This is a genomic window from Saccharopolyspora hattusasensis (genome assembly GCF_050972075.1).
Lineage (GTDB): Bacteria > Actinomycetota > Actinomycetes > Mycobacteriales > Pseudonocardiaceae > Saccharopolyspora > Saccharopolyspora hattusasensis.
Window position 1 is genome coordinate 7750856 of record NZ_JBPCDC010000001.1, and the last position, 57115, is coordinate 7807970.

At 66.1% G+C, this 57115-nt stretch carries 56 protein-coding genes and 3 pseudogenes (2 of these 59 cut by a window edge); 18 read left to right on the plus strand and 41 right to left on the minus strand.

From position 1 onward, the window contains the following. Nucleotides 1-4140, plus strand: partial view of a DUF8616 domain-containing protein gene (locus tag ACRXBZ_RS36650; RefSeq protein WP_433882985.1) — the 3' end only. 24042 nt of this gene lie to the left of the window's left edge; 4140 of the gene's 28182 nt are visible here — the last part of the coding sequence; its start codon lies beyond the left edge, outside the window; it ends in the stop codon at nt 4138-4140. A gap of 64 nt (nt 4141-4204) precedes the next feature. Next, nucleotides 4205-5236, plus strand: a complete 1032-nt coding sequence (locus ACRXBZ_RS36655) for a hypothetical protein (protein ID WP_433882986.1) — start codon at nt 4205-4207, stop codon at nt 5234-5236. Nucleotides 5237-6131: 895 nt separating this feature from the next. Here the strand turns inward: ACRXBZ_RS36655 and ACRXBZ_RS36660 are convergent. From ACRXBZ_RS36660 to ACRXBZ_RS36670, 3 genes and pseudogenes are all read right to left on the minus strand, one after another. After that, nucleotides 6132-6965 carry an SAM-dependent methyltransferase gene (locus ACRXBZ_RS36660; protein ID WP_433882987.1) on the minus strand — a complete coding sequence of 278 codons (834 nt, stop codon included), beginning with the start codon at nt 6963-6965 and terminating at the stop codon, nt 6132-6134. A gap of 67 nt (nt 6966-7032) precedes the next feature. Beyond that, nucleotides 7033-7238 (minus strand): annotated as a pseudogene (locus ACRXBZ_RS36665) (IS982 family transposase); the annotation flags it as partial. Between the two features lie 402 nt (nt 7239-7640). Then, nucleotides 7641-9581 (minus strand): GntR family transcriptional regulator, encoded by a 1941-nt coding sequence (locus ACRXBZ_RS36670; protein ID WP_433882988.1) that lies wholly within the window; start codon nt 9579-9581, stop codon nt 7641-7643. Between the two features lie 196 nt (nt 9582-9777). Between ACRXBZ_RS36670 and ACRXBZ_RS36675 the strand changes: the two genes are divergently transcribed. From ACRXBZ_RS36675 to ACRXBZ_RS36695, 5 genes are all read left to right on the plus strand, one after another. Next, entirely contained in the window at nt 9778-11136 is a 1359-nt protein-coding gene (locus ACRXBZ_RS36675) for an MFS transporter (protein WP_433882989.1), read from the plus strand. Nucleotides 11137-11146: 10 nt separating this feature from the next. Next, nucleotides 11147-13186 (plus strand): oxidoreductase, encoded by a 2040-nt coding sequence (locus ACRXBZ_RS36680; RefSeq protein ID WP_433882990.1) that lies wholly within the window; start codon nt 11147-11149, stop codon nt 13184-13186. 102 nt (nt 13187-13288) lie between these two features. Beyond that, nucleotides 13289-13861 (plus strand): IS607 family transposase, encoded by a 573-nt coding sequence (locus tag ACRXBZ_RS36685; RefSeq protein ID WP_433882991.1) that lies wholly within the window; start codon nt 13289-13291, stop codon nt 13859-13861. After that, nucleotides 13858-14412: a helix-turn-helix domain-containing protein gene (locus ACRXBZ_RS36690; RefSeq protein ID WP_433882992.1), complete on the plus strand. Its 555-nt coding sequence runs from the start codon at nt 13858-13860 to the stop codon at nt 14410-14412. Before ACRXBZ_RS36685 ends, ACRXBZ_RS36690 begins: the two co-directional genes overlap by 4 nt. Beyond that, nucleotides 14334-15203 (plus strand): RNA-guided endonuclease TnpB family protein, encoded by an 870-nt coding sequence (locus tag ACRXBZ_RS36695; protein WP_433882993.1) that lies wholly within the window; start codon nt 14334-14336, stop codon nt 15201-15203. The genes ACRXBZ_RS36690 and ACRXBZ_RS36695 overlap by 79 nt, the downstream gene beginning before the upstream one ends. 305 nt (nt 15204-15508) lie before the next feature. Here ACRXBZ_RS36695 and ACRXBZ_RS36700 read toward each other — a convergent pair whose 3' ends face one another. Together ACRXBZ_RS36700 and ACRXBZ_RS36705 are read right to left on the minus strand one after the other, a co-directional pair. Continuing rightward, nucleotides 15509-15682, minus strand: a complete 174-nt coding sequence (locus ACRXBZ_RS36700) for a DUF397 domain-containing protein (RefSeq protein WP_433884086.1) — start codon at nt 15680-15682, stop codon at nt 15509-15511. A gap of 78 nt (nt 15683-15760) precedes the next feature. Beyond that, entirely contained in the window at nt 15761-15934 is a 174-nt protein-coding gene (locus ACRXBZ_RS36705) for a DUF397 domain-containing protein (protein ID WP_433882994.1), read from the minus strand. A gap of 215 nt (nt 15935-16149) precedes the next feature. On the opposite strand from ACRXBZ_RS36705, the gene ACRXBZ_RS36710 reads away from it, so the two are divergent. Beyond that, a complete protein-coding gene (locus tag ACRXBZ_RS36710; RefSeq protein WP_433879170.1) occupies nt 16150-17694 on the plus strand; it encodes a transposase in 1545 nt (514 codons plus the stop codon). On the opposite strand, the gene ACRXBZ_RS36715 is transcribed toward ACRXBZ_RS36710, so the two are convergent. After that, nucleotides 17695-18561 (minus strand): helix-turn-helix domain-containing protein, encoded by an 867-nt coding sequence (locus tag ACRXBZ_RS36715; RefSeq protein ID WP_433882995.1) that lies wholly within the window; start codon nt 18559-18561, stop codon nt 17695-17697. It abuts the gene before it with no gap. A 1238-nt stretch (nt 18562-19799) separates the two neighbouring features. Between ACRXBZ_RS36715 and ACRXBZ_RS36720 the strand changes: the two genes are divergently transcribed. Further along, on the plus strand, nt 19800-20225 hold the full coding sequence (locus tag ACRXBZ_RS36720; protein WP_433882996.1) for a LuxR C-terminal-related transcriptional regulator: 426 nt from the start codon (nt 19800-19802) through the stop codon (nt 20223-20225). Nucleotides 20226-20757: 532 nt separating this feature from the next. On the opposite strand, the gene ACRXBZ_RS36725 is transcribed toward ACRXBZ_RS36720, so the two are convergent. Together ACRXBZ_RS36725 and ACRXBZ_RS36730 are read right to left on the minus strand one after the other, a co-directional pair. Continuing rightward, nucleotides 20758-20931 carry a DUF397 domain-containing protein gene (locus tag ACRXBZ_RS36725; protein ID WP_433882997.1) on the minus strand — a complete coding sequence of 58 codons (174 nt, stop codon included), beginning with the start codon at nt 20929-20931 and terminating at the stop codon, nt 20758-20760. Then, nucleotides 20909-21790: a helix-turn-helix domain-containing protein gene (locus ACRXBZ_RS36730; RefSeq protein WP_433882998.1), complete on the minus strand. Its 882-nt coding sequence runs from the start codon at nt 21788-21790 to the stop codon at nt 20909-20911. Before ACRXBZ_RS36730 ends, ACRXBZ_RS36725 begins: the two co-directional genes overlap by 23 nt. Nucleotides 21791-22846: 1056 nt before the next feature. Between ACRXBZ_RS36730 and ACRXBZ_RS36735 the strand changes: the two genes are divergently transcribed. Both ACRXBZ_RS36735 and ACRXBZ_RS36740 read left to right on the plus strand, forming a co-directional pair. Continuing rightward, a complete protein-coding gene (locus ACRXBZ_RS36735; protein ID WP_433882996.1) occupies nt 22847-23272 on the plus strand; it encodes a LuxR C-terminal-related transcriptional regulator in 426 nt (141 codons plus the stop codon). A gap of 155 nt (nt 23273-23427) precedes the next feature. Then, nucleotides 23428-23778 carry a hypothetical protein gene (locus tag ACRXBZ_RS36740; RefSeq protein ID WP_433882999.1) on the plus strand — a complete coding sequence of 117 codons (351 nt, stop codon included), beginning with the start codon at nt 23428-23430 and terminating at the stop codon, nt 23776-23778. A gap of 34 nt (nt 23779-23812) precedes the next feature. On the opposite strand, the gene ACRXBZ_RS36745 is transcribed toward ACRXBZ_RS36740, so the two are convergent. The 7 genes and pseudogenes from ACRXBZ_RS36745 to ACRXBZ_RS36775 form a co-directional block, all read right to left on the minus strand. Then, complete coding sequence (locus tag ACRXBZ_RS36745) at nt 23813-24691, minus strand: hypothetical protein (RefSeq protein ID WP_433883000.1); 879 nt, start codon at nt 24689-24691, stop codon at nt 23813-23815. Between the two features lie 233 nt (nt 24692-24924). Then, nucleotides 24925-26067, minus strand: coding sequence for a hypothetical protein (locus ACRXBZ_RS36750; protein ID WP_433883001.1), 1143 nt, complete (start codon nt 26065-26067; stop codon nt 24925-24927). A gap of 281 nt (nt 26068-26348) precedes the next feature. Continuing rightward, nucleotides 26349-27113 (minus strand): hypothetical protein, encoded by a 765-nt coding sequence (locus ACRXBZ_RS36755; protein ID WP_433883002.1) that lies wholly within the window; start codon nt 27111-27113, stop codon nt 26349-26351. A gap of 250 nt (nt 27114-27363) precedes the next feature. Then, a pseudogene (locus ACRXBZ_RS36760) lies at nt 27364-27611 on the minus strand (IS982 family transposase); the annotation flags it as partial. A 428-nt stretch (nt 27612-28039) separates the two neighbouring features. Further along, entirely contained in the window at nt 28040-28597 is a 558-nt protein-coding gene (locus ACRXBZ_RS36765) for a S1 family peptidase (RefSeq protein ID WP_433884087.1), read from the minus strand. Between the two features lie 141 nt (nt 28598-28738). After that, nucleotides 28739-29455 (minus strand): LuxR C-terminal-related transcriptional regulator, encoded by a 717-nt coding sequence (locus ACRXBZ_RS36770; protein ID WP_433883003.1) that lies wholly within the window; start codon nt 29453-29455, stop codon nt 28739-28741. A 303-nt stretch (nt 29456-29758) separates the two neighbouring features. Beyond that, complete coding sequence (locus ACRXBZ_RS36775; RefSeq protein ID WP_433883004.1) at nt 29759-30202, minus strand: hypothetical protein; 444 nt, start codon at nt 30200-30202, stop codon at nt 29759-29761. A gap of 149 nt (nt 30203-30351) precedes the next feature. Between ACRXBZ_RS36775 and ACRXBZ_RS36780 the strand changes: the two are divergent. The 4 genes and pseudogenes from ACRXBZ_RS36780 to ACRXBZ_RS36795 form a co-directional block, all read left to right on the plus strand. After that, a pseudogene (locus ACRXBZ_RS36780) lies at nt 30352-30465 on the plus strand (leishmanolysin-related zinc metalloendopeptidase); the annotation flags it as partial. Nucleotides 30466-30504: 39 nt separating this feature from the next. After that, the gene (locus ACRXBZ_RS36785; RefSeq protein WP_433884177.1) at nt 30505-30651 is read left to right on the plus strand and encodes a hypothetical protein; all 147 of its coding nucleotides are present in this window, start codon (nt 30505-30507) and stop codon (nt 30649-30651) included. Between the two features lie 54 nt (nt 30652-30705). Further along, nucleotides 30706-31122: a hypothetical protein gene (locus ACRXBZ_RS36790; RefSeq protein WP_433883005.1), complete on the plus strand. Its 417-nt coding sequence runs from the start codon at nt 30706-30708 to the stop codon at nt 31120-31122. 156 nt (nt 31123-31278) lie between these two features. Then, nucleotides 31279-31611 (plus strand): LysM peptidoglycan-binding domain-containing protein, encoded by a 333-nt coding sequence (locus ACRXBZ_RS36795; protein ID WP_246868443.1) that lies wholly within the window; start codon nt 31279-31281, stop codon nt 31609-31611. A gap of 17 nt (nt 31612-31628) precedes the next feature. Here ACRXBZ_RS36795 and ACRXBZ_RS36800 read toward each other — a convergent pair whose 3' ends face one another. Beyond that, nucleotides 31629-32960, minus strand: a complete 1332-nt coding sequence (locus ACRXBZ_RS36800; RefSeq protein WP_433883006.1) for a hypothetical protein — start codon at nt 32958-32960, stop codon at nt 31629-31631. A 350-nt stretch (nt 32961-33310) separates the two neighbouring features. Here ACRXBZ_RS36800 and ACRXBZ_RS36805 point away from each other — a divergent pair, with 350 nt between their 5' ends. After that, on the plus strand, nt 33311-33478 hold the full coding sequence (locus tag ACRXBZ_RS36805) for a hypothetical protein (RefSeq protein WP_433883007.1): 168 nt from the start codon (nt 33311-33313) through the stop codon (nt 33476-33478). 55 nt (nt 33479-33533) lie between these two features. Here the strand turns inward: ACRXBZ_RS36805 and ACRXBZ_RS36810 are convergent, their stop codons facing one another. From ACRXBZ_RS36810 to otsB, 5 genes are all read right to left on the minus strand, one after another. Next, complete coding sequence (locus tag ACRXBZ_RS36810) at nt 33534-34580, minus strand: YncE family protein (protein WP_433883008.1); 1047 nt, start codon at nt 34578-34580, stop codon at nt 33534-33536. A 520-nt stretch (nt 34581-35100) separates the two neighbouring features. Next, entirely contained in the window at nt 35101-35601 is a 501-nt protein-coding gene (locus ACRXBZ_RS36815; RefSeq protein WP_433883009.1) for a DUF1259 domain-containing protein, read from the minus strand. A gap of 116 nt (nt 35602-35717) precedes the next feature. Next, nucleotides 35718-36569, minus strand: coding sequence for a CDP-diacylglycerol diphosphatase (locus tag ACRXBZ_RS36820; RefSeq protein WP_433883010.1), 852 nt, complete (start codon nt 36567-36569; stop codon nt 35718-35720). A 172-nt stretch (nt 36570-36741) separates the two neighbouring features. Continuing rightward, nucleotides 36742-39168, minus strand: coding sequence for a glycoside hydrolase family 65 protein (locus tag ACRXBZ_RS36825; RefSeq protein WP_433883011.1), 2427 nt, complete (start codon nt 39166-39168; stop codon nt 36742-36744). Further along, nucleotides 39165-40466, minus strand: a complete 1302-nt coding sequence (gene otsB / locus ACRXBZ_RS36830; protein ID WP_433883012.1) for a trehalose-phosphatase — start codon at nt 40464-40466, stop codon at nt 39165-39167. The genes ACRXBZ_RS36825 and otsB overlap by 4 nt, the downstream gene beginning before the upstream one ends. Nucleotides 40467-40890: 424 nt before the next feature. On the opposite strand from otsB, the gene ACRXBZ_RS36835 reads away from it, so the two are divergent. Next, nucleotides 40891-41778, plus strand: coding sequence for a universal stress protein (locus tag ACRXBZ_RS36835; RefSeq protein ID WP_433883013.1), 888 nt, complete (start codon nt 40891-40893; stop codon nt 41776-41778). A gap of 175 nt (nt 41779-41953) precedes the next feature. After that, complete coding sequence (gene hypF / locus ACRXBZ_RS36840) at nt 41954-44221, plus strand: carbamoyltransferase HypF (protein WP_433883014.1); 2268 nt, start codon at nt 41954-41956, stop codon at nt 44219-44221. A 56-nt stretch (nt 44222-44277) separates the two neighbouring features. Here hypF and ACRXBZ_RS36845 read toward each other — a convergent pair whose 3' ends face one another. From ACRXBZ_RS36845 to ACRXBZ_RS36940, 20 genes are all read right to left on the minus strand, one after another. After that, nucleotides 44278-44685 (minus strand): transposase, encoded by a 408-nt coding sequence (locus ACRXBZ_RS36845; protein WP_433884088.1) that lies wholly within the window; start codon nt 44683-44685, stop codon nt 44278-44280. Between the two features lie 154 nt (nt 44686-44839). Continuing rightward, a complete protein-coding gene (locus ACRXBZ_RS36850) occupies nt 44840-45106 on the minus strand; it encodes a winged helix-turn-helix domain-containing protein (protein ID WP_433883015.1) in 267 nt (88 codons plus the stop codon). Between the two features lie 272 nt (nt 45107-45378). Beyond that, a complete protein-coding gene (locus ACRXBZ_RS36855) occupies nt 45379-45591 on the minus strand; it encodes a hypothetical protein (RefSeq protein WP_433883016.1) in 213 nt (70 codons plus the stop codon). Nucleotides 45592-45826: 235 nt separating this feature from the next. Further along, nucleotides 45827-46867, minus strand: a complete 1041-nt coding sequence (locus ACRXBZ_RS36860) for an IS630 family transposase (RefSeq protein WP_433881693.1) — start codon at nt 46865-46867, stop codon at nt 45827-45829. Between the two features lie 402 nt (nt 46868-47269). Continuing rightward, a complete protein-coding gene (gene hypB, locus ACRXBZ_RS36865) occupies nt 47270-47953 on the minus strand; it encodes a hydrogenase nickel incorporation protein HypB (RefSeq protein WP_433883017.1) in 684 nt (227 codons plus the stop codon). Beyond that, nucleotides 47954-48283, minus strand: a complete 330-nt coding sequence (locus tag ACRXBZ_RS36870; RefSeq protein ID WP_433883018.1) for a hydrogenase maturation nickel metallochaperone HypA/HybF — start codon at nt 48281-48283, stop codon at nt 47954-47956. A gap of 2 nt (nt 48284-48285) precedes the next feature. Next, a complete protein-coding gene (gene hypE, locus ACRXBZ_RS36875; RefSeq protein WP_433883019.1) occupies nt 48286-49395 on the minus strand; it encodes a hydrogenase expression/formation protein HypE in 1110 nt (369 codons plus the stop codon). After that, nucleotides 49392-50519 carry a hydrogenase formation protein HypD gene (gene hypD, locus ACRXBZ_RS36880; RefSeq protein WP_433883020.1) on the minus strand — a complete coding sequence of 376 codons (1128 nt, stop codon included), beginning with the start codon at nt 50517-50519 and terminating at the stop codon, nt 49392-49394. Before hypD ends, hypE begins: the two co-directional genes overlap by 4 nt. Before the next feature lie 61 nt (nt 50520-50580). After that, on the minus strand, nt 50581-50850 hold the full coding sequence (locus tag ACRXBZ_RS36885; protein ID WP_168588107.1) for a HypC/HybG/HupF family hydrogenase formation chaperone: 270 nt from the start codon (nt 50848-50850) through the stop codon (nt 50581-50583). Next, nucleotides 50828-51529, minus strand: a complete 702-nt coding sequence (locus tag ACRXBZ_RS36890) for a D-sedoheptulose-7-phosphate isomerase (RefSeq protein WP_168588108.1) — start codon at nt 51527-51529, stop codon at nt 50828-50830. Before ACRXBZ_RS36890 ends, ACRXBZ_RS36885 begins: the two co-directional genes overlap by 23 nt. Then, nucleotides 51526-51747 (minus strand): HypC/HybG/HupF family hydrogenase formation chaperone, encoded by a 222-nt coding sequence (locus ACRXBZ_RS36895; protein ID WP_168588109.1) that lies wholly within the window; start codon nt 51745-51747, stop codon nt 51526-51528. Before ACRXBZ_RS36895 ends, ACRXBZ_RS36890 begins: the two co-directional genes overlap by 4 nt. Beyond that, nucleotides 51744-52364 carry a D-sedoheptulose-7-phosphate isomerase gene (locus ACRXBZ_RS36900; protein ID WP_168588110.1) on the minus strand — a complete coding sequence of 207 codons (621 nt, stop codon included), beginning with the start codon at nt 52362-52364 and terminating at the stop codon, nt 51744-51746. Before ACRXBZ_RS36900 ends, ACRXBZ_RS36895 begins: the two co-directional genes overlap by 4 nt. Before the next feature lie 89 nt (nt 52365-52453). Beyond that, nucleotides 52454-52585, minus strand: coding sequence for a hypothetical protein (locus tag ACRXBZ_RS36905; RefSeq protein ID WP_256413574.1), 132 nt, complete (start codon nt 52583-52585; stop codon nt 52454-52456). Further along, nucleotides 52575-53261, minus strand: a complete 687-nt coding sequence (locus ACRXBZ_RS36910) for a hypothetical protein (protein ID WP_433883021.1) — start codon at nt 53259-53261, stop codon at nt 52575-52577. The genes ACRXBZ_RS36905 and ACRXBZ_RS36910 overlap by 11 nt, the downstream gene beginning before the upstream one ends. Further along, nucleotides 53258-53914, minus strand: a complete 657-nt coding sequence (locus ACRXBZ_RS36915) for a DUF6084 family protein (protein WP_246868447.1) — start codon at nt 53912-53914, stop codon at nt 53258-53260. Before ACRXBZ_RS36915 ends, ACRXBZ_RS36910 begins: the two co-directional genes overlap by 4 nt. After that, nucleotides 53911-54114: a hypothetical protein gene (locus tag ACRXBZ_RS36920; RefSeq protein ID WP_433883022.1), complete on the minus strand. Its 204-nt coding sequence runs from the start codon at nt 54112-54114 to the stop codon at nt 53911-53913. The genes ACRXBZ_RS36915 and ACRXBZ_RS36920 overlap by 4 nt, the downstream gene beginning before the upstream one ends. A 9-nt stretch (nt 54115-54123) precedes the next feature. Beyond that, nucleotides 54124-54732: a DUF5947 family protein gene (locus ACRXBZ_RS36925; RefSeq protein WP_433883023.1), complete on the minus strand. Its 609-nt coding sequence runs from the start codon at nt 54730-54732 to the stop codon at nt 54124-54126. Nucleotides 54733-54737: 5 nt separating this feature from the next. After that, nucleotides 54738-55280: a NifU-related iron-sulfur-binding protein gene (locus tag ACRXBZ_RS36930; protein WP_433883024.1), complete on the minus strand. Its 543-nt coding sequence runs from the start codon at nt 55278-55280 to the stop codon at nt 54738-54740. 2 nt (nt 55281-55282) lie between these two features. Beyond that, complete coding sequence (locus ACRXBZ_RS36935) at nt 55283-57052, minus strand: nickel-dependent hydrogenase large subunit (RefSeq protein WP_433883025.1); 1770 nt, start codon at nt 57050-57052, stop codon at nt 55283-55285. Between the two features lie 23 nt (nt 57053-57075). Continuing rightward, nucleotides 57076-57115, minus strand: the 3' portion of a protein-coding gene (locus ACRXBZ_RS36940; protein ID WP_168588116.1) for an NADH-quinone oxidoreductase subunit B family protein. The gene runs 995 nt beyond the window's last position; only the last 40 of its 1035 coding nucleotides appear in the window; the start codon falls outside the window, past its right edge — the gene reads right to left on this strand; it ends in the stop codon at nt 57076-57078.

A 57115-nucleotide genomic window follows, 5' to 3' on the forward strand; every position in this document is an offset into this window, starting at 1 on the left:
GCGAGTGTGCTCGTGGCTGGTAAGGGCCGCGGGAACCTGCGCCGGGCGGGCGCGCACCCGCAGGTGGGCTACGACAAGGAATGGTCACGGACTCAACGCGACTCCGAAAGCGGCACGTTCAAGTCGCGGGTGCTGGGGACCGAGGCGATCTCTTACTCCTATACCTGGCCGACGTGGTTCCAGGTGGAGATGTACCGGACGTGGACCCCGGACGCGATGCTGAACACCCTGCTGCTCTACAAGCCGAGGCAGGGTATCGAGATGTGGGCGGCGATGCGGGAGGACACCCGGACCCCGCTCCAGCGGGAGTTCACCAGCGAGGGCACGGCCCGGTACATCATCCCGGGGGGCCTGACCACGACCACGCCGCCGCTCCCACGCCCGGTGCGCATCGGCGGCCGGCTCGTGCCGGCCGGAGGTGCGCAGCGGCTGGGGCCGCTGCCGCAGGATCTGCGGGGGGTGGACGTGATCCCGCTGGCACTGCCCGGAAGCGAGCGGTTGTTCCCGTGGCTGGCCGCGGTGCTGGCGCATCCCGCACCCGAACCGGCCGATGATGGCGACCCGCAGGCCTCGGAGGTGTCGATGCGGGCGCCTGCCGGTAACGGCTGGGTCCGCCCGGCCACCCTGCCGGCGCGGATGCTGTGGCAGCTGGGCGGGGAAGAAGGCTTGACCGCGATGATGCCGGACCTGCTGGCCGACCCGGTGGTCTTCCCCGCCATGGTCGAGACCGGGATGGTCTGGGACGACGAGCACGGTCTCGCGGTGCGCCTGCGGTTCACCGGGATCGAGTACGTCGATTCTTTCACCGCGACCGGCGAGCTGACCCAGGAACAGAAAACCGAGCAGGAGCTCGTCCAGTCCGAAGGCGGCAAGACCAGCGCGACTGTGCTCGGGCAGGCCACGGTCGATAGCGGCGGACCCGGGGCCAGCGGTGAACACGGCAAGTTCACCGGGGACATGCTCTTTCCCGGCGAGACCAGCACGCTCGATCCCTCGGGCGGGGTGTCGGCCACCTGGTCGGGCCCGCGTGGCCTGAACTTCACCGGCGGCACTAGCCGGGAGGCCACCACCGAGAGGAAAGGCCTCTACCACGTCTACCGGGCCGAGGCGGTCTACAAGATCACCGACCTGACCAAGCATCGCGTCGGTTCTGCTGCCCTGCCGGGAAAACCGGCCGAGGTCGAGGTGACCATCACCAACGGCGGGTACTTCGCGGTGGAATCCACACAGGCCGCGGCGAAAAACCTGCCCGGACCCCCACCCAAGCCGACCACACCCGCTACCGCACCGGCCCCGGCCGCGGCCCTGGGCTCGGCCGCGCTGCCTGCGGTCTGGACACCCCACACCGGCGATGAGCACGCAGCCGGGCTGCTGCCCAAGATCCGTGGCCACCTGGTGGTCGGGCTGACCGCCTCCGGCGGCACCCTCACCGTGCCCGAACTGGCCGCGCGGATCGAGCAGCTACCGGGCTGGGCCAGACGGCCGATCGTGCTGGTGGGAACCGAGGGAACGCTGGACCTCTCCGATGCGGCCGGGCTGCGCGACACCCTCGGGGTCGACGTGATCGCGGCTGATCACGAGGTCTGGCATGCCGCCGACGGCCGAGTGGTCACCGGCAATTTGTCTTTCGTTCGCGGTGGGGCGCCGACCTGGAGCGAACGGGCCGAAGCGATACTCGGCGGTGAGGTCCGCTCCGCCACCGCCGGGCACTGGCACCTGCTGGCGGCCGCGGGCGGCACCCGCCGGCTTCCCGGCGCGGATCTCGTCGCAGCACTGGCCAGTACCGGCACCCCGGCACAAGCGGGAACCGCGCCACGATCCGACTTCCGCTGGGGCGCACGCAGCGCGCCGGTAAGTCTGGCGATCCACGGGGCCACCGACACCGCCGACTACACCACCTGGACCCGCTCGCCGTATCACGCCGCCACCCGCCCAGAGGGCAGCAAACCACTGCTGGTCCTCGGGCACGACGACACCATCATCCCCAACACCGAGGTCACCACCCGGCGCGACCGTAGCGGCGCGGACGTGCTGGCACGGGTCAACCGGGGCCGGGGCCCGAAATGGATGCTGCACCGCGCCGACGGCAGCCGGCCCCGACCGGTCGACCCCCCCACCGAGGTGACCCCCACCCCACGACCGCAACCCCTGCTGTTCGCCGGCCCCGAGGATTCCCCCGCGACGATCGCACAGGCCGAGCGGACGGCACCCCACCTGCCCGCGGACACCCAGCCCGTCGGCGTGCACGTGACACCCGACGGACTGGCGGTGCTGCCCGATGGCCGGGAGGTGACACCCGAAGACTTCGCCGACGAGGTACGACAACACCCGCGCTTCCTCCCGGGACTGACCATCGCACTGCTGGGCTGCGCCGCCAACCGAGAACCAGAACCAGGCCAACCCACGTTCGCGCAACGGCTCGCCCGAGCACTGCGCACACGGGTGTGGACAACAACCGACGATGTGGTTCAAACCACGGACAAGCGTGTGCACGCCACCCAGGTCACGGTCGCCGAGGACGGCACGTTGCTGCCGCAGTTCAAAAACGGGCAGGGCACCGGACACTGGGACCTGCTAGACCCCGAAGGCCAACCACTGTCGACGGCCGGACCGGACCTGGCTGCCGCGGTCACACCGGACGGCACCGCACCGCCGCCCGACCCCGACGAAGCACACCCAACCCCGGTGATCAGATGGACAGGGAGAAACGGCAAGCGCAAGCGCTCGTACGTGAAGACTGCGGAACAGAAGGCAAAATACTCGGCGACAGCGAGACAACGTTATGCCGCGGATCCCAGCCTTGGGGAGAAGAAGGTTCAGAAACGGCGGGACAGAAAAGCGCTCCTGAGGGAGAGGGATGAGCTGGTTGTGGAGGCGGAGGTGTTGCTGGGAGCCGCTCAGGCTCGGCTGGCGGCGTTGCCGGTGGGGGATGCGGCCCGGCGGCAGGCGGTGCTTGGGCGTATTGGAGATCTGCAGGGGGTGTTGGACGACCTGCGGAAGGAGACGAGTGCGCAAATACTCGGAGATGAAGAGGCGGCTCGGGCGTCAGCGGGTGGGCCTGATGCCAGCTCCCTGTACGCGGCACAGACCGACGAGGAACGCCAACAGAGAAGGAAGGAAGCCAAAACGGAAAACCAGAGACTTCGCCGGGGGAGGTTAAGCGCTGCCCAGCGAGAGAAAGAGCGAAAGAGCGCGAAGGAATACAACAAACGTTACTTGGCGGGGCTCAGCGATGCCCAGCGAGAGGATCAACAGCTGAAAAAACGGGAAATGACTAGGCTCAAGAGGGAGCGGGACAAGCTGATTGACGAGGCGGAGAAGTTGCTGGGGGAAGCTAAGGCTCGGCTGGCGGAAGTTGAGGCTCGGCTGACGGCGTTGTCATGGTCCGATAAGACTCGACAGGAGGAGTTCGAGCGGGCTCGACAGGAGGAGCTTCGGTGTATCGAAGATCTGCAGGGAGTGTTAGACGACCTGTGGAAGGAGGAGATTCCGGACATCCGCAGAAAGGAAGCGGAGCTTTGGGTGATCGAGGAGGACTCGGGATCGTCTGATGAGGCGTCCGTCGGTGGGCGTGTTGCTGCGAGGGTGCCGGATGCAGCACAGACGACCGAGGGCAGGGCCCGCGAGAAGGAGGAGTCGGATGAGCAGGCGCGGGCGTCGCTGGCGGAGTGGGCTGCGCAGGTGCGGGCGTCGCTGAAGGGGATTAAGTCTCGCCAGGATTGGTTTGCGTTGCAGGATCGGGATTTTGTTCTGCAGTGGGGGCAGGAGTTGCCGACGTTGGATGAGGCTACGCGGGACGAGCGGGCGGAACTGCAACGGCAGTTAGACGAGATTACGGAGGACGTGGTTGTCAAGTTGAAGAGGTTGGTCGGGCTTCTGGACGGGCATTTGGCGGCGTTGCCCGCGGAGCCCCATCCGAAGGTGCGCGAACAGTTCGCACTTGCGAAGGCGGCGGCGGAACAGGGAAGTTGGCCACTGGAGCAGGTGTACAAGATCGCGTCGAAGCTGGAGGGCATGCTGGAGTTCGAGCAGTCTTTGCGGAACTACCGGCTGGGCTTGGCGCGGGACGGCGACTCCAGGCGAGCTCCGGATGACCAGTCAAGCACGGCGGCAGCGCGGCCTCAGCGCCCAGCCGGATGACACGCCCCCGACGCCGGGCCGTCCGCCCACGTTTTCGTACCAACAACGTTTCGAGGAGAAGGAAATGACCACACCTGACCAGAAAGCGGACGTAAAGGCCGCCTTGCACGAAGTACTTTTACGACAGGCCGGATTCGCACCGGATGAGTTGGTCACGCAGGCTCGTGCCTGGCTCGCGGACGACCGGTTCGACGAGGTTGCCCGCGCGGTAGTCTCCACCGTCGCGCGCTACGTCCTACCGCTCACCGTGGAGGATCTGGATGTGCTCGTGACCGTCTCCGAGGCGGAGGGTGTATCGCTGGACGTCCTGGAAAGCATCGAGCCCACGATCGACGATCCGCCGCTGGTGTGGCAGTTCAGCGCCCAACCGCCGGATTCCGTTGACTCCACGGACGATTCCGCCGTGGCGGCACTGATCGAGGCCCTCGGTGACGAGCCGGCCGCGCACGGAATGTGGCGTGCATGGCGAATGGTCCCGGATGGCGCGCCGTATCCGCCGCCGCGAGCTGTCTACGTCATCGAAGCCGACGATGACGACCTACCCGCGCTCACCGCTCGGCTGCAGGAAGCGCTCGTCGCCGCCGGTGAAGCGGCTCCGCAGGTCGAGGTCACCCCGGCCGTCGGCCCGGTGCCCACGTACCAGCAGGCGGCCCGAGCCTACGGTGCGCTCCTGTGGGCTGCTACCGAGGCGCCGGAAATCACGGTGGCGCGGGTTTTCGACGCGGTGGACCCGATTTCCGGCCCGAGCTTCGCCCCGGACCACCCCCGGATGGACAATGAAGCCGAACGTGGCCAGATCCTCGACTACCTACGCGCCGGCACTGCCCTAATGATCACGACGGCCACCCTGGAGGACGTCGTCGATCCTACCCGCGGAGCGGTCGTCCCAATGAGCTTCCGCACCGACGGCACCTGGATCTGGCCGGACACCATCGCGTACTACCTGGAACACCACCACCTGGCGCCAGATCCGGACCTACTGGCCCACATCCGCGACGCCGGCCTACTTCCCCCGGAACTGGACACGGTGGCCATACAACGAGCAATGGACGTACTACGCCGACCCCCGGAAACCGAACCGGTCTGGACCCGCTGAGCCGGATCAGACGAGGTGAGGGACTCCGGCAGAGTCTGTTGACACCTTGGGCAAAGGCGGGCACGGCTCTTGTTGATCACGTGAACTGCTCAGTTCACGTGATCATGTGAGCGAGCCGTGCCCGTTGGTGCCCCTGCCTGAACCGTTCACGAAACGTGTCAAAACGTTCCGTGAGCAGATGACTTGCGCCACCTGCGTTGACCATCAGGAAGACTGGTGGCCTTCACGCTTCCTCGACCACTGCCAGCACGAACGCTGGTCTGACACGGTCTCCACGTGCGTTTGGCCTTGTGGCCGGTTCCCACGCAACTCGCGGTACCTGACGTGTTTCACCTGCCGCCGCAGGAAAACCGCTGACCGGGCTTGGCTTTCGCTCGGTCAGCAAGCAACACACTACACCACGCTCTGTCACACATTGACACAGGATCCGGAACTGTCAGTAACCCTGTCGCCTTCGGTCTGCTGACCCGCTGTCTCGCAGCGGCACTGTGCATGCGCTGGCACGGGGAAGACGGCTGATCCCGCTACCTGAGCCCAGCCGCGAGGTGCCGATGGGACTGGGATCTACATGGTGGCGCCGTGATCGTCATGGTGGCTGCCGCTGGGGCTCTGTTCTTGGCGCGAGAGCAGTTACTGCCGTGCGGACAGTCTGGGTGGAGCTGCGCTGCCATCGGGCTGGTGGTTCGGGAACTGGCGCACCTGGGTACAGGTACGTGTGTCGCTTCGCAGGTGTGCTTTCCCTCCCTGCGGAGCGACACCGAACGGCGAACGTGCACGGAAACCCGAGTGGAGGACGAGGCATGGCGAACACCGCGCACCTCGTGGTCGCCGCGGACGGCGAGGCGTCCCAGCTGATCATTCGCGACGGCGAAATGCTGCAGCAGGAACGGGCTGGCTACTGTGGACGATTCGTCCGGGGCTTGCGGCCGACTCCGCCGTAGCCGGCGTTCGGCGCCGCGCTGTCCTCGGGGGTCTCGCCGTTGGCGGGGCGCCAAACCGGCAGCCAGACCACGCCGGGGCTGACCAGGTCGAAACCGGCGAACATCGCCTCGACCTCGGGCTGCGAGCGCAGGCTCACCTGGGCCACGGAGCGCTCGTACTTGCTGCGCGCGGCGTACAGGTGTTCGGAAGGCATCCGTTCGGTGCTCCGGCTGCCGTGCGCGATGGCGAAGAAGCTGCCGCCGGCCAGCGCGTCCCGGTAGCGGGCGATCAAGCTGAGCGGATCCTCCTCGTCGTGCACGAAGTGCAGAACCGCGATCATCAGCAGGGCCATCGGCCGGTCGAGGTCGAGCAGGTCTCGCAGCTCCGGTGCGGCCAGGATCTCCTCCGGCTCGCGGAGATCGGCTTGAAGGACCGCGCAGCGCGGGTTGTCGGCGAGCAAGCGCCGGGTGTGCGCGACGGCCACCGGGTCGATGTCCACGTACACCACCCGGCATTCGGGGTCGGCTTGCTGCGCGGTCTCGTGGACGTTGCCGACGGTCGGGATCCCGGAGCCGATGTCGAGGAACTGGGTCACGCCCTCAGCGACGCACAACTGCACGACCCGGCGCAGGAACATCCGGTTGATGTGGGCCATCTCCGGCCCCTCCGGCATGAGCTGGAGCATTTCCTCGGCGACCTGGCGATCCACCGCGAAGTTGTGCGCACCGCCCAGGAACCAATCCCAGATCCGGGCGATGCTCGGCTGGTTCATGTCGACGTCCAGCGGTGCCCAACTCGGTCGCTTCATCCCGCCTCCTGCCCCCTCTCGCCATTACCAGCCTATTGCATAGATGATTGATTCCGTGAAGTTGGTGTTAGTGATCGAACGCGATAAGTGATCGTTTGCTGGTCACGCTGGTGGTCCAGTTGTGCCAGATGCCGGCGGCCATGGCCAGTGAACGCTGGGCGACGCGGGGAACACGCCGGCCGGGGCGCGTCCGCCGTGCTGCTCGAGACCGAGTTGTCCCTTGAGTGTCTGGTTGACGATCCACTGGCGTATTCCGCCAAGGTTGCCGTTGCGGCCGCACGGAACGGGCGTGGCGTCGGTTCCCGCCCGTGAGCGTTTTTCGGTGCTATGGCGCCCAAAATCACTCACGGCCAGGTGGAGGCCTTCGCCGCGGCGGCGCCGCAACGGGTCGCGGGTCTGCTTCTCGTGGACACCAGGGCTGTCGCCGACAACGACGAGCAGCGTGCCAACCGCCTCAAGGTCGCGAAGCGAGCGGAACGCGAGGGCACCGCGCGCTGGCTCGCGGAGAGCACCCTGCCGAACCTGCTGGGAAGCATGACGCACGAACGACGGCCAGAGGTCGTCGCCAGCGTCCGAGTCCCCCTGAAGCCGTGGGTTCGAACGAGCAACGGTGCTGATCAAGCGGAGCGGTGCGAGCCCACCGGCGATCGTCGGGCTGGGCCGGTCGGCGGGGCGTCAGCGTGGCAGGTTTCGCGGGTCGCTTGGGCGCGGGTTCGGCTTGCCCGCGATGGTGATCCAGAGGTCCGGGTCGAAGTGGTCCCGCGGTAGCTGCGCGACCATGTAGCGGACGCTGCGTTCGACTTTCACGCGCCAGAGGCGCGCGGCTTCGTTGCCGTCGCCGTTGCGGAGCGCGTCGAAGATCGCGGCGTTCTCGCGGGCGATCAAGTCCCCGGCTTCGGCATAGCCCAGTCGCAGCACAGAGATGAACATCCGCAGGCGCATGGTGAGGCGTTCGAAGAACGAGGAGGCCTGCGGCAAGTTCGCGGTCCGCGCGATCGCGTCCTGGAAGCACAGGTCGGCTTCGCCGATGCGCACGTCGTCGCTGTTCCGCGCCGCGACGCGGACCTCGGCGAGGGCCGTGTTGACCGGTTGGAGATGGGCCTGGCCGAGCACCGCGACCCGGCGCATCACCAGCGCTCCCAGCGAGGCGCGCACCGCGTAGAGGTCGAGGATGTTCGTCGCGCTGACGTCGGGGACTGCGGCTCCGCGGTTTGGGAGCCGCTCGAGCATTCCTTCCTCGGCCAGGACGCGCAGGGCTTCGCGGATCGGGCCCCGCGAAACTCCCAGCCGGGCGGCCAGCGGCGCTTCCTTGACGCGCTCTCCGGCGTGGTATTGGCCCGCGGCGAGTGCTTCACGCACCAGATGCACGACCCGGTCGGTGGTTCCGGACGCCGTGGCCGGATCGTCCGGTATTGCGCTGGTGGGCTCCAGGTCGCGTCCGGGTTGCTCCGGCGTAGTCTCGCTCACGGATTTCGAGTCGTTATTAAGGCCGCGGTTGGCGGCGTCGCCGCTCCACAGGGCGCGAGGGCTCTTCGCCCACGAGTACGGGCTCGTGCGCGGGGTCCAGGTGCTGCACCAGGCCCGGACGTCATTGCGGACCTTGGTCAGCGACGCGGCGAAACCGAACAGGTTCTCGTGGCCGGGCAGCGGGTTGTTAGCCAGCAGAAAATCGATCTCGTCGATCCACGACGATTGGTCGGGTGTGCTGTGGCAGCGGAAGCGCGGGTGCCCGTGCAGCCACTCGTCGACCGTTCGCAGAGCCGGCTCGTCCAGGCCGCCGGCGAGCAGGTGGACGTTCATGCTCGCGGCCACGGTGCGGTCGAGGTGCCCGAGGAATGTGCGCAGAGGAACGCCCTCCCCGGACGTTCCGGCGGTCATACCCCGGAGCGAGGCGAAGGCGTTCGCCACGGCGAACAGGTTGCGCGTTTCGGCGCGCCGCCGGTCCGCGCCGCGTCCGGCCGGCCGTCGATCGCGAAGGGGTGTGCGATGCGGGGTGGCCGAGACGGCGAGCACCCGCACCGGGGGGTCGAGGAACAGGCCGACCACGTCGTGGATCTCCGCCGGCAGCAGCGAAGCCTGGCCGGCGCGCCGCGGGGAGGAACCGGCCGCCGGGTGGATGCGGTGGGTGCGCCAGATGCGGTTCACGGTGGTCTGGCTCAGGCCGGTCTCGGCCGCCATCGAACGCGTCGACCAGGCGTGTCTGGCACCCGGGGCTGGGGCGAGCGTGCGGACGAGGACGGTCGCGACCGCGTCGTCGTCGACTGCGCGGGGCCGTCCTGGACGGGGTTGCTCGTGCAGGCCGTCCAGCCGTTGGTCGAGGAAGCGGGACCGCCATTTGCCGACCACGCCGCGGGAAATGCCGAGGCTTTGGGCCACCGCGGTGTTGGTGCGCTCGTGCTCGCAGCACAGCACGATCTGGGCCCGCAGCGCGAGGGCCCGCGAGCAGGTCCGGCTGCGGGTCCACTTCAGCAGTGCGGCCCGTTCGGTATCGGTGAGGACCACGGCGTTGCGGGGCCTGCCGACCATGGCAGAAGAGTAGGCGGACTTCTGGTTCAGGTAAACGGCCGTGCTCAGCAGATGTCCACGGGCATTGTTGACAACTCGGACCGTTCGCATACTTCGTCGCTATCCGGTGGCCACGCCGCCGGCGCCCACAAGGCACCGCGAGTTCGCTTCGGTAACAACGACACCGCCCGCTCCGGCGGTGCGAAGGCACGGGACGCAGTCTGCGGGGCCCGGAGGTCCCGGACCCCGCAGTCGGTGCCCTGCGCGTCCGCCACGCCCGGGCAGGCCTGCGATGTAGGAGCTCTTCGTGAGCAGTTCCATCATTGATGACCAGCCCTACGGGCGCTTCCACCGCAAGCTCTTCTTCCTCTCCGCTGGCGGGCCGTTCCTAGACGGCTACATCCTCAGCGTCATCGGCGTGGCCATCACCGGGGCGACGCGCGAGCTGGGGCTGACGTCCTTCGCCGAGGGCTTGGTCGGTGCCGCGGCGTTGGTCGGCGTGCTGCTCGGCGGGTTCGTGTTCGGTTGGGTGACCGACCGGGTCGGCCGGCAGGTCATGTACACCATCGACTTGATCGCCCTCGTCGCCGCTTCGGCGCTGTCGTTGTTCGTGACTGAGGCGTGGCAACTCGTCCTGCTGCGCTTCGTCGCCGGGGTGGCGGTGGGGGCCGACTACCCGATCGCCACGTCGTTGCTCGCCGAATGGCTGCCCGCGCACCGACGGGGCCGCACGATGGGAGCCCTGGTCGCCGCGTGGTTCGTGGGCGCATCCGCGTCCTACGCGGTGGGCTACCTCGTGGCTGCCGCCGGCGGGGAGGACCTGTGGCGCTGGGTGCTGGCAAGTGCGGCGGTACCGGGCTTGCTCATCCTGCTGGCCCGGATCGGAACACCGGAATCCCCTCGCTGGCTGCTGCGCCACGACCGCCCGCAGGACGCGGCGGAAGCGATTCGCACGGCGCTCGGCCGCTACCCGACGGAGCAGGAACTCGCGCGCTTGGCGGAGACCGAACCGGCGAAGAGCTCCCGACTGTCCGATGTGTTCACCGGAGGTTACCTGCGGCGCACGTTGTTCGTCGGCGGGTTCTGGCTCTGCCAGGTCGCGCCCGCGTTCGCCATCTGGACCTTCTACCCGATGATCCTCGGCGCCTACGGGTTCGAAGCAGGCGACACCGCGCTGCTGTGGTCCATGGTGGTCAGCCTGGTCACCCTGGCCGGCTGCGTGCCGTGCATCAGGTGGGTGGAGACCTACGGGCGCAGACCCGTCATCATCTGGACCTTCGTGGGTGTGACCGTGTCGATGGCAGCGCTGGGTTCGTTCCCCGGTATGGCCGCCGCGCTGGCCATCCTGATGTTCGTCGTCAACGCGCTCGCCCAGGGCGGCGGCAACATCCTGCAGTGGATCTATCCGACAGAGCTGTTCCCCACCGACATCCGGGCGTCCGCGGTCGGCGTGGCCAGCGCGATCAGCCGCATCGGTGCGGCCGCGGGCACTTACCTGCTCCCGGTCGGGCTGGAAGCGATCGGGCTCGGTCCGACCATGCTCGTCGGGGCTGGGCTCTCGGTCATCGGAACCGCGATGTGCGTGGCCTGGGCCCCGGAGACCAAGGGGCAGGCGCTGCACGAATCCGCTGCCGTCCCGCAGCAGTCCGAAGCACGAGCCGGCTAAGGAGAAATCGATGTCAGTCACCCGCGACCCGCTGCTGACCCCGTTCCGGATCAAGAACCTCGTCCTGCGCAACAGGATAGTGAGCACCTCGCACGAGCCCGGCTACGGCGAGGATGGGATGCCGACCGAGCGGTATCGGGCATACCACGTGGAGAAGGCGCGCGGTGGGGTTGGCCTGACCATGATCGGCGGCAGCTCGGTGGTGAGCGTTGACAGTCCGCCGTCGTTCGGCAACCTGCACCTGTACTCCGACGAGATCGTGCCGTGGCTGCGGCAGTTGTCCGACGAGGTGCATGCCGAGGGCGCGGCGGTCATGTGCCAGATCACGCACCTCGGCCACCGCACCAGCAACTACACCGAGTCGTGGCTTCCCACGGTGTCGGTCGGCAACCTCCGGGAACCGGCGCACCGCGCGTTCACCAAGCAGGCCGAGATCGCCGACCTGGAACGCATTGCAGCCGACTACGCGGCCGCCGCCGCGCGTTGCGAGGCGGGCGGTCTAGACGGCATCGAGATCCAGGCCTACGGGCACTTGCTCGACAGCTTCTGGTCTCCCGCGCTGAACAACCGAACCGACGACTTCGGCGGTTCCTTCGACAACCGGATGCGCTTCCCCCTCCAGGTCATCGCCGCGATACGCGCCGCGGTCAGCGACGAGTTCGTGGTCGGCATCCGCATGGCCGTCGACGAACAGCTCCCCGGTGGTGTCGACGAAGACGAGGGCCTGGCCATCGCCCAGGTGGTGGTGGACGCGGGGATCGACTTCATCAGCGTCATCCGCGGCCACATCGCCACCGAAAGCGGTCTGTCCGACGTGATTCCGCCGATGGGCGAGGCCTCGGCACCGCACTTGGACCTCGCCGCCCGGGTGAAGCGCAAGATCGACGTGCCGATCATGCACGCGGCCAAGATCGCGGACGTGGCCACCGCGCGGCACGCCATCGACGAGGGGCTGCTCGACCTCGTCGGCATGACGCGCGCCCTGATGGCCGACCCGCACCTGGTCGCCAAGATCGAGGCCGGGCAAGAAGAACGGATCCGTCCCTGCGTAGGGGCCAGCCTGTGCATCGACGCCGCTTACATCGGAGAACCCGCCTACTGCATCCACAACCCGTCAACCGGCCGGGAGCTCCGCCTACCGCACCGGATCAGCGCAGCGCCGCAAGCCAAGAACGCGGTGGTGGTCGGTGCCGGTCCTGCCGGCCTGGAGGCCGCGAGGGTGCTGGCCGAACGCGGCCACCACGTCACGGTGTTCGAGGCTGCTCCCGAGCCCGGTGGCCAACTGCGCTTGGCGTCCCGGGTGCAGCGGCGGCGGGATCTGATCGGCATCGTGGACTGGCGGGTGGCCGAATGCACCCGCGTGGGGGTGCGGTTCAAGTTCAACCATCTTGTCGAAGCCGATGAGCTTCGCGGGCTGGCTCCCGAGGTGGTGATCATCGCGACCGGGGGAGTGCCGAACACCGATTTCCTGGACTTCGGGGCGGATCTGGTGCACGACACGTGGGACGTCATCTCCGGTGCCGTGCTCCCGACCGGTTCGGTGCTGGTCTACGACGACCACGGGGGGCATCCCGGCTTGGACGTCGTGGAGTTGCTGGCCGGCAGCGTGGCGCAGGTGGAGTGGGCCAGCCCGGAACGGACGGTCGCTGTCGACGTCGGCAGCGTCAACGCACCGCCGTACCTCCGCACGATGCTCAACCACGACGTCCGCGTCAGCCTGATGCACCGGCTGGTCGGCGTACAGCGCGACGGAGACGCGCTGCTGGCCACCTTCACCAGCGATCCGATCCGCCGCTCGTTCACCCGGCGCTTCGACCACGTCGTCGTCGAGCACGGAACGCTGCCCAACGCCGAGCTCTACGAGCAGCTCAAACTGCACTCGACCAACGAAGGCGAGATCGACTACGCGAAGCTCCTCGACCGATCACCGCAGGACCGGGTGCGCAACGAGGACGGCAGGTTCCAGCTGTTCCGCATCGGCGACGCGGTCAGCAGCCGCAGCGTGCACGCCGCTGTGCTGGACGCATTCCGGCTCTGCTCAGCCGTATGAGAACAGGCCTCGGCGGTGCGGGGAAGCGTGCCTTCCCACAGGGGCTGGAGACTGTTCCTGGTTCTGAGTGAGTCTGTGTCAATGCGTGCTAAACTGTGTTGCGTGAAGTTGAAGGAGTGGGCACGTGAGCAGGGTGTCTCGTATCGAACCGCGCTGAACTGGTTCCATGCGGGCGCCCTGCCCGTTGCTGCTCGTCAGCTTCCTACCGGAACAATCCTGGTCGAACCGCCCAAGGAGTCGACCGGCCGCACCGTCGCCTACTGCCGCGTTTCCTCTGCTGACCTGAAAGACGATCTGCACCGGCAGGCCGGACGTGTCGCTGAAGAATGCGGCAAGCGCGGCATCTCTCTGGACGCGACCGTGACCGAAGTCGGGTCAGGACTGAACGGGCGACGCGCCAAGCTTGCCAAGCTACTGGCTGATCCTGACGTTGCGTGCATCGTGGTCGAGCACCGAGATCGGCTCGCCCGGTTCGGTGTCGAACACCTCGAAGCCGCGCTGGCCGCGACCGGCCGCACCATCGTCGTGCTCAACGCTGACGAAGTTGCTGACGACCTGGTCCGCGACATCACCGAAGTCCTGACCAGCATGTGCGCCCGTCTCTACGGCCGCCGGTCCGCGAAGAAACGAGCAGAGAACGGCATCGCCGCCTGCGCTGCGGAGCCGCAGCCATGACCGAGGTCATCCAGGCATACAAGTTCGCGCTCGACCCGAGCCCGTCGCAGGAAAACGAGCTGCGGTCGCACTGCGGCGCGCAGCGTTTCGCCTACAACTGGGGTCTGCACAGCGTCAAAGCGGTCATGGACCAACGCAAAGCCGAAGCGTCGTACGACCTCGCCGACGACGAACTGACACCCTCGATCTCGTGGTCCGCGTACTCGCTGCGTAAGGATTGGAACCAGGCCAAGGACGAGGTCGCCCCGTGGTGGGGCGAGAACTCGAAAGAGTCCTACTCGTCCGGCCTGGCGAACCTCGCTACCGCGCTGAAGAACTGGGACGACTCCAAGAAAGGCAAGCGGAAAGGCGCGAAGGTCAAGTTCCCCCGGTTCACGAGCAAGTACCGCACGATGTCGTGCCGCTTCACCACCGGCAGCTTCGGTCTCGCTGACCGCGCCGGCGGCACGTCAAACTGCCGCGTATCGGAACAGTGCGGACCCACGAATCCACCCGCAAACTCGCCCGCAGGATCGAACTCGGCACCGCCACGATCCGTTCAGCGACCGTGAGTTTTCGGTCCGGCCGGTGGTTCGTGTCGTTCTCGGTGAAGATCGACCGCGACGACCCACCGCCGCAGCAGCCGGACAGTGCGGTCGGCGTTGACCTAGGCATCAAGTCCCTCGCTGTGCTCTCCACCGGGGAAGTGGTTCCCAATCCGCGCCGGCTGGAACTCGCGCAGCGCGAACTCTGCCGGTTACAGCGGCAGGCATCCCGCCGCCCCGACAAGCGCACGAAGCAGAAGCCCTCGAAGCGCTGGCGCAGGACCCAAGCTCGCATCGCGAAGCTGCACGCGGAGATCGCCAACGCCCGCCGCGACGGGCTGCACAAGCTCTCCACCCGGCTCGTCGCCGAACACGGCGCGGTCGTACTGGAAGACCTCAACGTCAGAGCAATGATGTCCAACCGCCGCCTGGCCAGGCATGTTGCCGGTGTCGGAATGGGCGAGCTCCGGCGACAGGTCGAATACACAGCAGCCTGGCGCGGTGTGCACACGCACGTCGCCAGCAGGTGGTACCCGAGCTCGAAGACGTGTTCCGGATGTGGCGCGGTGAAAACCAAACTGCGCTTGAGTGAACGCGTCTACCAGTGTGAACACTGCGGCATGGTCCTCGACCGGGACCTGAATGCCGCACGTAACCTCACTGCTCTTGTTGAGCGCGACACCTCTTCGGCGAGTTGCGTCGTGAGGCTAAACGAGCCCGCTGGAAACCCACGTAAGCCCACTCCAGGTGGCAACGGGTATCGCCATGGGAAGGCCCACGCGGGTCAACGTCAGCGCAGCAATGCGCCGACTCGGTGAACGTTATTACACGTTTTCCGAACGGTTGAGGCAAGGGACCGGCGGCGGCGGCGCGGCGGCGGCGCGGCAGCAACAGTCCGACTTCAGTTCCGCCATACCCGTTCAACCACGGACGGCCCTACCAAGACACAGCAACCGGACACACCCTGAGGCGCTCGAACCAACGATGGGTGTGCAACAAATGCAGTTTCGACGTTGTTGAGCGCGACTACTCGACATGGCGAGGCATGATCGAAGATCATCGAAGATGCAACGGGGGAAACTAACAATGACGCCCCGGTGCCACGCACCGGGGCGTCATGCATTCAGCGGTCGAAACGACCCTGCTGTACCGCACGAACGAACGTCGACACGTCGACAGCCAACGTCGGTCCGTGAGGGTCCTTAGAATCGCGGATTGCGTCCAGTGTCGTAGTTAATTCGACACAGTTTCCATTCGCGCTGGTGTAGCTCGATTTGATCCATTGTTGCGTTAGCATTTTAACTCCATTCATCGAAGATGCAACGGGGGAAACCAACAATGACGCCCCGGTGCCACGCACCGGGGCGTCATGCATTCAGCGGTCGAAACGACGCTGCTGCACCGCACGAACGAAGGTCGACACGTCGACGCTCAAGGTCGGTCCGTGAGGGTCCTTAGAATCGCGGATTTCGTCCAGTGTCGTAGTTAATTCGACACAATCTCCATTCGCGCTGGAGTAGCTCGATTTAATCCATTGCTGCATTAGCATTTTAACTCCATTCATCGACGACTATTCGAGCGATAAGAGGCTCTTCGCAGTGGAGCGGATCCTGTATCCGAGTGATCACTTGTGGTGATAGCTGATTGTTGCGTTCTGTAGCCGCGCCCGCGGCTTGTGTAGGGCGGGGACGAGGTGCGCCCACCGAACCTGTGATGATCTTTGTCGACCAAGAGCAAGGATCATCGGTAGAGGCGGGTGGGCGCGTGTCACAGACTACGGTGCCGGCGCAGTTGCTGGGACTGGACGGGGTCGAGATCGATGTGATCGAGCGGGAGGCGGATGGTTCCTGGACGGTGCATGTGACGACCGCGGCCCCGCGGGCGGCGTGCTGTCCGGGCTGTGGGCACGCCGCGGAGCGGGTCAGAGAGTCCACGGTGCATACCGTCAAGCACGTGACGATGGTCGCGATGCGGGTGAGCTGGCACAAGTCTCGATTCTGGTGTGGGAACGCCGAGTGCGGTAACGCGAGCTTCGTCGAGACGGGGCCGCTGGCCGATCGGCGAGCCGGGATCTCGTCGCACGCCAGGACGGTGACGGGGCATCTGGTCGGGGACTGGCTGGTGCCGGTGTCCCGGGTGGCCGCCGGGGTCGGGATGGCCTGGCACACCGTGCATGACGCGTTCGTCGGGGTGGCCGCCCAGGCGGGGATCGTGGTCACCGACACCACCACGACCACCGACCGTGGGGCCGGTGTGGCCTGCGACGCCGGGCCCGATCGTCAGGACGGGGAGACCGCCGGCGGCGGTGACCCGAGGGTGGCCGACGCGGATCCCGGTGCTGTCGGCACCGATCTGGCCGCCCGCCCCCAGAGGTCGGTGGGCGGCGGGGTGTTGCCGCCGGTGGCGGTGCTGGGCATCGACGATCATCGCCGTGGCAAGCCCCTGTATCACCGTGACCGGTCCACCGGGGAGTGGGTGGCCGATGCCGACCGCTGGCAGACGGTGTTCGTGGACTCCGCCGGGGGACACGGGCTGCTGGGGCAGGTCGAAGGTCGGGCCGGGGTGGACGCCGCGGCGTGGCTGGCCGCCCAGGATCCGGCCTGGCGGGCGGGTATCACCCACGTCACCATCGATATGTCCACTGTGTACAAGTCGGTGGTCACCACCAGCGGGCTGCTACCACACGCGGCCTTGATCGTGGATGCCTTCCACGCGGTGCAGCTGGCCAACACGATGGTCGGTGACGTGCGGCGCCGGGTCACCTTCGAGCACTACGGGCGTCGTGGCCGCGCCACCGATCCCGAATACACGATCAAGAACCAGTTGGTGCGCGGCAAGGAGAAGCTCTCCGAGCGGGCACGGAACAAGCTGTTGTGTGTCCTGGCCGATCTGGGCGGGTACGGCCGGCAGATCGGTGCGGCGTGGCGGGCCAAGGAACTGCTCCGCGCGGTGATCGGCCTCTCGCCCAACCAGACCGGCGTGGCAACCACCGGCCACCGGCTACGCCGGGCATTCCACGCGTTTTTCACCTTCTGCGGCACGATCGGCGCCAGCGTCCCGGAGATCGTGACCCTAGCCCAGACCATCTCCACCTGGCGTACCGAGATCGCCCGGGGCGTGCTCACCGGCCACAGCAACGCCGCCGCCGAGGGCGTCAACCGTCTGGTCAAGCTCGTCTACCGGGGTGCGTTCGGGTTCACCAACGTCACCCATCAACAACGCCGCTCCCGCTACACCGCGTCCCGGTCCACCCGCCCCGAATGGCTACACACCGTCAACACCTCTGCTGCACCATGCGTAGTCACATGATTACAAGATCCCGCCAGATGCGAAGAGCCCGATAAGATCGATTGCTTCGGCTTGGCCCAATGCGATTCTACTCATCTCGTCTATGGCCTTGCGATAAGCTCTAATGTCGTCTTCATCTTGATTGAAGGCTCCAGAACTGTGGTGCTCAAAGTGAACTACGGGAGGAGTATCTTTAAATTCATAAAATACAAACGGTCCCGGCGACCCGGGATGCCAGCCTGCCCGCTGCGGAACAACCTGAATGGACACATTCGGCTGTTCAGCAACTTTGATCAGGTGTCGTAGCTGTTCGGCCATAGCATCGGCCGGTCCAATTGGTTCGCGTAGTGCAGCCTCCGCAATTAGCGCATTAAATCGGACAGGGTTTCGGCTGGCTAGAACATCCCGTCTTGCGACCTTAATCATTACGCGAGATTCGATCTCGTGCTGAGGCAGACTATCCAGGCGCGCACTTGCAACTACGATAGCGCGTGCGTACTCAGTAGTTTGCAGCAATCCGGGTATCAGGCATGGGTGCCAACCGGTAATGCTCGATGCTGCTCGCTCGCACTCCCACGCTCCCGCAAGTTGCTGCGGGATTCCTGGTATACCCACGGTCAGCCAATTAGGTTCGCTTGCGTTCCGAGCTAGAGCGAGAATTCTTTCGCGTTCCTCTGGCGACGTACGTAGTATCGCGAGGATCATCGCCGTTGTTTCAACACTTGGAACCCTTTTTCCGGTCTCAATCCTCGATAGGTGCGATTGATCTATCGACAATCTGTCGGCTAGTTCCCGTGTGCTGATTCCGTGTTCTCTGCGAGCCTCGCGCAGAGCATGCGAAAGCGCCCTGGCGCGTGGTGATCCGTTGGCTGTAGCCATGCGATACATCCTTACGTGTCATACGGGCACGATCACCCGTTTAGAGGAATTGCGATGCCATGTGCGCATCACCCAATCTCTTGCCTGCGCTGATCACCCCTTGCCGCATCAGCGTACTTGCTAGGTCAACACTCGTGGGAGGCATCATGGCGGGTCACAGCGCCGTTCCTGGTCCACCTGGTCCACCTGGTCCAGCTGGTCCGCCCGACCAGACGCCCGAGGGTAGCAACGTGCGGTGGTTCCGCTACAAACATGGCGTCGTCCGTGAGTCGAAACGTGTCGTGCACTGTGCGGAAGAATCTCGGGATGGCACGGTGACTTCCGTGTCTGGGGAGAAGTTCCCACGGGTGCAGGTGGAGGTGTGCGAGGAGGGTGAGGGGGCAGCGTGCGTTCCCTGCCTGCTGGTCGTCCTTGGCCGAGCTGATCGACTGGCCGATATGCCACCCGTGGTGAGTCAGGTTCCGGCCGGTACGCTTGCTGTGATGCTTGCTGAAGTCCAATGGGCAATCAGCGATGCGCAGTTCAATGTCGTGCGGGGGGACTACCCCCTAGAGAATCAGGTAGCGCTAGGTGGCTGGTGTCGAACGGCCTCATTTTCATCGAAAGACCGACCCGGACAAATCGTGCGGGGCTGAGATCGCCGTAGACGGTCGGAAAGACGGTCGCCGATCGAATCAGTCCACCCTAAGCCTCGAAGTTCGAGGCACCTGCCGGGTACTTCCCGAAAAACACCAGCCTCCTAGCGGACAAATTGCGGCGACTCTCCCATGTACTTCACGTTCGGGCGCATGCCATGCGATCAGGCGGGGGCACAGAGTGAGCGGATCGGTCGTATTCGGACCAGTGTCCGCGATGGAAGGGTACGCGTGTGTGCCTGGGGTCCGGGTGGTTTGGACTGACCATCTCGGGTATGTACACGAACGCAAGCCCGGCACCGTCGCGACGTCGCGATGCGGACTCAACATGGGCAGGTCCAATACGCCACCACTCGTGAGACCGTGTCGCGACTGCGTTGAAGAGGCAATGCGGGAAGAGTCACCCGCCGAAGTGGCTATCGGACGTCATAGACGTACCGCATGACCCCAGACACGGCCCGGTGCCGGTCGACACTGGGTATCCAAGTGTCGTGCCCCCGGCCCGGCATCGGTCCGTCGCGGCCGGTTGGTGGCTGGAGATCCTCCGGCCGCCAGCCGGCCGCACCCACGTGATTCCGTCATTTTCAAACTAGTACGAACGGTTTTAATGTAGTGAGAACGTCACCGCAAAAATTCAGCATCGACGAGTTGATAAATCTCACCAAGGAAGAGAGGGACGTCATATATTGTGTTGCCTGCGAACTTACGGACAGTGAAATTGCGATGCGTTTGTATATCTCGAAAGATACCGTAAAGTCCCGATTGTGTAATATCTACCGCAAGTTTAATCTACGCAACCGTGTCGGTGCTGTGATTCTGGGATACGAGCTGGGAATCCTCAAGTCGTCAAATGTTGAGCAATTCAGAAATGCCGAAAATTCGCCAATCGACGATACATCCCGCATATGTCTGCCGGTCCGCCAACGAGACATGAAAGAAATCGAGGCTTTGGTGGATCTTCTTGCCAGGCGCATGAAAAAATATCTCCTCACTGAGGCCATGAGTCGACAATGGGAACAAACGAGAGGTCAATCCTAGTGGCTAGCCCGCCACCTATACGGTGCCGCGCACCACAGGTGCGGGGCACCGTCATACCTCAGCAGCACCGAGACCCCACGCCGACACACCCCCGCACCTCCGCCGCAACGGCACGCTTGTGCTCACTGCGTCATGAGCCGATTGTTTACTTCTGTTTGTCCACACCGGACAGTCGAGGGAGGCCGCAGGACACCCCTCCCGGATTAGTAGCCCGTTTCGGGCGAAATCGGCACCTCTCCAAGGCGGCCCGGATGGTGGGTGGGCTGCGAGCGCATGATGATCAACAGGCCGATCAAGGTTCGTAGACACGGCAGTAGCAGGCTGCCCGTTCAACCACGGACGGCCCTACCAAGACACAGCAACCGGACACACCCCGACGCGCTCGAACCAACGATGGGTGTGCAACAAATGCAGTTTCGACGTTGTTGAGCGCGACTACTCGACATGGCGAGGCATGATCGAAGATCATCGAAGATGCAACGGCAGAAACCAACAATGACGCCCCGGTGCCACGCACCGGGGCGTCATGCATTCAGCGGTCGAAACGACGCTGCTGCACCGCACGAACGAAGGTCGACACGTCGACGCTCAAGGTCGGTCCGTGAGGGTCCTTAGAGTCTCGAATTTCGTCTAACGTGGTGGTCAGTTCGACGCAGTTGCCGTTCACGTTGCTGTACGAGCTCTTACGCCAATATTTCGGGTTCATCTTCCTGGTGCTCCTCAACTATTGTTTGTGCTATCAGATCAATCGATTTGCTCGGACTCAGTGCGTATTCACCAATCATGTCAAGCGCCTTGCGGTACGCATCGACATCATCGGAATCGGTAACGAACGCACTCGAACTATAGTGTTCGAAGTGCACATAAGGCGGAGCGTCTGGGAATTCGTAGAGCACGAATGGTCCAGCGGTTCCCGGATGCCAGCCGGTACGTATTGGGACTACGCGAAGCGTAACGTTCGAATTTTCTGCGCAGAATTTGATCAAGTATCGCAATTGGTCGATCATTGCGACGTTTGACCCGATTTGCTGACGCAAGGCAACGTCACCAACAAGCACCTCGTAGTGAACCGGATTCCGCTTTGTAAGGATCTCCCGACGCGACACTCGAACCATTACACGTGACTCAACATCATGTTTCGGGTGTCCGTCAGCTTGTGCAACTCCCCGAACGTAATCATTAGTTTGCAGTAGTCCGGGAATGATCATCGGTGACCATTCCATTATTACTGATGCGTCCCGTTCGCTCGCAACAGCCCCCGCTAGCTGTTGCGGAATACCGGGAACTCCAGTGGTCAGCCAATTAGGCTCGTTCGCATGACGCGCTATGTCAAGGATTCGTTCGCACTCCGCAGACGCCGTGCCCAATGCGCCTAGAATCCTTGCTGTTGTTTCGACGTCAGCAATTCTCTTGCCGGTCTCAATTCTGGACAAGAGTGCTTGATCTATCGATAGTTTATTAGCTAGTTGTCTAGCGCTGATACCACGGTCATTGCGAGCTTGACGCAACGCAGCCGCTAGCGCTCTAGCTCGCGGTGATCCGTTGGCTGTAGCCATGCGATACATCCTTACGTGTCATACGGGCACGATCACCCGTTTAGAGCAGTTGCGATGTCATTTCAACATCATCCAATCTTTTGTTGGCGCTGATCACCCCTTGCCGCATCAGCGTACTTGCTAGGTCAACACTCGTGGGAGGCATCATGGCGGGTCACAGCGCAGTTCCTGGTCCACCTGGCCCAGGTGTTCCGGCCGACCAGACGCCCGAGGGTAGCAACGTGCGGTGGTTCCGCTACAAACATGGCGTCGTCCGTGAGTCGAAACGTGTCGTGCACTGTGCGGAAGAATCTCGGGATGGCACGGTGACTTCCGTGTCTGGGGAGAAGTTCCCACGCGTGCAGGTGGAGGTGTGCGAGGAGGGTGAGGGGGCAGCGTGCGTTCCCTGCCTGCTGGTCGTCCTTGGCCGAGCTGATCGACTGGCCGATATGCCACCCGTGGTGAGTCAGGTTCCGGCCGGTACGCTTGCTGTGATGCTTGCTGAAGTCCAATGGGCAATCAGCGATGCGCAGTTCAATGTCGTGCGGGGGGACTACCCCCTAGAGAATCAGGTAGCGCTAGCGGACAAATTGCGGCGACTCTCCCATGTACTTCACGTTCGGGCGCATGCCATGCGATCAGGCGGGGGCACAGAGTGAGCGGATCGGTCGTATTCGGACCAGTGTCCGCGATGGAAGGGTACGCGTGTGTGCCTGGGGTCCGGGTGGTTTGGACTGACCATCTCGGGTATGTACACGAACGCAAGCCCGGCACCGTCGCGACGTCGCGATGCGGACTCAACATGGGCAGGTCCAATACGCCGCCACTCGTGAGACCGTGTCGCGACTGCGTTGAAGAGGCAATGCGGGAAGAGTCACCCGCCGAAGTGGCTATCGGACGTCATAGACGTACCGCATGACCCCAGACACGGCCCGGTGCCGGTCGACACTGGATATTCAGGTGTCGTGCCCCCGGCCCGGCATCGGTCCGTCGCGGCCGGTTGGTGGCTGGAGATCCTCCGGCCGCCAGCCGGCCGCACCCACGTGATTCCGTCATTTTCAAACTAGTACGAACGGTTTTAATGTAGTGAGAACGTCACCGCAAAAATTCAGCATCGACGAGTTGATAAATCTCACCAAGGAAGAGAGGGACGTCATATATTGTGTTGCCTGCGAACTTACGGACAGTGAAATTGCGATGCGTTTGTATATCTCGAAAGATACCGTAAAGTCCCGATTGTGTAATATCTACCGCAAGTTTAATCTACGCAACCGTGTCGGTGCTGTGATTCTGGGATACGAGCTGGGAATCCTCAAGTCGTCAAATGTTGAGCAATTCAGAAATGCCGAAAATTCGCCAATCGACGATACATCCCGCATATGTCTGCCGGTCCGCCAACGAGACATGAAAGAAATCGAGGCTTTGGTGGATCTTCTTGCCAGGCGCATGAAAAAATATCTCCTCACTGAGGCCATGAGTCGACAATGGGAACAAACGAGAGGTCAATCCTAGTGGCTAGCCCGCCACCTGTACGGTGCCGCGCACCACAGGTGCGGGGCACCGTCATACCTCAGCAGCACCGACGCCCCACGCCGACACACCCCCGCACCTCCGCCGCAACGGCACGCTTGTGCTCACTGCGTCATGAGCCGATTGTTTACTTCTGTTTGTCCACACCGGACAGTCGAGGGAGGCCGCAGGACACGCCCGACCGCGCGCTGGCCGCGGTACCCGTGCCCGTCGGGGACGAGGCGTACCGGGTGAACGCGATGCCGTTGCGGTTGCCGAATTCGACCATGGAGCAGCAGGCCCTGCCGCAGTTCGCGGACGTGTCGGTGCGCCGCGTGACCGGACCCGCGGACCTGATCGACACCGACCAGTGGCGGACCGGTGAGGTCAACGCCGCTACCGGTTGGCGGGTGGAGGTGACGAGCTACGTCGTGGCGAACGGCACCCGCACCGAGGTGGACCGTTCGGTGCTGATCCTGGGTGCGGTCAGCTGTTCGCTCTCCCGGTGAGGAAGGGCAGAACGCGTCGACGCAGGCGTTGGCGTCAGGCTCGGCCGTGGCGAGATTCTCGTAGCGCCGGTGCCCCTTGGGGCGCCGGCGCAACTTGCGGACTTGGCGCCGCCTCCATGACTTCTTGGCCTCGGGCGTCGACGGCCTTTGTGAACAGGTGTTGTGCAGCTCCGAAGATGACGGCCCAGCCGATGATCTGCGCCGATGAATCGAGGGACGTCAAACCGGGTACGAATTCGCCGCGCATGAGAAGCAGCCCGAGCACGGCTGTCAAGGCACCGGCCGGGAGCTTGAGGCACGCGAGCGCGAGCGGCACGTTGGCCGCGGTCGGTTTGCCCCTGAGCTGGTGCAGCGCGGCGGCAGCGGTCACCGCCGCCGCGACGAACCCGACGGTTTCGACGACTGCGCAGTCGCCACTCGACGCGGCCAACTCCGAACTCAAGTCCATATCTCCGGTGAACGGGTGTTGGCCGAGCGGACACACGACTATCAGTCCGCGAGGTGGCTCGAGAACCTGTGCTGACGGCACGTTGGGGGTGGGCCCGAAGCAGATCGGCAGCAGCGTCGGAATGAGGGCGCTGAGGGTCGCGATCGTGACAGCTATGCCCAGCAGGCCGATGGTCCAACACCACACCAGTTGCGAGAAACTGCGCTCGCGGACGACCTCGCGCTCCTGAGCCCGGTACGCCTCGCGCACTGCGTCGATCACGGTCTGTCGCTGCGACTGGGTGATTCTGCCGCCCTCGGAGCTCTTGAAGATCCGCTCGACGGCCAATCGGCGCCTGTCCTCGAGCGGCAGGCTCGCCTCGATCAGCATGAGGAGGTCGGCCAGCATGCTGTGGAGATCTTCGAGCGAAACCATCTGGAGCGCGAGGAGGTGGGCCGCGTGGATGTGGGCGAGCGTGCTGTCCACCCCGTGCGCCCGCCGCGGCCACCGAGTGCCGAGGACATCGCTGTGAGCGCACTCGAGGTGGTCGCGGGCGTGGGCCGCCAACTTCTCGGTGCACAGCTCGCTCGGCGCGGAGCAGTTCTCCGCCCAGTCTACGAATGCCCTCAGCTCGTCTATGCGGGCGAGCGCCCTGAACCCCCAGGGCCATCGCCAACCGGAGTCTCGTCGCGAAACGTTTCGCGGGGCGTTCACGGCTCTCACCTGCGCAGCGATCGAGCGGCCGAGACCGCCACCCACGCCACCTCCGGATGCCGGATGTCGGAGTGGGCCTGGGCGAACCAGGACAAGTTCCGGTTGATGACGTCGTTGGCGTCGAGACGGTAGAACACGCCCGGCTGGAACCCGTAGTCCGTGCCCTGCTGGGCCATCTTGACGGTCTGAACCCCGCTCTGCTGGTAACCGTCGTAGCCCATCGCTCCCCAGCGGTAGTTGATCCGGTCCACCAACTCGGCGTCCTGCCATGCCAGCCTGCTGGCGTTGGGATACCACCAGGCGACTGCGCGGTCGGCCTCGCTGAACGTGCACACGAGCGGGCCGTCGACCCGGTCGACGCAATCGGCCAGCACACCGGCGCCGTCCCGCACCGGAGCTCGCGGTGCGAACGCGAAGTGGCTGAACGCGCCCTGCAGCAGGTACAGGGATTTGACCGGGCTGTGCGCGCCACGCAGCTCAGGCGGGAGCCCGCTGAGGGCGAACGAAACGAGCCGGGCGCCGAAGCTGTGGCCGAGGAGATGCACGCGCACGCCGGGGATAGTGTGCGCCACCTGTCCGAGCAGGGGACCGAGGCCGTCGCGGCCGACCACCCCGGCGCGTTCCTTCATCTCGTAGTAGCTGAGTACCCGCAACGACTCTCGCGCTCCCCGCCACATCCGCCCGAACGGGTTGAGTGCCCGCTCATTTCCAACGTCGACGGGTGCGAGGGCCGCCATCGCGTCGAACACCCGTCCCGGTGGTGCGCTGAGCACCGCTGCTTCGCCCGCGTCCTCCGGGGCGCTGCTGGAAGTGGTCACGAGTCCTCTCGCCAGGCGGAGGAACTCCAAGAGCCGGTCCCGGTCCTGCGGCTGCCGGTCGAGCAGCTGGCCGATCTCCTCCAGCCGCTCCTCCTGGTTCGGGAAGGCAGGCGAGAGCGCCTTCGCGAGGTCGGCACCGGTGGATGTCTCCCCGGTGGATTGTGGGGACGCCAGAGCTCCTAGGTCCCGCGTCGCCGATGACCGCGGGACCGGCGGGCCGGTGTCTGCCGGGGCGTCCTCGGGGAACAGGAGTGCGGGCCACAGCACGCCGACGAACGCCGTATTCGCCCGCTGCTCGGCCGAGAGCGTCCCCGCGATGAGTCCGAACATCGCCGCGTAGAGGTCACGTGCCCCGTCGAAGGAGCTGTTCCAGCATGGCTGAAGACGAAGAGCTCGCGCAGCCCCGCGGTGGTCCCGGGCAGGCTTCCACCCTGGCGGAGCACGCCCGCTGCATCGAACTCGACCTCCCAGTACGGCACATCGCCGAGATGTGACTCCATCTCTCCTCCCCAGGTCGCAGCGCTCCCACCACGCAGAGACGGTTCCGCAGGGGCCAAAGAGGATCCAGCAGGTTCAAGACGCGGCTCATCGCTGGCAAGGGATGGGCCCGGCTAGCGGTCGGTCGGTACGGCGATTTCTCCGTCTTCCCGCATCAGCCGATCCAGGACTTCGTCCGGCATCCACACCCGGTGCGGGTAGTCGGTGCCCCAGGAGTTCAGGATCGGCACGGCGCCCAGCTCGTCCGCGCGAGCGTTGCCGAGCACGGCATGCACGTCATCAACCGATGCTGCCCAGCGGAACACCTTGATGCCGTCGGCCACGTCGGCGACGTAGCGGGCGCGCTCGGGGTAGTCGTTGTTGGCGTAGGAGTTCTCCCAGTCGACGTGCCCTGCCGAGGCCAAGACCTCGGCCGCGGCGCGACAGGACGTACCGTTGGAATCGCCCGGGTTGGTCTCGGGCCACTGATCGCGTTCCTTGCCCCGATCCCACAACCACCAGGCCGTGTACAACTCGTCGTTGAGGATCGTCATGCACCGGGTCCAGGCGAATCCGACGCAGGCTCCCTCGCTGCCCTGGTTGTAGAACTTCCACCACTCCTCGCGGTCGGGTTCTCCTCCGGGTTCCAGGCACACGGCGTGCCCGCCCCGAATCCTGGTCAGCGACTTCGCCCCCTCCCGGGCCACGAACGGAACACCGTCCTGGCCCGCTTGGGGGCGGTCGAATTCGGTGTACCAGTTGATGCCGATCACCACCGGTACCTCTGCGGGTCGGCTCGCGGCGGTCAACGGGTATTGCTCGACGTGGCGCCAATCGTCGGGGAGGAAACGTCCCAGGCGCTGGTCATCTGGATCTCGATCGATCGGGCGGTACCGCATGAGTTCCTCCACTCTCGCTACACAGCTGCCCGTTTACCGGAATTCGGGCGGGCACGACCAGTAAGCCGGTGGCGCGCATGCGGCAACAATGAGCACACCGATCCAAACAGGATCCAGGCGGTCCACCCACCGGCGAACCAGTCGGCGCCCGCCGCCCGAGCCGCCAGAGAGGCTGTTTCGGAAATGATCGTCCGAAGTGCGGTAGGGCGGAGTTTGGAAGCAGCTTCAAGACGAGTAAGTCTGAATACGATCAATGATCGTAGGCGGTGAGCGAGCGAGTGACTGGCTGGCCGGTGCGGAAGTTGTGCAGATCGCGGCGGCCAGGGTTAGCACACGCTGGGCGACGCGCACGCTGACACCCTCGGCCGTGTGGGCGCCGTGTTGTTCCAGGTCCAGCTGTCCCTTCAGGGGGTCGTTGACCGACTCGATGAGTTGGCGGACGTTCTTGAGCATCGGCTCGCCTGCTCGCAGAACCTCCTTCTTACGCGACGGCCGCAGCGGTGTTGCCCGGGTGCCCGTCAGCGCGGGTGCGGTCTAGCCGGTAGCTCTCCCGCCACGATCCTCTGGTCGTGTCCGGGTCACACCTGGCCGACGCCGCAACCGATGCTGGTGAGCACGTCTGCCGATGGCCACCTTCGAAGAGAACAGCCGTGAGCGTTTTTGGGTGCCATAGCACCCAAAAGCACTCACGGGTGTTCTCTGCTCGAAACGCTCGTCCCGATCCGCATAACCGCGAACACGCCCCCGCCGCTTCCCGCCATGGCGCGGCCAGGCGTTGTTCGATAGCGCGGATTGCCCTCGTGAGACTGGTTTTCTGGAGCGCCCAGGCACCGCAGGGATATGAAGTTCTCAAGACCCTGCCAGAGCTCTTTCCCCTGGTTGAACTTCTCGTGCTCGGAGTCGGCAGCGGTCGATTCCCCCCACTTCTACCGTGATGTAGAGCGGAACGGACAGCTTGTGTTGCATGATCGGGCCTTTCGTGTCGTGGCGACTCGTCGGGTGCTCCTCAGGAAAATTCCACCCCTGCCCGCTGGAGGAGCGGGTCTCCCGTAAGCCGCCACAGCGGCACCGCCTCGTTGCCCCGAAGGTATCGACCTCCGAAGTGCAGGCCGATGACCATCGAGGTTTCTAATTAGGTCGAACAGGCACGATCCCGAATTGCCGCCGAGGGTCGAGCAGTCGTGGATGACGCTGCCCGATGCGGAACGAACCTCGCCCGGCTGCAGTCGCTTGACGTTGTAGCCGCCGGCGAAGATCCGCTGCATCTCCTCCGGATCGTTGCGCCTGGAGTCGGCGGCCGGATAACCGACGACGTACACCTTGGTCCCGCTGCGAACACCGGGGGCGCGGGCGATGGGCAGGGGATCCATGCGAGGCGCTCCGCCAGGGCCGTCCGGCGCGCACCACAGCAAGGCGAGGTCGACTGCGTCGTGCATGCCGATGATCTCGGTCAGCTGCAGCTCTCGGGGCTGCGAAGCCGACAGTCTTGCTCGATCCGTGGCAGATCGCGTTCGTGGCGCAGTGCTTCTGCTACGACGTCATGCCCGGACATCATTCCCCCTGGTATCAGCCAACATCCGTGATCCGACGGTAACCAGCCGTGCCATGGAATTACCTCCCCCGGGCTAATCCGGGCGGCAGTTGGAGTGCGGTCTGTTATTGGGCGGGAGGGCCTGGTGCAGCGTGGAACGGACAAGGACGGAGTGGTCCAAGCGTTGCTGCCGGGCCCAGGCAGCGGCCGCGGCACGACCCTGCAATCCCAGCTTGTCTAGGATGTTGTGCACGTGGTTCTTCACCGTCGCCAAGGCGATGCACAACTGCCGGGAGATCTCCTGATTGGACAATCCCTGCTCCAGCAGCACGGCGACTTGCACTTCCCTGCGACTCAGGACCCCCGCGTCCGGACTGGGCTGCACCTCCGCGGACAGCTCGGCCACCCTGCGGCACAGGGCAGCGGCAACGCGCGGCGAGCAGCGCAACTCCCCATTGGCAACGCTGCTTATCGTCCGAATTAGTTCGGAGATCGAATGTTCCCGTGTCAGGTAACCGGCCGCGCCCAACTCAGCATAAGCAAGAATGTCATATTCCTGGTCGGACACGCCCAAGGTGATGATTCGCAGCCCGGGATTCCCTGCCAGCAAGGAGATCACGGCACTCGGACCGTCCGGCAAGTCGGCGATGTCAAGCAGTACCACCGGGTGCTTGCGTGCGGTCAGATCGGGTTCCAGTTCCTCCGGTCGCGCAAGGGTGGAGAGGACCGCGAATCCGTCGACGTTTTGCAGGGCAAGGGCCAACCCCTCACGGTAGAACCTCGTCGCGGCAACGATGATGAGCTCGATCATTGTGAACACCCCGGCGCCGCCACCGGCACTCGGCCAAGAAGCAGTTCCGCTTCCAGCTGTCACCGGACATCGCACGCTCAGCTCAACTTCACGTTACCGTGCCGAGGACTGTCGCGGGTATGGCATTTGGTCCTCGTTCGTCGACCGCTAGATCTGCGGTAGATGGAAACCGGATAAGTATTGTCCTGCAAGGGTTCCGGGACGAGAGTCCAGGACCTTCGGCTGTTGCGCGAGCATGCGCAGCGGTGCATGTTCGAAACGCGTCTGGATTGGAAGGGAATATTCCAGATCATGTCGGCTTTCCTATTCGCGGAGGATGTGTTTGCCATGACGAAAAGCGCGACACGTACTCGCACGGTTTACACCGCCCGTGCCGATGCGGGGCAAGCGAAGGCGATTGCCGCAACCGAGTCCCCGTTCACCATCGAGGTCCGGTTCCTCGGCGGGCTGACCGAGGTGCAACAGGCCGCTTTCACCCAGGCCGCGGACCGGTGGGTCCGCGTCATCGTGGGTGATCTGCCGGAGGTCGAAATCGATGGTGACGTCATCGACGACGTCCTCATCCTCGCTCAAGGCGTGAACATCGACGGCCCCGGCAGGATCCTCGGTCAGGCCGGCCCGACGCACCTCCGGACGGCCGGCGCAGGCGCCTCGGCGTTCCTGCCCGCGAAGGGGGCGATGTCGTTCGACACGGCTGACCTTGCGAAGATGGAAGAAGCGGGAACGCTCGACGACGTGATCACCCACGAGATGGGCCACGTGGTCGGCGTCGGCGGCCTGCTGTGGTCACGCAAAGAACTGCTTGCCGACGAGGACAGCGACAACCCCACATTCACCGGCCGGGCCGCAATGCGGGAATACGGCCGGTTCGCGACGGCCAACCGCGGGCTGTCCCGGTGGAGAACACAGGCGGAGCCGGCACTCGCGGCAGTCACTGGCGCGAAACCGTCTTCCGCAACGAACTCATGTCGGGATTCATCGCGGCGAAGAACAATCCGCTCAGCAAAGTCACGGTAGCCAGCCTGCAAGACCTCGGCTACGAGGTGGACATGGACGCCGCAGAGACCTACACCCTCCCGAACCTGCTGGAGCTCGCCGAGGAGGGGACGCTGGTCTCGCACGCTGCCCCAATCGACTCGGGCATCATGCTTCCCACGATCCCGATGGAACTACCGGCCGAAACCCTCCGGCGGTAACGACCTCCGCCAGAGCCAACCGGTCGGTGCTCACCCTCGAAGGGGTGGATCACGTTGACTGCGGCGATCTTTGGGCTCGTGGGGGTCATCGTCGGCGGGTTCTTGACCGGCCTCGTCGATTTCGTGCTCGACCTGCGCAGGGAGTGCAACGCTGCCCGAGCTGCGAGCAAGCTCGTGCGGTCCCAGCTCAAAGACGCGCGCACTGCGGTGGTCGTAGCACTAGAAACCCGGGAATGGCCGTTGGGCTGGAATGACAAGGCTTGGGCTCAGTCGTGGTTGGTCTACTGGTCGGCCTTGGCGGGCCGCATGGCGGATGACGCGTTCCTTCAGCTCGCCGAGGCCTACAACTACATGGAGTTGCTGCAGCGAGGCCTCGCCGATGGCAGCAGGCCGTTGGCCGACAACGACGAGAAATTCCTGAAAGACGTGCGGAAAAGCATCGATGCGGCCGAGCTGTTGCTAACACGCTGAGCAATGCCCGGCTCGCTTGGCGCACCGGTCATGTTCGTGGGCGGATGGATCCTCAATGGATCCCGCTGCTCATTGCCACAGCACGCGGGCGGCGCCTTACATGGACACGGGATGTCTGTGCGCCGAGCGCGCAGCTGACCACGAGGAGGCTGAGCAATGACGAACTGCAACACCTACACGGTGCAGAAGGGCGACACGCTCTCCGAGATCGGCGAATGGTTCCACGTCCCTTGGCAGGAACTCCAGCGCATCAACAACATAGAGAACGCGAACCTCATCTTCCCCGGCCAAGTTCTGCGCCTTTCGAAGAACGGAAACGTGTGCAAGACCTACACCGTGCAGGATGGGGACACGCTCTCCGAGATCGGCGAGCAGAACCACGTGAGGTGGCAGCTCCTGGCGTACTACAACCACATCGCCAACCCGAACGTCATCCAGATTGGACAGGCGATCTGCATTCCGCACCCGCAAGGCCCATCGGCGGTGTAGCGGTGCGGATGTCGAGATCACGGGCGCGGTTGGGGGCTTCCCAGGCCCTCTCCGCGGCCGTGCCACTTCTGCATGTGCGTGGCGTGTGTGCGCAGGTACGCCCCGGATTTGAAGAAGTGGTCATAGAAGTCGAGGTCGAGGTGGTGCGCCTGGACGTAGTTCAGGATGAACACCGTCGGCACAGTTGCGGGGAACTTCCCGAAGACGTCGAGGACGTACTGGGCCTGGAGCGAGACGCACGCCTTGAACTCGTCGTCGTGGACCAGGGCGCTTCCGCGGAATCCGGGTGTGTCGGTCCAGGCGCCCGGGGTGTCGCGGTGGAACGGGCCGCCGGGCCCGAACTTGCGTTGGGCGAATGCCTCCACCGCGGCCGCCATGTCGGGGTAGTGCGGTGGGCAGTACGCCTCGAAGACCCCTTCCCGGCCGGTGGGGTTGGGCGTCGACCAGCGTTCGTCCTCGTCGTAGCGGAAGCCGAGGCCGGGTACGTCGGGATTGCCGGAGGCGCCGAGCATCGAGAAGCGGTCGATACCGTCGAACATCCAACCGCCGAGCCCCATGGCCTGGAGCATGAGCACGCCTGCGTAGCACGCGGTGGCGAGCTCCGCGGTGGCCTCGGTGAGTGCGTACTGCTCGCTGAAGGTGAGCGGGAACGGCTCCTCGACGTCGACCAGGCCGCTGAACTTCTCCAGTCCGGGGAGCTTGCGGTCGTTGACGTCGTCGTAGATCGCGTAGCCGTTCTGGGCGAAGAAACACAGGACTGCGATCAGGTGCTGGGCGATGTCGGCCACCGGAACAACCAGCAGCGAGCCGGGAACGTTGACGCACCAGGTGTTGTGCCCCTCGAGGTAGGGCTCCTCCGCGGGGAGGTAGAGCCGCCCGGGGGAGAGCCGGTGCAGGCGCTCGCGGTGGCGCTCGACCATCAGCCCGGGCGTGAGCCCTTCGGCTGCCGGGTCGACGAGCGCGCCCGCGTCGCGGGTCGGGAAGAAGTAGAGCCCGGAGTCGTCGGTGAAGAACAGTTCGGAGGTGTGGAACCCGGCCGCGGAGGGGAAGGTGCGTCCGGCGGCCGCACCGGCGTAGTTCGAGACGTGCGGCGCGTAGCGGGCGTGACGGGTGATCGAGTAATGCCAACCCGTCGTCCCGCCCATCGCGCTCAGCACGAGCATCTGTTCGAGCTCTGTGAGGGGAAGCGGCTCGTGCTTGGACCGGTAGGCAAGCGGGCCATCGGGGATCTCGTCGCCTAGGGCGAAGCGCCGCGAGCGGCGGCCGAAGAGCGCTTCCACCAGCGGGAAGGCTGCGAGTTCCTGGAGCGCCTCGGCCCTGGTGCTGATCGTCTGCTCGAAGTTCACCATGCGCTCACCATGCCCTCCTCGGCAGCTGGCGAGGACGACTCCATCGTCGCCTAGCCGCCGGCAGTTGCAACCCGAGGAAGCCCCGGAAGCCCCTCCGCGTGCTCGCCTCGTGGTGCGAGCGGGTGGAACCGGAACCGTCAAGTTCCACCAGACCGTGGAGGGCTGCGATGCTGTTGTTCATATTGGACAGTTCCCGCCGCCATGTGCGCCCTCGGCCCGCCCGACCAGCGCGGTCGCGGGCGCATGGCTGCACGCGATCTCCGGTGTTTGCCGTACCGGCCACGGGGGAATGAAGAGGGGACGGATGTTCCGTCATCCGATCGTCGCATCATGTTCCGGAGGCGGATGTCATGACGCAGGAAAAGCAGACACCACGGGAACATTCCTCCGAGCCGGCCGAGGGACCGCAGCAGCAAGCAGATATTAGGAAACCGACTCCTGGTGAGCAGGGGGCGAAGGCTTCCACCGTGGAGGCCGAACTGCGGCGCCACGCCGATACCGCAACAGAAGGCGAATGACCTTTGCACGGGAAGCTGCGTAGCACCGCCGCAGCGGCGCACCGCGATGTCCTGGTCAGCCGACGGGTTCTCGTTCCAGCAGGGCCGGGTGGCCGCTCGTTCCGCTGGGCACGGGATAGTAACTGCGGTGTGTGGTGGGGTCCACGGTGACCACGTGTGCGTTGTCGGCGAGATGGCCGGAGCCCCTCACCGCCAGCTCGTGGTCGTGCTGGTCCAGCACCGTCAGCCAGCCGCTTTCGGCTGCCACGTACAGCCGCTGCGCGATCGGGTCGTAGGCGAGGACGTCGGGTTGGTGGCCGACCGGTGTGGTCGCGGCGACCGCTCCGGTGTCGATGTCGACGGTCAGCAGCTCGTCGTTGCCGTCGCAGGCTGCGAACGCCAGTCGTTGGGGTGGGGCCAGCGCCAGCCCGTGGTCGTGGTCGCAGCCGTGCAGCGGGATCGTTCTGGTGACGGTGAGCTTGGTGGGGTCGATGATGGCCAGCTCGTCGTGGGCTTGGACGTCCACCAGCATCTGATCTGCGACTGGGTCGTATGCGACGTTGCCGACCTCCCCGCCCAGAGCGAGGGTGCCTCGTGCGGTGCCGCTGGAGGCGTCGATGACGGTCTCCGAACCACCGCGTTCGTCGGTGGTCCACACGGCGTTTCGGCGCGGGTCGAACGCCAAGCCGTCGGGGTACGCGCCGGTCGGGGTCTGGTTGATCACCTGACCGGTTTCCTCGTCGATCGTGACCATCGCGTCGCTGCCGGTTGCCGTGGCGTACACCCGGTGCAGCGCGGGAACGACGAGCACACCGTGCACTTGCGGCACGTTCGGGATCACACGCACCACGCGGTGCGCGCGAACGTCGACCTCGACGACCTCACTGGCTCCGAGATGCGCCGCGAAGAGCAGTCCGCGTTCCGAATCCAGGCTGGCGTAGTCGAATCGCGAGCTGCTCCCGGGTAGCTCCACCTCACCCACGGCACGCAGCGGCAGGGCAACAGCCGTCGGCGGTGGCGGTGAACAGGCCGCGGCCAATGCTACCACCAACGCCGCGACGAAGACCCCGGTCGACGACGGCGTCCAACGTGCGCGCCGCCGTGGGGCGCCGACTGCTCGCATTGCAGCCTCCCGTTCACGCAACGTGTAAGAACGTTCCGCGAGCCGACACCTTACGGTGCCGACGTTGGCCAGCGCCCGTCCGGCGCTGGTCTTCCCGTGGCGATGCCCGCCGCCAGTATCATGCTGGTCTTAAATGGGTTTCCATCGGGCTGGCACGACGCAACTCGCCGCCACCCAACCATGTTGGCAAACCATCACCGTTATCTGACGGTCGTGGTGGATCACGACACCGGGCGGGTGGTGCGGGCCGCGCCGGGGCACGATTCCGCCACCGGGGGGCCACGGCGCGTAGGCCGCCAGCCGCCAGCATGAGTTCCGTGAGCGGTTTCAGGCGCTATAGCACCGAAAAATAAGCACGGCCCACCTCGGAACTCGACGACTACGCGACCAGGTTGCACTGCCGGGACACCCGGGTGGCCGACCTGGAACAGCCGGTCTTCGCCTGAAGGAGCGCCATCTTTACCCAGCTCCCCGAACAGTTGGGCGTCCCGGCGAATCGGACCACCTTCGCCGCAGTGGCCTACTGTGCCGGCTTGGCGTTGGTGGAGTCGACTGCCGTCCGCAGTGCTTTGGCGAGTGCCACGGCGTTGCCGACGGCCCAGAAATGCATGTAGAACAGCCGGGGCTCGTCGGTCAGGCTGTGGTTGTGCAGTTCGACCACGGTGATTCCGCCCCTGCGAAGCGCCTGGATCACGTTCTGGACTTCGGGAGCGGTCACGACGAAGTCACCGTTGATCGCGGCCCTACCGCCCCCCACGGGCTGGAAGTTCAGCGCGGTGTTGACCCCGGTGCCCGGCGGGACGACGTGTCCGCTGTCCTGGACGGCGTCGTTGCGGGCGATGGTGAACTTGTAAATACCGCCGTCAGCACTTCCCGTTCGTCCCAGGGCGTTGTCGATCCCGGCAGTGTCCAAATCGATCGCGGGCTGCTGAGCCGGTGCAGCGGCAGCGGGTGGGATCGCGGTGGCGTCCCGTCCCTGATCGTTCCTGAGCTTCGCAACCCAGAAACGTAGACGCCGCACGGCGTGCGCCCTAATCGATCATGAAACCCCACCCACACCAACGGCAGAAGGTCCAGATTCCCCCGGCCACCAGCAGAAGCGGTCTTGAGATGCGGGCCATGCCACCACCGTCGCGATCAGGTGTACACGAGCAAGCGGTCGCAACTGCTCGTCCCGCCGATTCCGTGTTCGGCGCCGGTCAAGCCGGAATTGCTGGTCAGCACGTAGAATCCGTGTGGGCTTTGCGTCACGATTATCATCTGGATCGCGATGTCTTCGCGTGTCGGGCGCGCAACGTTGTCGAACATGAGCGCGAAGAGGTTCTGGTTCAAGTTCGTGACCTGGAGCGCTCGGTAGTAACGCGTGTCGCCGTTGAACTCGAGTTTCACGCGCGATGCCGCCCAGCCGTTCACATCGTTCTTGATGCCCGCCTTGTTCAGCTGGTCGAGCACCTTCGTCGAGATGCCGGCCATGTGGATGTGCAGTTGGTCCTGGTCTCGAACGGGTTTGCCGGCCGTGTCCTGGGCCGCGTTGACACCCAGGCCGATTTGGCCGCCGCTGTAGGTCACCGGGGCGACCCCACCTGGCTGAGCTTGATCCCACGCGTCTTGCCAGAAGTTTCTCCCGAACCTGATCTTCGAACACTCGATGCCCTTGAGGCGGCTCGTGGGAACTAGCAAGAAGTTGTGGGTTCCAGGTGGGTCCGCACCGTCGAGCACGACGTCGTACGCGTTCGTCCCCTTGCAGTAGCTGGGCATGGGGTGGTGCGTGGGGTCGCGCTGGGCTTCCCCGCATGCCTTGGCGTGGTCCCAGAGTTTGATCCCGGTGTCGCCGTAGGCGCCGCACGGGTCGGTCTGGGCGGCGGCCGCGGGCAGGTTCGTCCCGGCCGCCGCAGCGGAACCGACCAGAACCGCGGCGGCTCCGGCGGCGCCGGAGAGCTCCAGGAATTGGCGTCGAGCTAAGTTCCCGGCGTTCTCGTTCGCGCTCATGGTGACTCCGGCAATGGCGACTCGGCGAGCGGACGACGTCCGTGGTGCGAGTGCACCAGCGATCGGCTCGACGGACTACGGCCGAAGGGCCTGCATGTTCTCGCCGCACTGCCGTTTTCCTCCGCGGTGGTGGACGGTTCATAGCCTGCGTTGTTCCGCCTGACGGCCAGGATCAGGCGAAACTCGTCGGGTCCGCGCCGCGGATGGGGTGTTCCAGCGAGAAGCGGGCGGTTTCGCCTGGGCCCAGGCAGACCGTGCGGGTGCCGCAGGTGCAGGTGATGGGGGCTCGCTTCCGCCCCGGGCTGGTGCGGATGGTGGCGGTGCGCCCGGTGACCTTGATGGTGACCGGTTGCCCCTGGTAGCGGATGGAGAGTTCCAGCGGCCCCAGTTCGCTCGGCCACAGCGGGTTGAGGTGCAGTGCGCCGTCGCGGATTTCGATACCGGCGAAGCAGCGTTGCAGGAGGTCGATGCTGCCTGCCATGGCGGCGAGGTGGATGCCTTCGGCGGTGGTGCCGTGCTGGGTGTCGTGGACGTCGCTGGCCAGCACGTCGTCGAAGAACTCCAGTGCTCGGTGCCGTCGGCTGCGGGCCAGCACCCAGGCGTGCACGACGGCACTGAGGGTGGATCCGTGGCTGGTGCGCTTGAGGTAGTACTCGATGTTGCCGGGAATGCTGGGCATCGGGTAGCCGAGCCTGCCCAGGATCTCCCCGAGTTCTTCGGCCGACAGCAGGTAGAACAGCATCAGCACGTCCGCCTGCTTGGACGCTTGGTAGCGGTTCGGATCGTCGTTCTCAGCCTCCAGGATGCGGTCCAGGCGCTGGATGTCGCCGTAGCGCTGCCGGTAGGCGTCCCAGTCGAGTTCGGCGAGCCGGTCGTAGCCGTCGAACTGGCTGATGATGCCGTCGCCGTGGAACGGGACGAACATACGTTGCGAAATCCGCTTCCAGCGGTCGATCTCGGCGTGGCGGATCTCCAGCGCGTCGACGAGTTCTCCGCGCCGCTGGCCGGGCAGTTCGCGGAGGACGTGCACGGCGGTGCGGCACAGCCAGGCGGTCATGATGTTGGTGTAGGCGTTGTTGTCGATTCCCGGCCGGTCCCACCCGGGGTATGCGGTGTGGTACTCGTCCGGGCCGACGACGCCGCGGATGACGTAGCGGTCCCGGCTGCGGTCGTACTGGGTGAGCGAGCCGAAGAACCGGGCGATCTCCAGGATCATCTCCGCGCCGAAGTCGGCGAAGAACTCCTCGTCCCCGCTGGCTCGGTGGTAGTGCCAGACGTTGTGGGCGATGGCGAGCCCGATGTGCCGCTGCAGGTGCGTGTGGTCGGGCAGCCAGCGGCCCGAGCGGGGGTTGAGGTGCAGGCGTTGGGTTTCCTCGCGGCCGTTGCTCCCGCTTTGCCAGGGGAACATCGCGCCGGCGAAGCCCGCGTCGCGGGCGGCTTTCCGCGCCTGTTGCAGCCGGCGGTAGCGGTACAGCAGCAGGGCACGGGCCAGCTGCGGGAGGCGCAGGTCGAGGGTCGGCAGCACGAACAGCTCGTCCCAGAAGATGTGGCCGCGGTAGGCCTCGCCGTGCAATCCGCGAGCGGGGATACCGGCGTCGAGGTCAACGGTGTTCGGCGAGGTGGTCTGCAGCAGGTGGAACAGGTGCAGGTGCACCGCCTGCCGCGCGGGCGCGCTCCTCGATAGTCCACAGTGGAATCCCCCGTGCAGGTGCGCCCACGCCAGGCTGTGCGCTCGGGCCAGATCGTCGAACCCGGCGGCATCGCGCACGTCGTCGACGGCCTCGGTGACCGGTTCGGTGCTGGCGCGGTCCAGCGAGGTGTGCAGCGAGACGATCTTCTCCACCCGCACTTCGGCGTTCTGCTCGACGTCCAGCGCGATGTCGTGGGCGATCAGGTCGTCCTGCCGGACCAGGGACGGGCCGGGGTCAAGGAGCTCACCCGCCACGAACACCCGGAACCGCGCGGCTTCGGCGACGCGGATGCGGGACTGGGACGTTCGCGCGCACAGGACGGCGATGTTCGGCGCGACTTCGAAGGACTGATGGTCGACGAGGTGCCTTCCGGCGAGGTCTCGGTAGCGCTCGACACCGCAGTTGGTCACCCGGCCGTCGATGCCGCAGCGGAACGTCATCGGGCCCGACCAGTCTTCGGCGACGAGGGTGGTTTCCAGTCCGGCGAGGTGCGGCCGGGACATGTGCACGAACCTGCGCTGCACGACCCTGGTCGTACGGGCCCGCTCGTCGCGGAAGCGTAACCGGCGAACCAGGATGCCGCGTTCGAGGTCGAGTTCCTGCTCGTGGTCGAGCAGCTCTACCTGCATCGGGTCGAACCACGCACCTTCGTCGATGCGGAAGCTCAGCGGAAGCCAGTTCGGCATGTTGACCAGCGACTCGTTCTCCACCTCCTTTCCCGCGATGGTCGTGGTGAGCCGGTCGTAGCAGCCTGCGACGTAGGTGCCGGGGTAGTGCACCCCGTCGGCGCGGGACTCCGGCGCTGCTCCTCGGGTGGCGAAGTACCCGTTTCCCAAGGTGCACAAGGCTTCCCGGCGACCTTCGTCGTCCGGGTCGAAGTCGCGGAAGTCGAGTTGCCACGGGTTCATGCGCTGCCCGGTGACGACGCGAAGCGGGCGAGCAACGCGGTCAGCGAGAGCGGGTCGTCGACGGAGTAGTGGGCCCAGGTCAGGCGATCGCCGTGTTCTGCGCTGCGCACCACGATTCCGATCCCGTCGTCGTGGATCTCGCGCAGCGCGTCTTCGTCGGTGTAGTCGTCTCCGGCGAAGACGGGAACGACGTCGGGCCCCGAGAGGCCCATTCGGTCCAAGAGCCACCGCAGCGCCCGGCCCTTGTTCCAGTCGATGTCCGGCAGCAACTCGACCACTCGCCGGCCGTGCGCCGTGCGAAGTGCGGGGAAAGCGCCACCGACGCTGTCCACAGTGGATATCACTTGGTCGACGGCGTCCGGCGCGACGTTGCGGTAGTGCACCGCGAGGGCGAAGTGCTTCCGGTCGACCCGGGCGCCTGCGGTGAGTTCCAGCTCATCGGACAGCCGCTGTTCGGCCTCCTCGAGATCGGGCAGCGCGGACTCACCGGCCGGCAGTGCGATCGACACGTCGTCCGGGCCGGCCAGCTCGAATCCGTGGCTTCCCGCACACCACAGGCCGTCGATGCGGATCCTGCTGCGCACGTCCTGCAGGTCCCGGCCGCTGAGGATCGCCACCGGGCAGCGCTGGACGAGCCGCTGCAGGACCTCCCGCGTCTTCACCGGCATGGTGACCTTGGTCGGGTCGCTCCGGATCGGCGCGAGAGTGCCGTCGAAGTCCAGCAGAACCACAGGTCGGTGACCTCGGAGGCGGTCGGCGATCTCGCCCCAGCGGCCGAGGCCGTCGGGGACCTCGGACAGCCGCCGCTCGCTGGACGCCGCGACGGAAACGTCGGTGAGCGCCGGTACGACCACGTCGGCCCCGGCCTCCAGCAGCCGGCTCGGCGGGCCGGTCCGGGCAATCCCGATGATGAGGCCGAAACCACCCGTTCTGGCGGCCTCCAGCCCGCCTTGGGCGTCTTCGACGACCACGGACGCCCAGGGCGGCGTGTCGAGCCGACGCGCGGCTTCGAGGAACACCGCGGGATCGGGCTTGCCGGGCAACCCCAGCTCATCGGCGAGCATACCGTCCACCCGGACGTCGAACAGCTGTCCTGCTCCGGCCTGTTCCAGGACCTGGATGCAATTGCGGCTGGCGGAGATGACCGCGGTCCGGACGCCTCGGCGGCGCAACGCGGCGACCAACGGGACCGCGTCGTCGAACAGCCGCTCGCTCGCCGAGGCGGCGTCGGCGATCATCCCGTCCATGTCGAACAGCACCGCGCGGTAGCGACGCGGATCGATGTTCGTGGTGGCCATGCGGACTCCGGTTCTCCACACCGCCTAGGTGGCTGGTGTCGAACGGCCTCATTTTCATCGAAAGACCGACCCGGACAAATCGTGCGGGGCTGAGATCGCCGTAGACGGTCGGAAAGACGGTCGCCGATCGAATCAGTCCACCCTAAGCCTCGAAGTTCGAGGCACCTGCCGGGTACTTCCCGAAAAACACCAGCCTCCTAGACCGTGGTCGGACTAGCACTTCTCGGATACCCGACCTGATGCGCGAATCCACCGTCGTTCGATGCCGTCGCTGCGGCTCGTCGGCTTAGCGTGGACGAGGGTCCGACGGCCTCATTGCGGCCTGGGAGACCGCCAGTGATGTGCCCTGATCGAGTGCCGCGCGTCGAGGTCCGATCCACCATGTAAAGCATCGACCGACCGATGGCAGGGGGAGGCGTTTCGGGTGGCTGCGACAGCGCGCAAGGCGGTCATCGTGGGATTCGATTTGTCGGAGCCGTCCCGCCGGGCGGTTCGCTGGGCGGTGCGCGAGGCGTCCGATCGGCGCCGGCCCTTGTTGCTGGTGCACGTGCTCACGTGGCCGTTCGACGAGCACACCACGATCGAGGTGCCGGGCGAGGACGGTGTGCTCGAACCGCTGCAGCAGATCCTGCGGCGCGAGCTCGACGTGCTGGGTGAGGCCTGCCGGGAGCTCGACCCGGAGCTGGAGGTGCGCAGCCACCTGCGGTTCGGGGACCCGGCCGAGGTGCTCAGCGAGATTGCCGAGGACGCGGAGGTGCTGGTGCTCGGTGGGCCGCGGATCGAGGTGGAGATGGGGGTCCTCGGCTCGACCTCTGCGGAGCTGCTGACGCGACGCCCCGGCGCCCCGGTCGTGGTGGTCCGCGGCAGCGTCGAGGAGCCAGGGACAGAACCTGTGGTGGTCGGTGTCGACGGGTCGTCCGCCAGCAAGCTGGCCATCGGCTTCGCCTACGACTTCGCCTCCCGGCACGGCTGCGACCTGGTGGCCGTGCACGCCTGGAGCGACCTGCCGCTGGACCCCTTCGCCCGGGTCAAGCAGTGGGAGCTGCCGTGGAGCGAGGTGCGTGGCGAAGCCGAGGAAGCGGTCGCCGAATCCCTGGCCGGCTGGGGAGAGCAGTACCCCGACGTCGACGTGCGGCGCACGATCACCCCGGAAAAGCCCGCGCAGGCCTTGTTGCGCGAGGCGCGCGGGGCAGGGCTGCTGGTGGTCGGGAGTCACGGCCGGGGCCGCATTCGCCGAAGCGTGCTCGGTTCGGTCAGCCACGCCGTGGTGAACCGGGCGCCTTGCCCGGTCGCGGTCCTGCGCGCCAGGTGAGCAGATCGGTCCCCCTGCCGTTCCCGGGGCGACGCCGATCGCCCTCGTGGTCGAAACCGCTTCCGCGGCTTGATGCGGTTTCGTTCCCGCGCCGGGTGAACCGGGATTAGAGCCGCGGGTTCGACCGGATCGGATAGCGGATGCACCGGCAGCCGACTCGCCGGAGACTGGGTCGGTGGGTGAGTTGGTCCGGAAGCGGATTCGGGTCGAGGGAATCGTGCAGGGCGTCGGTTTCCGCCCCTTCGTCTATTCGTTGGCGACCCGCCTGGGGCTGACCGGGCATGTCGGCAACGACGTGCACGGCGTGTTCATCGAGGTGGAGGGCGCGGATTCGGTCGTCCAGCGATTCCTGGCCCTGCTCCAAGAACAGGCTCCGCCGCTGGCGGCGGTCGCCCGGGTCTCCGCCACCGACGCCGAGACGGTGGCTGAAGAGGGATTCCGCGTCGTCGATAGCGACGCTGCCGGACCGCGGGCGACCCTCGTCTCCAGCGACAGCGCTACCTGCGCCGACTGCTCGGATGAGATCGCCGACCCCGGTGACCGGCGGTTCGGCTACCCGTTCACCAACTGCACCAACTGCGGGCCGCGCTTCACCATCGTCCGGGATGTGCCGTACGACCGGCCGAACACGACGATGTCGGAATTCGCCTTGTGCGCCAAGTGCGAAGCCGAGTACCGCGATCCGGCGAACCGCCGCTTCCACGCCCAGCCGGTGTGCTGCCCGGACTGCGGTCCGCGGCTGCGGCTGACCGATCGTGGTGGCGTGGCCCGCCGAGGCGATCCCCTGGCGGAAGCGGTGGCGGCCCTGGCGCGCGGCGAGGTGCTGGCCGTGAAGGGACTGGGCGGCTACCACGTGGCCGTGGACGCCACCGATGACGATGCGGCGGCCACGTTGCGCAAGCGGAAGCACCGCGAGGACAAGCCATTCGCGATCATGGTGGCGTCGGTGGAGCAGGCGCGGTCGCTGTGCGCGATCGATGACCTCGAAGAAGCGCTGCTCACGTCGCGTCGCCGGCCGATCGTGCTGCTCGACCGGCTGCCCGGCGCCGCGGTCGCACCGAGCATCGCGCCCGGTACTCGTCAACTGGGCCTCATGCTCCCGTACACCCCGCTGCATCACCTGCTGCTCCGCGGGTTTCCCCGGCCGATCGTGCTCACCAGCGGGAACGTCTCCGACGAGCCGATCGCCTACCGCGACGACGACGCGCTGGAGCGGCTGGGCGAAATCGCCGATGGGTTCCTGATGCACGACCGGCCCATCCACATGCGCACCGATGATTCCGTGGTCCGCGTTGTCAGCGGACGCGAGATGCCGATCCGGCGTTCTCGCGGCTACGTACCGGAACCGCTGACGTTGCCGTGGCCGTTCCCGCAGCCGGTGCTGGCTTGCGGCGCCGAGCTGAAGAACACCTTCGCGGTTGCCAAGGGCGAGCACGTGTTCGTCTCCCACTACATCGGCGATCTGGAGAACTACGAGACGCTGCGGTCCTTCACCGGCGGGATCGCGCATTTCCGACGGCTCTTCGACGTCGAACCGCAGGTCGTGGCCCACGACCTGCACCCCGAGTACCTGTCGACGAAGTTTGCCGCGGAGCTCGACGGCGTCGAGCTGGTGGGCGTGCAGCACCACCACGCGCACATCGCGTCATGCCTGGCGGACAACGGCGAAACCGGCCCGGTGATCGGGGTGGCGTTCGACGGGACCGGTTACGGCACCGACGGCTCGATCTGGGGAGGGGAGTTCCTGGTCGCCGACCTGGCCCGCTTCCGGCGGCTGGGACACCTGGACCCGGTGCCGCTGCCGGGCGGGACAACCGCGATCAAGCAGCCGTGGCGGACCGCCGTCTCCTACCTGGCGGAGGTCGATCACCTGTCCGCGGACCTCGACGTGTTGCGGCGCAACCCGAATTGGACCGAAGTCGCCGCATTGCTGCGGCAGCGCCGGCACGCGCCGCCGACCTCCAGCGCCGGGCGGCTGTTCGACGCCGTGGCGGCGGTCCTCGGGGTGCGGGACGTGATCAACTACGAAGGACAAGCCGCCATCGAGCTCGAACAGCTGGCCGACAGCACCGAAACCGGCGGTTACCCGGTGTCGATCAGCGGCGGGCCCGTGCTGCGGGTGCGCGGCGCGGACCTGGTGCGTTCGGTCGTGACCGACCTTCGGGCCGCGACCCCGGTACCGGTGATCGCCGCACGATTCCACAACGGACTCGCAGCGGCGGTGGTGGATGTCTGCGATCGGCTGCGGGAATCCACCGGGATCGCCGCGGTGGCGCTCTCGGGCGGCGTCTTCCAGAATGCACTGCTGTTGCTGCGCGTCACGACCATGCTGCACCGACGCGGGTTCCGCACCCTGCTGCATTCACAGGTCCCGGCCAACGATGGGGGGATCAGCCTGGGGCAGGCCGCCGTCGCCGGAGCGCTGTGCCGGCAGCGGCGTTAAGCGGTCCTTGAGGTTCCGCTACCCGCACCGCTAAGCAAGCCGTCCTAAAACCACTCCTATTGGTTCGTAGGGCAATTGTGTGATGTCAGGCGGCGTAGCGGACTTCGGGTTTGCCGAAGTAGGAGCGAACTCGGGCCAGGCGACTTGTGGAGTCGGTGGAGGAAGGAGCGGACCGCTTGTTTCGACTCGTCGCGGGTTTTCGGTGCTGTGCCGGTGGACATGGTCCTTTTGAGGTCGGCACCCCGGATCTCGTCGGGGTTGAGCTCCGGGCTGTATCCGGGCAGGAAGTGCATCCCGATCGCCGCAGCGTGATCGTCCACCCACTTGCGGACGGTCTTGCGGCGGTGGACAGGACGACCGTCGACGATCTCCTGGACCGTACGGTCCAGGTGACGGGTCAGACGGTCCAGAAACGGCACGAACACGCCGGCGTTGAACGACCCGGTGTAGACGGTGAAGTACAGCTCGCCCCTTGTTACCGATCGCGCACATGGCGTTCACGCTGAACCGTTTCCCTGGTCTTGCCCACCACCGGTGTCCGGCCGGCCGGTGCCCAGGTTCGGCAGGTTCGGCCCACTGCGGCATCAGAGCGGATCCCGGTCTGGTCCAGCCACGAGATCACCGCGCCCTCGCGGCAAGCGCGAGCAACGATGGCCGGATAGTCCTCCTCCAGCCACCAGCACACGGCCTCGGGGTCCCGCTCGTAGGCCTGCGGACCGGTGTCTGCGGCGACACACCCCAACAGCGCAGATAGTCGCCGACGGTGCGCAAACTCAACACGACGCCGTGCCGCACCCGGATCAACTCGGCCACCGCCCCAGCCGAACGCCGCGGGAGCCGAAATGGGACTGGACCAGCGAGGACACCCGCATGCGCTGCCGGCACACCCCCACCACCCGCCTGTGGTCACCCGAGGACGGCGCAATTTCGCGAGAAATTGCGCCCACCCCGGGTGACGGGCCATCGTCGCGCTTCGTGATCGCCGCAGTGCGTTCGTGCAGGTGGTGGCAATTTCGCGAGAAATTGACCGTCACCCGGGTGAACGTCAATTTCTCGCGAAATTGACCCCACCCTTCGCCCCACCGAAGGAGAACCACCGATGTCCTGGGCCCAGCTCAGCACGTTCGTCCTCTTCACCCTGCTGATCCTCGCCATACTCACCACCCAGCTACCCGCAACAGCCCTCGCGTTCTCGATCCGGCCAGCACGCCGTAGGCGGCGGCGAAGCCGCCTACACGGTCTGGCACCTCATAGCCGACATCGAAGCCGAAACCCGCGACGAAGACACCGGGCGGAACAAGGACACCCCCCAGACCACCGGGATCTCCACAGCCGACCCAGGCGAGCTCGGCGCCCCAGGAGGAGCCCACCGGGCGGCACCTCCTGTGTGCCTGAACGCTTGTGAGTGATCCTTCCGGTTCTTACCGGAAGGATCACTCACGAGACCTGACCTTCCCAGCCGGGCCGGTGCGGCGCCTCCCCCGGCCTCCGCCGCACCAGACCTTCCCCCGGTGACCGGGCGCGAATGCCCCCACGCGCCCGGCCACCGACCGCCCTGCGCTTCAGGAAGAACGACATATTGATCCGGGTGGCAAATGTGTGATGTCAGGCGGCGTAGCGAACTTCGGGTTTGCCGAAGTAGGAGCGAACTCGGTCGGGCAGCTTCTGGAGGCGGTGGAGGAAGGAGCGGACCGCTTGTTTCAACTCGTCGCGGGTTTTCGGGGCTGTGCTGGTGGACATGGTGCGTTTGAGGTCGGCATTGAGTATCTCGTCGGGGTTGAGTTCGGGGCTGTATCCGGGCAGGAAGTGCATCTCGATCGCCTCAGCGTGCTTGGTGATCCATTGCTGGATGGTCTTGCGGCGGTGGACGGGGTGTCCGTCAACGATCAGGTGGACCTTGCGGTCCAGATGGCGGGTCAGCCGGTCCAGGAACCGCAGGAACACCTTGCCGTTGAACGAGCCGGTGTAGACGGTGAAGTACAGCTCGCCTTTGTTCCCGATCGCGCACATGGCGTTCACGCTGAATCGTTTGCCCGTTTTGCCCACCACCGGTGTCTGGCCCGCCGGTGCCCAGGTGCGGGCTACGGTGGCGTCGGAACGGATCCCGGTCTGGTCCAGCCACAGGATCAGTGCGCCCTCGCGGCGGGCGCGGGCGGCGATGGCCGGGTAGTCCTCCTCCAGCCATCGGCGCACCGACTCGGGGTCCTGTTCGTAGGCCTTGCGGATCGGTTTCTGCGGCGACAATCCCCAGGAACGCAGGTAGTTGCCGACGGTGCGCAGGTTCAACACGATGCCGTGGCGCACCCGGATCAGCTCGGCCACTGTCTTGCGGGTCCACACCAGGCCGGTCAGCCCGAACGTGGCCGGGGTGTGCTCGGCCACCGCATACCGCAGCTTGCGCTGCCGGCGGGCACTCAACGCTTTCTGCTCGCCGGGCTTGCGACCCCGGCGACGCCCGGTGAGACCCTTCGAGCCACGTTTCCGCCACGCCTGCACCCATCTGGACACCGACTGCGGGGCCACCGCGAACACCCGGGCCGCCTCGACCTGACTCATCCCACCATGAACAGCAGCGACCACCCTGCGCCGCAAATCCTCCTGCGCCTCAGGCGACAACCTCCGCGCGTCCCGCACACCAGCGATCATGCCAGATCAACGAAGATCACACCTATAAGTTCCCGATCAATAACACCTTCAGGCCGCCCGGACGCGCTCGAAATGCCCCGGCTTCGCCTCGTAAAGACAACTCACGCCGCACGAAGCGAGTAGGTCGATCAGGTCGGCTGCCGGGCGAACCGGCACCACAATGGCGAGCTGGTCGTGCTTGACCCTTCGAACCCTGTTTCCGCCACACCTGCGCCCATCCGGACACCGACTGCGGCGCTACCGCGAACACCAGCGCCGCCTCGACCTGCCTCATCCCACCGTGCACCGCCGCGAACCACCCTGCGCCGCAGATCCTCCTGCACCTCAGGCGATAACCTCCGCGCATCCCGCACACCAGCGATCACGGCAGACCAACGAAGATCACACCATTGAATTTCCCTATCAATAACCGTGCGCCTGTTCACTGAGCCAGTCGTACCACTCGGTGATGCCTTCGCCGGTGGTGACCGAGAGGCGCTGCACCCGGACACCGGGATTGGCCATCGAAGCGGCGTCGATGAAGCCCGCCACGTCGAAGTCGACGTGGGGCAGCAGGTCGATCTTGTTCAGCAGCACCAGATCCGCCGCGCGGAACATGTGCGGGTACTTCAGCGGCTTGTCCGCGCCCTCGGTCACCGAGGCGAGGACGACGCGGGCCTGCTCGCCTAGGTCGAACAGCGCCGGGCACACCAGGTTCCCGACGTTCTCGACGAACAGCACGGAATGGTGCGGAGGCCGCAGCGCGCGCAGTCCGTCGGCCACCATCGTCGCGTCCAGGTGGCAGCCCGTACCGGTGTTGATCTGCACCACCGGGCAGCCGCTGTCCCGCAGCCGAGCCGCGTCGAGGCCGGTCTCCTGGTCACCCTCGACGGCCGCGAGCGGGGCAGCGCCGAACTCGCGCGCGGTTCGGGCCAGCAGGCTCGTCTTGCCGGAACCGGGCGAGCTCATCAGGTTGATCATCGCGATCCCCCTGGCCTGCAGCCAGTTCCGGTTCGCGTCCGCGAGGCCGTCGTTCTTGGCCAGCACCTGCTGCTCCAGGACGATGGTCTTCGATTCCTCGTCGGCGCATCCGCACGTACCGCACATCTATCCCACCTCCACTGCCTTGATCCGCAGTTCCTGTCCGGCGAGCACCGCTATGTCGACGCCGCCGCACGCGCAGCGCGTGATCAGGTCGTCCATGTCGATTTCAAGTCCGCACGAACGGCATTCGCCGCGACCGGCCGGCTCGGTGATGTCCAACCGGGCCGATGCCAGTCGCGTGCCGTCCGCCACCAGCTCGAAGCAGAACCGGATCGCGCCGGGCACCACGCCGGAGAGCCGCCCGACCTCTAGATGCACGCATTTGATGGCCGGCTCCTCGACCGCGTCCAGCACGGCGTCCACGATGCTCTGGGTGATGCCGAGCTCGTGCACGGCTAGCAGATCCGCGGGAGGGGGTCGCCCACCAGCAGATCGACGATGCGGGTGCCGCCGAACGTCGTGTTCAGCAGCACCAGCCCCGGCGGGTCGTCCGCGACGCGTCCGATGAGCGCGGCCTGTTCTCCCAGCGGATGCGCCCGCATCGCCTGCAGCGCTGCCTCGGTCCGAGCACCTGGGATGACTACGACGATGCGTCCCTCGCAAGCCACGTAGAGCGGATCGATCCCCAGCAGCTCCGAGGCGCCCCGCACTTCGGTGCGCACGGGTACCTCCGCTTCGTCCACGACGACTGCTACCTGCGCGGCCCGGGCGATTTCGTTGAGGATCGTCGCAACACCGCCCCTCGTCGCATCGCGGAGCGCCCGGACGTCCGGAACCGCCGCGAGCAGGTCGGCGACGAGCTGGTGGACGGGCGCGGTATCGGAGACCACGTCGGAGTCGATGTCGAGTTCGCCGCGGGCGAGCATCACCGTCACCCCGTGATCGCCGATCGGGCCCGAGACCAGGACGGCATCACCAGGGCGGACCGTGTTGACGCCCAGCCGGTGGTCGGTCCGCATGACGCCGACGCCCGAGGTGTTGATGTAGCAGCCGTCCGCCTTGCCCTTCTCCACGACCTTCGTGTCGCCGGTTACCACCCGCACCCCGGCCGCCAGCGCCGCCTTCGACATCGATTCGACGATGCGGGTCAGGTCGGCGACCGGGAAGCCCTCCTCGATCAGGAAACCGGCCGACAGGTACTGCGGTGTCGCGCCGGAGACGGCGAGGTCGTTTACCGTGCCGTTGACGGCCAGGTCGCCGATGTTCCCGCCGGGAAAGAACAGCGGCGACACCACGAACGAATCCGTGGTGAAAGCCAGCCGGGTTCCGTCCACCGCCAGCTCCGCACCGTCCTCCAGGGGTTCCAGCAATTCGTTGCGGAACGCCTCCAGGAACACGGCCTCGACGAGCGTCTGCGTCGCCTTCCCGCCGGAGCCGTGGGCGAGGGTGATCCGCTCCTCCTTCACCTTCGGCTTGCGGCGGCGGGCCTTCTCGATCCGGTCGAGCACTTGCTGCTCGGGGTCGCGATGCTCGTCGGTCAGCTCCGCTCGGGGTTCCGCGCTCATGTTCGGCTCGCCTCCCTGACGCGTTCCCGGCTGAACCGGCCGAAGTTGTAGTACGCGGCGCAGGCTCCTTCCGGCGAGACCATGCAGGTGCCGATCGGTGTTTCCGGCGTGCAGGCCGTGCCGAACACCTTGCACTCCCACGGTTTGAGGACGCCCTTGAGCACCTCGCCGCACTGGCATGCCTTGGGGTCGGCCACCCGCACCCCGGGCAGGTCGAAGCGCCGTTCGGCGTCGAACCGCGCGTACGCCTCGCGGAGCCGCAGCGCGGAGTGCGAGATGAAACCCAACCCGCGCCACTCGAAGTACGGCCGCAGCTCCATGGTCTTGGCGATCGCTTCCAGCGCGGTCGTGTTGCCCTGCCACGGCACCACGCGGGCGTACTGGTTCTCGACCTCGCAGCGGTTCTCCGCGAGCTGCTTGAGCAGCAGGTAGATCGACTGCATGATGTCCAGCGGTTCGAAGCCCGAGACCACCACGGGCTTGCCGTAGTCGCGGGCGATGAACTCGTACGGCCGGCAGCCGATCACCGTCGACACGTGCCCCGGCCCGAGGAACCCATCCAGGCGCAGGTCGGGGGAGTCCAGGATAGCCTTGATCGCCGGGATGATCGTCACGTGGTTGCCGAAGACGGAGAAGTTCTCCAGACCCTCCTGCTCGGCGCGCAGCAGGGTCATCGCCGTCGACGGGGCAGTGGTCTCGAACCCGATCGCCATGAACACCACGTGCCGGTCCGGTTTCTGCCGGGCGAGCTTCAGCGAGTCCAGCGGCGAGTACACCATGCGGATGTTGGTGTCCTCGGCGTTGGAGTCGAAGAAGTTCCCGTTGCTGCCCGGTACCCGCATCATGTCGCCGAACGAGGTCATGAGCACGTCCGGTTGCCGGGCGATGTGGATGGCGTCGTCGACCCGGCCCATCGGGATCACGCACACCGGACACCCGGGGCCGTGCACCAGGGTGACGTTCGCCGGCAGGTAGTCCTCGATCCCGTGCTTGTAGATGGTGTGGGTGTGGCCGCCGCAGACCTCCATGAACTTGTACTGCCGGCCCGGCACGCAGAGCGCGGCGATCTCGGCCGCCAGCGCCCGCGCCTTGTCCGCGTCCCGGTACTCGTCGACGAATCGCATCCGCCCCCCTTTGAGCGTTTTCCAGTCTCTTTTTGCATAGCGGTGCGGGCAGCGGAATCAGTCATTCGATGCGGGAGTCCTGCAGCGCATCGATCTCGTCGGTGTAGGTCTGCCCCAAGCCCTCCAGGAAATCCAGCACCGCACGCGCTTCGGTCTCGTCTATTGTGGACATTGCGAATCCGACGTGGATCAGGATCCACTCGCCCGGCTCGGGTGGTCTGCCGAGGAGGCTGACGTTGATGTTGCGGCGGACGCCGCTGACTTCGACCTTGGCCAGATCCGGGCGGTCCGGCAGGATCTCGAGGACTTCACCGGGGATCGCGAGGCACATCGGCCGTTCCTCCCGTCCCGTGCAGCGTCAGCAAGGTCATCTCCCACAGCGCGTGGTAGAGCGTGGTCTGCGCTTCCTGGATGCGGTGCACCGAGGCGGACGGCACCACGAAAAGGCGGTCGATGTGCTCGCACTCGGCCATCCGGCCGCCCTTGTCGCCGGCTATCCCGATCGTGAGCAATCCGCGTCGCGCCGCTTCTTCGAACGCCCGCAGCAGGTTCGGCGAGTTCCCGCTGGTGGACAGCCCCACCGCGATGTCGTCGCGGCGGCCGAAGGCGCCGATCTGGCGGGCGAACACCACGTCGAACCCGATGTCGTTGGACAGGGCGGTGACCACCGCGATATCGCTGGTCAACCCGATCGCGGGCAGCGCGGGTGCGGTAGCGCCCGGGTTCAGGAAGAGGCTGGCAAGGTCTTGCGCATCGGTGGAGCTGCCGCCGTTGCCGAAGGTGAGCAGCCGCCCACCGCGGGCGAACCGCTCGGCCATCGCCGACGAACACGCGACGATCTCGTCGCGGTACCCCTGCTTGACCGCCTCGCGCAACTGCATGATCTCGCGCGCCTTGTCCTGCGTGGACTGGCGCACTTCGGCGAGCACCGCATCGACGTCGCCGTCCGATGTCGACAAGAACGGGTACAGCGACTCGACAGCATCGGCACCTGAACTCACGGCGGTCACTCCTCCACGATCGCGATCGACTCACCGGCGTGGACCAGCACCGTGTCACCGGGACGAGCCGGAACCAGGGCGACGCTGACCACTTCTTCACCCGAATCGGTGGCCACGGCGGCGAGTTCGTCGCCCAGCAGCCGCAGCACCCGGACTTCCGTTGCCTCGTCCGAACAGGTCACGCAGGAATCGCCGCGGCAGGTTTCCCCCGGATCTCCGGATGTCATGCGCTCACCCCCTGCTGCAACGCGCCCGGGTGTTCGAAGAACACGTGCACGAGCTCCCACAGCACGTGGTACATGGTCACGTGCGCCTCCTTGACGACCCGCGGATCGACCGCATCGGCGATCAGCACGTGGTCGAGGCCCGCACGGGCGATGCGCCCACCGCCGCCGCCCGCCAGCCCGACGGTCAGCAGGCCTCGATCACGGGCCACGGCCAGGCCGCGCAGGACGTTCCCGCAGTTGCCGTCGGTGGAGATGCCCAGGGCGATGTCCTCCGGGTCGGCCAGGTGCCGGACCTGGTGGGCGAACACCTCGTCCAGCCCTTCGCCGGTGGCCACCCCGGTCACCGTCGCGACGTCCGCGGTCAGCGAGATCGCCGGAAGCGCCTTTTTGCCCACGATCACCGGGTGGACGAACTCGACGGCCACGTGCTGGGCGTCCGTGCTCGGCCCGCCGTTGCCGAACACGATGAGCTTGCCGCCCGCGTGGAACCGGGTGGCCATCGCATGGCATGCGCGGGCGACGCGTTCGGCGTCTCCGACGAGAGTCTGCAGCGGCGGCACCCGTCGTTCGAAGATCTCGTCGACGGCACGAGCAGCTGCTTGTCCGGACCACGGCATCGGGGTCACATCCTCATTCGCGATCGTGCGGCGTACCAACGCTAAGGTCCGTCATGAGCGGCGCACAACTTGATCTGCTTGCCCTGCAATCACATTCGAGAAGCTTTCACGTACCTCGTGATCGCGGGCACCTGCAGCGCGAGAACCACCGCCGCGACCGCGGACAGCACGCCGAGTGCCGCGTAGACGGCCTTGCGCGGCACATGGATGTCATCTTTCATCGACGGTTCCTCCCTCGAAAGCTCGATCAGCCAATAGATCGTCCACAACGGACATGACAGCCTCGATGGCCAGTGCTCGTCCAGCCAAACCAGCGCCACCGGTTTCACCGCAGCCGACCGAGGTGATCCGCACGCACCGGTGTGCCACTGCGGGCTGAAGCTGCGCACCCGAGTGGGCGAACCCCGGCAGATCTGCGATCTCGATCGAACGGACTTCGCCGGCAGCACCGGCGCACAGCAGAACCGCGGCATCGCAATCCTCCAGCGAGCGAAGCAAATCCTGCCACCGGATTCCGAAGTTCGCGACGCGCACGCCTGGCGGAAGGTCCGACCTGCGCAGGTCTTCGGTGATCCGATGCGCTCGGCCTCCGCCGGAGCTGAAAATGTCGCCGACCCCCGCGACCAGGACCCGGCGCGCGCTTCCGCCGGGGAGCAGTTCGAGTTCTTCGGGGGAGAAGAAGAACCGGTGACCGAGCTGGCTCATCGGTCCGAGATCCACCGCGGTGTCACCGAGGAGCGACACGATCACGTAGACCCGGCCGTCCGCACCGTGCTCGACGCCTTCGACCTCGGCGAGCCTGCCCGCGAGAGCGATGTCCACGATGTCGGCGCGACGTGTTGGCCGCAGGCGCACCCGCATTCCGCTGGTCGGTACCGAATCCGCGCCCGGGCTCACGAAACGTCCTGTTCGGTGCGCGCCAGCAGCGCGCTGATCGTCTCGTCCCACGTGCCGAGGGCCCGCGCACGCCGGTAGTCGTGCAGCCGCGAGAAGCTGTCCTCGGACATCCGCACCCATCGGGTTCCGCCGAGCGCCTCGTGCCACAGGCCCGCCGCCAGATCGAAGGTCGTGTCCTGGGACCAGTCGATCTGCGCGGTCCGCAACCGCTCGTCCGGACCTAGGTGGAAGATCGTGCCGCTGAACAGAAAATCCAGCGGCACGGCAGCATCGCGCACCGCGTGGAAATACTTGGCGACCGCGAGTTCGACATCGTCGGTGCAGACGAGCTGCAACGGCACCACGACGTCGTCGTCGAACGGTCCGACGACGGTGGTCAGGCGCGCCCAGGGCAGCGGGCGCATCGTGGTCGCCCACCGCTCGGGAACGCCGAAGAGCTCCACGAGCTCGTCCTGCTCCGCGGCGCGGTAGCGGCGGCGGGCCGCAGCGATGCGGATCGCCGTGGTGAGGTTGATGGACCGGACGGAGCCGCCTCCGACCCGACGCACGTGGAGCTCGAAACTCAGTGCGGGCACTGCGGCCATGCGCACCGGTTCCGCCCCGGTGACGGCGAAGGCCAGTTCCGGCATGGCGCTGGGCAACCCCGCGGTCATGCTGGCGAGAGGTTTGGCATCGACGACAGGATGGGGTTGTGCCGCTTTGCGCCGATCCCGGTGGACCGGCGGGCCGTCGACGTCCCATCCGGGTGGTGTCCGGGCTGGCGTTGGTAGTGCCCGACCTGGTTGCCCTGCTCAACGCCCGGGACGTGCGCGGGAGTGTCGCGGTGCACTTGTGGTTTGCCGACCTTGATCACGTTTCCTCCTCAGGCTCTGCCCTGGTGCAGGTTCGCGAAGAACTCGGCGACCTGTCGCCAGACCTCGTCGCCGCCGCTGAAACCACGCCAATGCGTGCGCAGGAGCGCAACCAGCCGGTAGCACTCGTCCAGCGGCAGCAGCCACGCCACCGGCCCACTACTGAGCCGATCGATCAACAGCGCCTCGACGTCGCTTTCCAGCGTGGGCAGCTCGGGGTTCGCTTCGACCAACGACCGCCAGCTGCCCGGATCGACGGAGGCGTGCATGGTGCCGACCGGGTTGGGGTAGAACGCGGTGACGCGATCACTTTCGGCGTTGTGCACGAAGAACGCCAACCCGACTGGGATGCCGAACTGGGCCCACCCCACGTCGTCGAGTACGAACTCGGGTAGCGGTCGCGGTCGTGAGCGGATGCGGCGGTAGTGCCCGCCGCCGGCGGCGTGGTGATCGAACAGCACGCTGCACGCAGGACAGCTGCACGACAGGGCGCGGGTGGCGGTGTTGAGCAGGTGGCTGTGCTGGTCGGGCAGCTCGTCGGAGCAGAGATCGCAGCGCTCGGCGGGCCCGGCCCTCGGCGCGGGCCTGCGGTGGGCGAGCTGCCGCAACGTCGAAGGCATCGTGCTCACCTCTCCCCGGCCAGTCGCCCGGTCGCGAACAGGTCCTCGACGGGAATGACGGTGGACCCCTGCGGCGCGGCGGCGTCGATCTCCACGCTTTCGAGTTCCGGTGCTGCCGCCAACACCGCCTCTTCTACGGAGGTGCGCATCCGCGCCGCCGTGGACTGGCAGCCGCGAACCGCCACGCGGATTCGGGCAACGCCGTCCTGCACGTCGAGCAGATCGAGGGAACCGGGTTCGAAAGCGTCCTCCACCTCGGCCAGCGCGGTGCCGATCCGGCCCTCGATGCCGACCGGATGCAGGTCGTGCACCAGCAGCAGGTGTGAGACCAGTTCGTCGCGGGCGACGTCGGCGAGGACTTCGGGGTGCCCGGCCTGCTCGATGTGCCGCAGCAACCGCGCCAGGCATTCCCCGTACAGACCGACGACTGCCTGCACGGCCTCGATCGCATGCGTGCCCGCGACCGGTTCCACCCCGGACCCCAGGTCGGAGAGCAACGTCTCGGCGCGCACGATCTCGTCGCGGACCTGATCGGCGTCCCAAGGCATCGTCAGGAGCCCGCGCCGAACATCGGCGAGTGCGTTCGTTCGAGCACCCGCCCGCCACCCAGGTACATGTGCACACCGCAAGGTAGGCACGGGTCGAAGCTGCGCACGGTCCGCATGATGTCGATGCCTTTGAAGTCGTCGCGCCCGTTCTCCTCGAAGATCGGTTGGCCCTGCACGGCGTCCTCGTACGGGCCAGGTGTGCCGTAGCTGTCGCGCGGGCTCGCGTTCCACGGCGTCGGCGGGTACGGGTGGTAGTTCGCGATCTTGCCGTCCCGGATCACCAAGTGGTGCGACAGCACGCCGCGGACCGCTTCGTGGAAGCCGACGCCGATCGCCTCGTCGGGCACGTTGAAGTCCTCGAACACCTTGGTGTTGCCAGACCGCACTTCGGCCAGCGCGCGGTCCAGGAAGTACTGCGCCATCCCGGCGGCGTAGGCGACGAAGTACATCCGCGCCCGGTTGCGCTCCAACGTGTTTGGGAACTGCGGCGGGCGCCATTCCAGCTGCATGTCCGGCAGCGACTGCCCCTTCGCCAGGTCGATCTGCACGCTGTGCCCCGTGGAGCGCACGTAAGGCGTGTTGACGCGCCCGGCGAGCGCGGTGGCCCACAGCCGCGCGATCGGACCGCCGCCGGTGTCCAGCGCGAGGTGGTCGCCGGAACGCTTGTCGAACCAGCGCGGACTCATCACCCAGCTGTACTTCCCGCCGTCGAGATCGCGTTTCTGTGGCTGGGGGACCGTCGTCTGGTTCCAGGGGTGGCGCTGGTCGACCGGGTTCCCCAGCGGGTCCCGGTCCACGAACGTCTGCTCGTTCGCCCAGTCCTCGTAGTAGGAGCTGCCCAGCAGGATGCGCATGCCCAGGTTGATGTCGACCAGATCGGTGGTCAGCAGTTCGTTGTCGACCACGATCCCCGGGGTCACGAACATCGCGCGTCCCCACTCGCTCATGTTCCGGTAGTCGTAGTCGACCACTTCGGGATCCTGGAAGCACCCCCAACAGCCAAGCAAGGTGCGGCGCCGGCCGACCTCCTCGTAGCCGGGCAGGGCTTCGTAGAAGAAGTCGAACACGTCGTCGTTCATCGCGACCGCGCGCTTGATGAAGTCCAGCACCCGCACCAGCCGCACCTGGTAGTCGGTGAACAGCTGCGGGGTGGCGACCGTGCCGACCCCACCCGGGTAAAGCGTCGACGGGTGCACGTGCCGCCCTTCCATCAGGCAGCACATCTCGCGCGTCACGCGCGACATCTCCAGCGCGGCCTTGTAGGTCTCGCCTTCGAAGGGGTTGAACGACCGCATGATGTCGGCGATCGTGCGGTGGCCGTGGACGTTCCCGCGCGGCGCATCGGTCTGCTCGGCTCGCTTGAGCAGCGACGGGTTGGTCTCCGACACCATCTTCTCGCAGTAGTCGACGAAGACCATGTTGTCCTGGAAGATCGTGTGGTCGAACATGAACTCCGCGGCCTCGCCGAGGTTGATGATCCACTCGCCCAGCGGTGGGGTCTTGACTCCGTAGGCCATGTTCTGCGCGTAGATCGAGCACACCGCGTGGTTGTCCCCGCAGATCCCGCAGATCCGGCTGGTGATGAAGTGGGCGTCGCGCGGGTCCTTGCCCTTCATGAACACGCTGTACCCGCGGAACAGCGATGAGGTGCTGCGGCACTCGACGACCTCGCTGTTGTCGAAGTCCACTTTGGTGTAGATGCCGAGATTGCCGATGATCCGGGTGATCGGATCGAACTCCACCTCGACGAGGTTCCGCTGTTGCGCGCTCATTGCCGCTGCTACCTCCACCTCTGTTACCGCGGCTGGAAGCCGCTGGTCAGTTCGGCCCGGTTG

Coding starts and splice junctions, on each gene's coding strand:
- ACRXBZ_RS36655 (WP_433882986.1), top strand. CDS start 4,205: ATGACCACACCTGACCAGAAAGCGGACGTAAAGGCCGCCTTGCACGAA.
- ACRXBZ_RS36660 (WP_433882987.1), bottom strand. CDS start 6,965: ATGAAGCGACCGAGTTGGGCACCGCTGGACGTCGACATGAACCAGCCG.
- ACRXBZ_RS36670 (WP_433882988.1), bottom strand. CDS start 9,581: ATGCGAACGGTCCGAGTTGTCAACAATGCCCGTGGACATCTGCTGAGC.
- ACRXBZ_RS36680 (WP_433882990.1), top strand. CDS start 11,147: ATGTCAGTCACCCGCGACCCGCTGCTGACCCCGTTCCGGATCAAGAAC.
- ACRXBZ_RS36690 (WP_433882992.1), top strand. CDS start 13,858: ATGACCGAGGTCATCCAGGCATACAAGTTCGCGCTCGACCCGAGCCCG.
- ACRXBZ_RS36700 (WP_433884086.1), bottom strand. CDS start 15,682: ATGCTAACGCAACAATGGATCAAATCGAGCTACACCAGCGCGAATGGA.
- ACRXBZ_RS36705 (WP_433882994.1), bottom strand. CDS start 15,934: ATGCTAATGCAGCAATGGATTAAATCGAGCTACTCCAGCGCGAATGGA.
- ACRXBZ_RS36715 (WP_433882995.1), bottom strand. CDS start 18,561: ATGTATCGCATGGCTACAGCCAACGGATCACCACGCGCCAGGGCGCTT.
- ACRXBZ_RS36725 (WP_433882997.1), bottom strand. CDS start 20,931: ATGAACCCGAAATATTGGCGTAAGAGCTCGTACAGCAACGTGAACGGC.
- ACRXBZ_RS36730 (WP_433882998.1), bottom strand. CDS start 21,790: ATGTATCGCATGGCTACAGCCAACGGATCACCGCGAGCTAGAGCGCTA.
- ACRXBZ_RS36750 (WP_433883001.1), bottom strand. CDS start 26,067: ATGTTCGGACTCATCGCGGGGACGCTCTCGGCCGAGCAGCGGGCGAAT.
- ACRXBZ_RS36755 (WP_433883002.1), bottom strand. CDS start 27,113: ATGCGGTACCGCCCGATCGATCGAGATCCAGATGACCAGCGCCTGGGA.
- ACRXBZ_RS36770 (WP_433883003.1), bottom strand. CDS start 29,455: ATGATCGAGCTCATCATCGTTGCCGCGACGAGGTTCTACCGTGAGGGG.
- ACRXBZ_RS36785 (WP_433884177.1), top strand. CDS start 30,505: ATGGACGCCGCAGAGACCTACACCCTCCCGAACCTGCTGGAGCTCGCC.
- ACRXBZ_RS36795 (WP_246868443.1), top strand. CDS start 31,279: ATGACGAACTGCAACACCTACACGGTGCAGAAGGGCGACACGCTCTCC.
- ACRXBZ_RS36800 (WP_433883006.1), bottom strand. CDS start 32,960: ATGGTGAACTTCGAGCAGACGATCAGCACCAGGGCCGAGGCGCTCCAG.
- ACRXBZ_RS36805 (WP_433883007.1), top strand. CDS start 33,311: ATGACGCAGGAAAAGCAGACACCACGGGAACATTCCTCCGAGCCGGCC.
- ACRXBZ_RS36810 (WP_433883008.1), bottom strand. CDS start 34,580: ATGCGAGCAGTCGGCGCCCCACGGCGGCGCGCACGTTGGACGCCGTCG.
- ACRXBZ_RS36820 (WP_433883010.1), bottom strand. CDS start 36,569: ATGAGCGCGAACGAGAACGCCGGGAACTTAGCTCGACGCCAATTCCTG.
- ACRXBZ_RS36825 (WP_433883011.1), bottom strand. CDS start 39,168: ATGAACCCGTGGCAACTCGACTTCCGCGACTTCGACCCGGACGACGAA.
- otsB (WP_433883012.1), bottom strand. CDS start 40,466: ATGGCCACCACGAACATCGATCCGCGTCGCTACCGCGCGGTGCTGTTC.
- ACRXBZ_RS36860 (WP_433881693.1), bottom strand. CDS start 46,867: ATGATCGCTGGTGTGCGGGACGCGCGGAGGTTGTCGCCTGAGGCGCAG.
- hypB (WP_433883017.1), bottom strand. CDS start 47,953: ATGTGCGGTACGTGCGGATGCGCCGACGAGGAATCGAAGACCATCGTC.
- hypE (WP_433883019.1), bottom strand. CDS start 49,395: ATGAGCGCGGAACCCCGAGCGGAGCTGACCGACGAGCATCGCGACCCC.
- hypD (WP_433883020.1), bottom strand. CDS start 50,519: ATGCGATTCGTCGACGAGTACCGGGACGCGGACAAGGCGCGGGCGCTG.
- ACRXBZ_RS36885 (WP_168588107.1), bottom strand. CDS start 50,850: ATGTGCCTCGCGATCCCCGGTGAAGTCCTCGAGATCCTGCCGGACCGC.
- ACRXBZ_RS36895 (WP_168588109.1), bottom strand. CDS start 51,747: ATGACATCCGGAGATCCGGGGGAAACCTGCCGCGGCGATTCCTGCGTG.
- ACRXBZ_RS36900 (WP_168588110.1), bottom strand. CDS start 52,364: ATGCCGTGGTCCGGACAAGCAGCTGCTCGTGCCGTCGACGAGATCTTC.
- ACRXBZ_RS36905 (WP_256413574.1), bottom strand. CDS start 52,585: ATGAAAGATGACATCCATGTGCCGCGCAAGGCCGTCTACGCGGCACTC.
- ACRXBZ_RS36915 (WP_246868447.1), bottom strand. CDS start 53,914: ATGACCGCGGGGTTGCCCAGCGCCATGCCGGAACTGGCCTTCGCCGTC.
- ACRXBZ_RS36925 (WP_433883023.1), bottom strand. CDS start 54,732: ATGCCTTCGACGTTGCGGCAGCTCGCCCACCGCAGGCCCGCGCCGAGG.
- ACRXBZ_RS36930 (WP_433883024.1), bottom strand. CDS start 55,280: ATGCCTTGGGACGCCGATCAGGTCCGCGACGAGATCGTGCGCGCCGAG.
- ACRXBZ_RS36935 (WP_433883025.1), bottom strand. CDS start 57,052: ATGAGCGCGCAACAGCGGAACCTCGTCGAGGTGGAGTTCGATCCGATC.